Source organism: Corynebacterium sp. LK28, assembly GCF_014335105.1.
Lineage (GTDB): Bacteria > Actinomycetota > Actinomycetes > Mycobacteriales > Mycobacteriaceae > Corynebacterium > Corynebacterium macclintockiae.
The window spans coordinates 1-55,395 of the sequence record NZ_PDGZ01000011.1 but is presented as its reverse complement, the minus strand read 5'-3'; the positions used below and the strand labels follow the sequence as shown (position 1 = coordinate 55,395).

Below are 55,395 nucleotides of genomic sequence, written 5' to 3'. Positions count from 1 at the left end.
GTGGCGCGGTTGATGCCGTCGATCAGCGAGTGGCGGGTGCCGTAGCGGTTATCGAACTTGGACTTCGTCACCGCATCGTTGACGTTCATCGCCGGGAACGGCAGCACACCCTGTTCCGCGAAGTGGTACAGGCGGTGCACGCCCGTCGTCGTTTCTTCGGTTACGCCCTTGATGTTTTCTGACGCCCGGCTCCAGAAGCTACCGTCCTCCGCCAAAGTCGTACGCAGCATCTCTAGGAAGGCCTTGTATTCGTCTGCATCCTGCGGCTCGGCATCCGGAACGAGGCCGGCGTTTTCGAATTCCATGCCCTTAATGACGGCCATGGTGGCATCGCCACCGTCGTCGAGGATCATGTTCGCCTCAACGCCCTCACCCCAGGTGAAGATCTGCTTCAGGCACCACCAGTACTCGTCCAGGGTCTCCCCTTTCCACGCGAACACCGGCACGCCGGCGGGCTGCTCCGGGGTACCGTCGCCGACCACGATGGCCGCCGCGGCCTCGTCCTGAGTGGAGAAGATGTTGCAGGAAGCCCAGCGCACTTCCGCGCCCAGGGCCACCAGGGTCTCGATCAGAACGGCCGTCTGCACGGTCATGTGAATGGAACCAGCGATGCGGGCGCCCTTCAGTGGCTGATCCTCGGCGTACTCGCGGCGCAGCTGCATCAGCCCCGGCATCTCGTATTCCGCCAAGCGGATCTGGTGGCGGCCGGCCTCTGCCAGAGAGAGATCCTTGACTTTAAACTCCATGGGTGGGGTGACTCCTCACATGATTAGCAAACGCTGTATTTAACAAACCAAACACAGTGTATTAGACGTGTTGGACAAGCAGTCCCGGACTCTAACTTAAGGCCTCAACAAAGGTTTCCAGGTCTTCTGCCTCTACTGCTTCCGTGGCGCTCAGCCGCTCATACTCGCCATCCAAGAGCTGCAAGGAAACCTCCTGCAGGTTGGTTGGGCACTGGCCGATGTGGGCGCGGATGAAGGGGTGATCGTCGGCCACGTTCGCCACACTAAACGGCGCGCCCGACCAGATGGCCGCCACGGTTGCGGCGCAGAGGCCGACGGAGTGATCCACGGATCCGGGCTGGCCGTCACGTAGCGCCAGATTCACTGCGTCCACCAGCGCTTGGGCAACCTCGTTGCCCTCAAGCTCTGCCACTTCGTCAAGGAAGTCCACGTTGTCTTCCTGCGTGAAGATTAATTCGTCCCAGTTGCTCATCCTGCCGACCTTTCTGTCACTTAATTACCGACTGTAGCGCGTTTGCGCGCGTGGCAGCCATGGTCAAATGGCACGATCCCTGCTAGGCTCTTCCCTATCCTTAACCAAATTGTGACCTTTTCTTGTTCGCGAGTGTAGGTTTCCGGGGAACATTGTTTCCCTCGCCCGCATTGCACAGCAGGAGTCGACAACACCGACAGAGTAAAGGAGGTGAGCCGAGTGGCCACAGAAGAAAGCACCACCGTAATCTACGAGTCCCCCGAGGAGCACCCGCGGTTTCCTCGCGTCATTAGCGGCATCGCCGTGGTCGGCTTGGCTCTTGCTGGCGTGATTGGCGTGTGGACCTGGCAGGCAGGCTCCGATGCCACCGCACCCAAGCCACAGTCCGCCGAGGAGTCCACGATCGCCATCAGCACGGGAGCGGCGTCCCAAGAACACGATGTGGTTCCCGACAATCCCTCCTCGGCAGAGCCCACGGCTCAGCCCAAGGCTCCGGCCTATTCCACGTCCCACCAGGCAAGCCCCGGCAGTGGACACTACACCAACGTAGCTCCGCTGGGACAGGATCCCTACCTTCCGCCGAACGCGTGGAACGGTCGCCAGACCTCCAACCCACAGCCGTCAGAGACGATCATTGCGGAAGGGCTGAATTCGCAGAACACTCCCCAGACCTCTGCACAGCCCCAATCCCAGGCCCAGCCGCAGCCCCAGGCACAGCCTCAGCCCCACACCAAGCCTGGCCAGGATTCGAATCAGGGAATCCCACACATTCCGCCGATTCCGCCAATCCCGGAGTTCCCCCGCCCGTCAGAGCCGGCCGGGTCTGACGATCAGGATCACTCCACCCCCACCGAGAAACCCACCCCGGGCAAGACGGATGCAGAGGTGGCGCCGAGCGAACCTAGCGATCCAGACGAACCGCAACCGAAGACGGGCAAGCCCACCGACACCACAAAGGGACCGGCGACGGACGCTACGCCCCCGGCCGAGCGATAAAGGCCTTTCCGCGCACGGTAGCCTCTTCGCCCGCGGGCACCCAGGCTGCCGATCCGCTTTCTACCTGCAGCTCGCCGCATTCTGCTGTGTCCCCCACTGCAAGGACGATCGCCGGCCCCGTGACTTGCCCTGTGCCATCGATCCGGCACAGGCTGAACTCCTCTGCTGGGGTGTGGTACACCCCAGCATTATCGGCACGCAATCGGGGATCCGCCAGTTCCTCCCAACGCACCACGCTCAGCAGCTCCGCCACGTCGATGTGCTTCGGGGTCAGCCCACAGCGCAGCACGTTATCGGAGTTCGCCATGATCTCCACGCCGGTGCCACGCACGTAGGCGTGCAGCTGCCCAGCGTCCAGGTAGAGGGCCTCCCCCTCCTGCAGCACCACGCGGTTGAGCAGCAGGCCAAAGAGCACGCCGACGTCTGCCGGATACTGCTCCTCCAGGCGCACAACAAGGTCCGCCACGTCGCCCATCCAGCCCTGATCCTGGCCCGCAACATCCCGGCAGCGCCGCGTGAGGGCGTCAATAATCCGGGGAAGGTCCTGCGCGGGCAGGTGCAGGGTGCGCTCGACGGCCTCGCGCAGATCGCCATCGACCACGGCGGCGCGCAGGAAGTCCAGTTCGGGTACAGCCAGCCACTCCAGCAGCTCTGCGGTGCGCGCCAGGGGTCGGAAGCCGGCCATCGCCTCAAACTCGCCCAGAGCTACCAGTAGTTCGGGCTTGTGGTTGTCGTCCTTGTAGTTGCGTTCGAAAGCGTCGAGGGCGATTCCCGCGGCCTCGTCAGCAGCGAATCCGGCTTCGGCCTGCGCCTTCGTGGGGTGCACCTGGATGCTCAGGGCGCGCTCGGCGGCCAACAGCTTCAGCAGGAACGGCAGGCGCGTGCGCCCCTGCCCCAGCTGCCCTTCCGGGTCGGCCTCGATGAGGTCCAGCAGCACTCCCGGCGCTCCCGGGTGCGCGCCGAACCACAGTTCAGCCTCGGGCTTTTCGGTTGGCGCCGGGCGCCCTTGGATCTGCGCCAGGGCCTCGTGCGAACCCCATGCGTAATTCTGTACTACACCCTCGATGAGCTGCATTTAACTCCCTTAAGCGCGGATAATTGCCAGTGCTTCGTCGACGATGGCCTGTACGCCCTCGTCGTCGCGCGCTTCGACGTTGAGGCGAAGAAGGGGCTCTGTATTGGACGCCCTCACGTTCAACCACGAGCCATCCTGCAGCTCGATGGTCACGCCGTCGAGCCGGTCGACGGATACCGTGCGATCGGCGAAGGCCTCCACCACGGCTTCGGTGCGGCCCGCCTGGTCGGCAACCTCGGAGTTGATCTCCCCGGAGGCACGGTAAGTCTCGTAGGCGCGCTTCAGCTCCGACAGGGGCTTATCCTGTCCGCCTAGGGTAGCTAGGACGTGCAGGGCGGCCAGCATGCCCGAGTCGGCGTTGAAGAAGTCGCTGAAGTAGTAGTGGGCGGAGTGCTCGCCGCCGAATACTGCGGATTCCTGCGCCATCTGGGCCTTGATAAAGGAGTGGCCCACGCGGGTGCGCACCGGCTTGCCGCCCTTGTCCTCCACCAGCTCGCGCACGGACTTGGAGGTGATCAGGTTGTGGATGATCGTCGCCCCCGGCTGTTCGTCCAGGTAGCGCTCGGCGATCATAGCGCAGATGGTGGAAGGGGAAACGGCCTCGCCCAACTCGTCGACGATGAAGCAGCGGTCCGCGTCGCCGTCGAAGGCGATGCCCAGATCCGCGCCCTGGTCCACGGTAAACTTCTGCAGGTCGACCAGGTTCTTGGGATCCAGCGGGTTTGCCTCGTGGTTGGGGAAGGTGCCGTCGAGCTCGAAGTAGAGGTCGAAGATCTCCAGCGCGTCCTGCTTCAGCACGGCCGGGACGGTCAGGCCGCCCATGCCGTTGCCTGCGTCCACCGCAACCTTGAGAGGGCGGATGTTCAGCGGCACGAGGTTGTTGAGGTAGTCGGCGTAGCCTTCCAGCACATCTTCAGTGGTGTTGGTGCCGGGCGCGCCATCGTAGGCTGGCACGCCTTCCACCAGTTCGGAGGAAATGCGGTCCAGGCCAGAATCCTGCCCCACGGGGCGGGCGCCGGCGCGGCAGAGCTTGATGCCGTTGTACTTCGCTGGGTTGTGGGAGGCGGTGAACATCGCACCCGGGCACTGCTTCACGCCGCTGGCGTAGTAGAGCTCGTCGGTGCTGGTGAGCCCCAGGGTGATGGTGTTCAGTCCCTGCGCGTTCACGCCCTCGGCGAAAGCTGCGGCCAGGCTCGGGGAGCTGTCGCGCATGTCGTGGCCGATCACAATCGTGTCGGCCCCTTCTTCGCGCATGAGGCGGGCGAAGGATGCCGCCACGTCACGCACGAAGTCTTCGTTGAGGAATCCGGCGCCCTCGCCGACAACTCCGCGTACGTCGTAGGCCTTAATGGCCGCTGCTACATCTTGGGGAGAGTGGGTAGCCATGGGGGTTTCCTTTCGCTAATGCTGGTTACGTACCGCGCGCAGGTGCCGGCGCGGGGTGGATCGGGGCAGGTTCTTCATCGACGGGTGGTGCGGGGTGGCCTCCGGGATTTCGGAGCGCCGGTAAAGCCGGGGGGCTGGCTGCGGTGCTTCCTCGACATCGTGTTCTGCGGCCTGCTGCACCGCTTCCGCCAGGGCCATAAGGTCTTCTTCGTCAGCCTCCTCTGCCGGGGCGTCGACGAATTCGAGCCGCCAGCCCTGGGGGACGGTGGTGCGGCGGGCGTGGTTTTCGCACAGATCCCACCGGTGCGGATTTCCGCTAACGCTCAGCGGCCCCACGATGGCTAGCTGCTCTGCATAGTTGAACTCCAACGTCGCGACGGCGGGTTTGCCGCAGCCGGGGCGAGAGCATTGTCGGATGAAAGTCACGCGCATTAGTGTAGCCCTTTTCCGTCCGCTTTCGAGCGTGCCCTCGTGGCATGTCGCTGTACCGCGGTTAAGATGTGGGGCTATGAGGCAAGAGGCGCGCATGAGGCAGGATCCCCGCGGTCGAGGCATCCGCGGCATCTTGTTGCCGGAGGTGCCGCGCAATAAGTCGCGTTCGCAGCGCTTCGACGATGCGGTTATCGATGCCTTCGAGCCAATCCTGGAGCGTTTTGACGCCGAACTGTCCAGCCTCGACATTGCTGTCGACGTTGTCCCGCGCATGCGGCTGAGTGCTGGCTACCGGCAGTGGCCGGAGGATGTTGTCGCCGATGGCCAGGTTCCCCTGGGTCGGCTAGTCGTGGCGGGCGTGGACAGCAAGGGGGCGCCGACGCGCCCCCGCATCATCATCTTCCGCCGCCCCGTAGAATCCCGTGCAACGTCCGCGCAGGATCTTCGAGAACTACTACGGATGATCATTGTGCGCTTGGTGGCCTGCTACCTGAATGTGTCCCCCGACCAGATCGACCCCCGCTTAAGCTAATTAGCCGATACGCTTCTTCAGTCGGCGACGCTCGCGCTCCGAGAGTCCACCCCAGATACCGAAGCGCTCGTCGTGTTCGAGGGCGTATTCCAGGCACTCGTCACGCACGCCACATGCCTGGCAGATTCGCTTCGCTTCGCGCGTAGAGCCGCCCTTCTCCGGGAAGAAGGCCTCCGGATCCGTCTGTGCACACAGGGCCTGTTCCTGCCAGTCCTGTTCCACAGCATCGAAGAGTAGATCGAAGTCCTGCGTTAGATCGAAGAGGTTCTTCTGGCGAGCTTCGTTATCCACGTTCGCCTCCTGCTCAACCGCCGAGGAACCGTCAGCAAAGTGGCCACGAAGGGCTGTGTCTACTGACTTGTCCACGGGGATCTCCTCATCTGATTGGCGCCATTGAAAGGCTTCGTTTTTGTCGGTCTACTGAAGATTACACACTGGTAATTACACCACGTCAACCTTTGACGAAATCCCGGGAGCCCCACTAGTCACAGCAGTCACATACGCCCCATACGCCCCGCAATCCTGAGCGAATGGTACGCCGCACAACCACAATGTATGCGTGCGGCCAAAATTAAAACCACAACATATGGGCGTACTCCTGAACCTTTAGTTCAGGACACACTAGATGTAGTGAAATTTCTTTAAATTTTTTCGCCGGGCGCGAAACCGGCCTTAAATATCAGAGGAGAAGCGCACTCCACCGTCCGGCAGGTTCACTCCCGGCCACACGCGCAGCCCGTCGCGCAGCTCGCAGCGCGCGCCGATGACGGCGCCTTCACCGATGACACAGTCCACCAGGTGCGCCCGCGCGCCAATTCGCACGCCCGCGGCAATAACACAGCGCTCAACGGTTGCGCCGGCTTCGATCTGCACTCCGTCGAAGATCACAGACTCCTCGACGCGTGCACCGCCGCCGACCTCCACGCCGCGGCCGATCACGGTGCCGCCCAGCAGCAGCGCTCCCCCGGCGATGGCGCTGGACTCATCAACCAGGCTCTCTCCGTTGCGTCCAGCCAACAGTGGCGAGGGAGCAATACCACGCACCAGGTCCGAGGATCCGCGGACGAAGTCGGCCGGGGTGCCCATGTCGCGCCAGTAGGCCTGATCCACGTGACCGAATACGCGGGCGCCGGCTTCCAGCAATCCCGGGAAAATCTCGCGCTCCACACTGACCGGGCGGCCGGCTGGGATCTTCTCGATCACGGATCGGTTGAACACGTAGCTGCCCGCATTGATCTGGTCCGTTGGCGGATCTTCCGTCTTCTCCAGGAAGGCGCTCACGCGACCGTCGGCATCGGTCGGCACGCAGCCGAAGGCGCGGGGGTCGGAGACGCGCAGCAGGTGAAGGGTGACGTCCGCCTCTTGCTCGACGTGCGTATTCAGCACGGCCTGCAGGTCCGTTCCACCCAGGACGTCGCCGTTGAATACCATCGCACGGTCGTAGCGCAGGTGGTCCAGGACGTTGCGGATGCCACCGCCGGTGCCCAGTGGCTCATCTTCCACGACGTATTCAATTTCCAGCCCCAGGTGGCTGCCGTCGCCGAAGTGCTCCTCAAAAACTTCCGCCTTGAACGAGGTCCCCAGCACAACGTGCGTCATGCCGGCCTCCTTGATGCGAGCCAGCAGGTGCTCCAGGAAGGGCGCGCCCGCCACCGGCAGCATTGGCTTCGGGATGGAGTTGGTCAGGGGGCGCAATCGAGTGCCCTTGCCACCGACCAGGATCACTGCGTCGGTCGTGGCTGCGAGATCTACCACTTCTTTAGCCTTTCTATACCCTTGCTATCGCTGTTAATTCTCACAGATTAGCTACTGTTAACGGCCCGCTGTAGAACCCACGCCGTGGGCCGCGGCAATTGCGATCTTCTCGCGCACCTTCAGCCCCGCCTTGAGCACCAGCCGCACCGGCAGGTAACGCAGCCCGGGCAGCCGATCAGCTTGGAAGCGGTACGCACTGTCGTGATGGGCCTTCAGCACCACGTCGGGGTGCTTCCCGGCCACGTGACCTTTGGCGTGGCGAATCTCGGCGCTGGGCACGAAGACGTTCAGCCAGCCCGCGCGCCCCAGCCGGTCGCCCAGATCCACGTCCTCCATGTACATGAAGTAGCGCTCGTCGAAGCCACCCAGCGCCTCGAACGCATCCCAACGCAGCAGCAGGCAGGATCCGCTCAGCCACCCCGCGGGCCGTTCGCTGTCCATGTCAGCATCGTCCAGGTAGCGCTTGGTCCAGGGGTTCGTCGGCCAGATCTTGCCGAAAAGCGCATGCCCGATGCCGGACCCCAGCTGCGGCACCGCGCGTGCCGACGGGTAGGCGGTGCCGTCTGCCTCTACGATGCGGGGGCCCAGCGCTGCTGCTCGAGGATGACGCCGCGCCGCCTCCATAAGCTCGTCGATCGCACCGTCGCTGAACACCACGTCCGGGTTGGAAATCACCAGGTAGTCCCGGTTGATTTCTCCAGCCTCGCGGGCCGCACGCAGGTGGCGGGCGCCGAGGTTCATGCCGGCTCCGTAGCCGATGTTGCCCCCGCTGTAGAGCAACTCCGCCTTTCCTGCATCGGCGGCGGCTTCGGGCGCGCCGTCGGTGGAGCCGTTATCAACCATGACGACCCGGGCGTTTGCCGGCACCGAGTCCAGGAACTTGGCCAGGTACTCCCCCGGTGAATAGGTCACGGTGATAATCGCGATGGGTGCCTCTGTCATGGCCGTTGAGGTTACCTCAGGGCGGCTCGCAAACTATCTCGCCACGCGGGCAGGCCACTCGCTGGAATCTGCAGGGTGCTGTTGCGGGGCCTGTGCGCGGGGGTGGGATATTCGCTGCTCGGCACAGCCTTCACTCGCCGGGGGTCGTGGCCGATTGTGGCGAAGATCTCGCGGGCGAATCCGCACCAGGTGGTCACTGGACCGGAGCCTGTCACGTGGCTGATCGCTGCGGTGCGCTTCCCGTCGACCATGGCGGCGAGCTCCGCCGCCAGCACGGAGGCGTGGGTGGGCCTGCCGTATTGGTCGTCCACCACCGTGGGGTTCACTCCCGACCGGGCCAGGCGCACCATGGTGGTGGCGAAGTTCCGGCTCTCTGCGTCGTACACCCACCCCGTGCGCACCACGCGCCCGCCGAAGTTCAGAACCTGCCGCTCCCCTTCCAGCTTGCTGCGCCCGTATGCGTTCACGGGTGCGGGCTGGCCGTCGACTGGGTTTTCCCAGCCCACGGGCAGAGTTCCCGGGAACACATAGTCGGTGGAGACGTGTAGCATCGGCACTCCGTGCGCCCACGCCCAGGAGGCCATGCGCCCAGGGGCTACCGCATTCACTTGGTGCACAGCACTCGCGTTCTCAGGCTTTTCGGCATCGTCGACCGCTGTGAATGCGGCGAGGTTGACGATGGCTTCGACGGGAGACGGTGGCGTCAATAAGAAAGAATCCACAGAACCTGCCACCGCCAGATCCGCCTGCGCTCGCCCTACCGGCACAAAGTCCGGGCGAAGGCGCAACAGTGCGCGGCCGACTTGGCCGGAGGCGCCGAAAACCAAAACACTCATGAATCCAGTACTACACCAGCCGCATTTTTGCCGCTAAAGTGATAACAATGACTGAGCATGAAAGAGGCCGCCACTCGCGGCGCATCCAGGCAGCCCCGGGCGGCCGGGAAGCCAAGCAGATCGGTTCCCGACTGTCGCGCGGAGTAGTCGCCGCAGTCTCGGCACTATCGCTGGTCGTGATGGGGATCGGCTACATGGCCGTCGGCAACCTCAACGATGGTCTTGCTCAGGCCGATAACCTGAACCTCGGCAACCAGCCCGATGGGGCGACCGACATTCTGCTGGTGGGCGTGGATTCGCGCACGGACGCGAAGGGCAATCCGCTGTCGCAGCAGGAGATCGACATGCTCCGCGCTGGCGAGGAAGAGGCCACCAACACGGACACGATGATCCTGATCCGCATCCCGAATGATGGATCCTCCGCCACCGCAGTATCTCTGCCCCGCGATACCTACGTGCGCACCCGCGACTACGGAAACATGAAGCTCAACGGCGTGTACGGAACGGCGAAGTTCGAGAAGTCGCAGGAACTGTCCAAGAACGGCGAGACCAACAAATCCGAGGTCGACAAGAAGTCCACCGAGGCCGGGCGACAGGCGCTAATTAGTTCTGTGGCTGACCTCACCGGCATCAACGTGGACCACTACGCCGAGGTCGGCCTGCTGGGCTTTGTGCTGCTGACCGACGCGGTCGGCGGCGTGGACGTGTGCCTGAAAAACAAGGTGGACGAGCCCCTGTCCGGCGCGAAGTTCAAGGCCGGGCGCCAGACCCTCACCGGCCAGGATGCGCTGAGCTTTGTCCGCCAGCGCCACGAACTGCCCCGCGGTGACTTGGATCGCATCACCCGCCAGCAGGCGTACATGGCCAGCCTGGCCAACCACGTCCTGTCCTCGAAGACGCTGACGGATCCCGGCAGCATGTCCAAGCTCAACAACGCGGTGCAGCGCTCCGTGGTGCTGGATAGCGGCTGGGATGTCATGGGCCTGGCTACACAGATGCAGAACATGGCCGGCGGCGACGTGAGCTTCCAGACCATCCCCGTCACCAGCATCGACGGCACCGGCGACTACGGAGAGTCCGTCGTCACGGTCGATACCGACCAGGTCCACAAGTTCTTCAAGGAACTGCTGGGCGACAAGCCGGGCGAGGAGGAAACCACCTCCGACAAGCCGGCGGACATTACCGACTACAAGGCCGGGGACTACAAGGTCAACGTATTCAACGCTTCCGAGCAGGCCGGCCTGGCGGCGCGTGTGTCGGAGCTGGCAAAGCAGTACGGCTACAAGTCCGGCAAGGTGGGTAACCACCCGGAGACCGGTGTGTCGGAGTCCCAGGTCAACGCGAAGAACGCTGACGATCCGGCCGCCCGGGCGCTGGCCAAGCAGCTGGGCGGGCTGCCTGTCGTCCAGGATTCCTCCCTGGACGAACACGAGCTGTCGGTCACCCTGTCCGGCACCTACGCCGGCCCGGGCATCCTGGAGCAGTCCGCCCCGCTGACCAAGCCGGATGATCCGAATGTCGGCACGCTGACCGAGGGCATGAAGGACCTCGACGGCGATGGCATTCCGGACGAGACCACGAGCGCGGGCACCACTGGCAACTCCACTTCCACCGCCGCCAAGCCCTCCACCGTTGGCACGCCGGGTACCGGCCAGGGCACCGACCGTAAGGATCCGATCGACGCCGGTGGCGACGGTCCGATGTGTGTGAACTAATGGATATTATTGCCCCGCTCGTCGCCCAGGATCCGGCCAGCCCGCGCCTGACCACCTACACTCCGGCGGGCCGCATGGAGCTGTCCGCCCAGACCCTGCACAACTGGCAGTCGAAGGCCGCCCACCTGCTGGATTCGCTCGCCCCGACCTCCGTCGGGATCGCCTGCGCCCCGGGTTGGCAGCCGCTCATGATTGTTCTGGGTTGCTGGCGGACTGGTGTTTCTATTGTGGACGCCGACTCCTGCGACGTGCTTTTTACCGACGACTTAACACTGGCGGAGGCCCACTCGGGTGAGGTCTACATACTTTCCGACGACCCGTTTGGCCGCGGCGTGGAGGAATCCGGCGGCGAGCTGCCTTTCGGCGTGAACGACTTCTCCCCCGAGCTGCGCGTGCAGCCGGATGCCTATCCCGGCCCGGCGGCCGCCCCCGCCCCAGAAGGTCCGCGGGTGTTGGTTCCCGCGTGGACCGATACCCAGTCGATGCTGGATACACTAAAGCCGCTGCGCGACGGCGGGTCGGTGGTGATGGCCACCGAGCCCACTGCCGAGATCGCAGCGGCGGAGAACGCGACTATTTAACGTCCTTGCGCTGGTGGACAAAGAAGGCCCAGACCACTAGCACCAGAGTCCAAGCGCAGACAATTGCAACGCTGACCGGGGTGTCGTGCCCGCCAACGGAGACGTTGCCGCCCAGGATCATCCAAATGTTGTTGAACGGCAGGTAGGGCGCAATGTATTCGGCAATCCATTGGCTGAGCTGTTGAGAGATCAGCTCCACCGCGGTCGCCCACACCAGCGGCAGCGCCACGGCGCCGGCCGGGGAGGGAATCAACACGCCGATCGCCGAGGCCATCAGGCTGACCAGCCCGGCAAATAGGATCGTATAGCCCAGCAGCGGCAGCTGGTCTGTGTTTAGCTCCTGCGGCAAGGTCGCCACCATCGCCAGCGATACTCCCACCGCAACAGCCATGGTCACCATCGCCAGGGCTGCGTTGACAAACATCTGCGCGAACAGCTGCTGCCAGCGGGCGGGGATCACCAAGAAGGACTGCGCATGCAGGTTGTGCCCGCGCGTACCGCTGACTCGCACGGCCGATAGCGACAGGATCAGCAAGTAAGCCGGCATAAGCCCCACGCCCAGCTCTGTCAGGCCGATCTCGGGCTCGTTCGCTCCGTATTCGGACCTGTAGTAGCTCAGAGTCAACGCATTTGCCCCGATGTAGAACAGCAGGACGAACCCCAGCATGATCCAGGTGCCCCACATGACGCGCGAGCGTGTCCATTCGCTGCGAATGATTCCTAGCATTACTGGCCCCTCCTGTCCTTAGTTCGGTACTCCACTGCCTGGCCGGTCGCGTCCAGGAACTTCTGCTCCAAGCCTGCGCGCTGCGGTGCCATCTCCAGAACCACCGCGCCGGTGTCGCGCGCCAGTTCGCCGAGGCGCCTGTCCAGGTCGGGGGCTTCGGAGGCGAACTCCAGGGAGCCGTCGGCTTGCCGTGTGAGGTTTACGCCATCCAGGCGCGAGGTGGCGTCCACAAAAGAATCGGGATCGGCCACGCGCATCCGGATGGTGGGCTGGGCGCCCGTGCGCAGGAACTCATCCATGGTGTACTCGCCGATGAGGGAGCCCTTGCCAATGACGACAAGGCGGTCGGCGGTGAGTTCCATCTCGTGCAGCAGGTGGGAGCTGACCAGCACGGCGCGCCCCTCGGCGGCGCTGCGGCGGATCAGTCCACGCATCCAGTGCACACCTTCGGGGTCGAGGCCATTGACGGGCTCATCGAGGATGAGGTGCTGCGGGTCGCCCAGCAGAGCCACGGCCAGACCCAGGCGCTGCTTCATGCCGAGGGAGAACTTCTTGATCTTGCGCTTTTGCACCTCGGCCAGGCCCACCAGCTCCAGGCACTCGTCGGCGCGGGACTGCGAGATCCCGGCCGCCTGGGCGATGGAGCGGATGTGCGCCCGGGCGGAGTGGCCGGGCATGTACCAGGTCGGTTCCAGTAGCGCGCCGGCGATGTGAGGACGCTGCGCGCGGTAGGAACTCAAAGGCTTGCCATTAAAGGTGACTTCGCCTTTACCTATCGTGTCGAGCCCCAGGATGCAGCGCATCGTGGAGGACTTACCGGAACCATTCGGCCCCAGAAAGCCAGTGACCTGGCCATCTGGAACCGAAAAAGTCAGCCCATGGAGAACCTCCGTGGACCCATACTTTTTCGTTAATTCTTTGACTGCGATCATGTCGTCAGGCTATCAAAAACTACTTCACGTCTCGGGCCTTGTTGCTGTACAGCCCCAGCGCCAGCATGACGACCATCCAGACGATCAGCACCACGAATCCCGAGGTCGGGGTGGCCATTCCGTCGTGGTTCGTGGAGTCTACCCAGGAGATCATGTCCTGCACGCGGTTGCCCGGGGACAGGTGATACAGCGTCTTCAGGAAGGAGATCTGCCGCCCTCCGGCGGCAAGCAAGCCCTCGACGACCAGCATCCAGACCAGCGGCAGAGAAATCGCGCCCACGCGGTTGCGCAGCAGCGCTGCGATTCCCACAGCCACCACGGCCAGAGCCGGGACAGCCACGGCGTAGCCCCAGAGGACTAGCGGCTTCTCGCCGGTGAAGTTACCCGCCGGGAAGATAGTCACTACCAGCCAGCTCAGTGCGGCGCCGGCCAAGAAATTCAGCTCCGCGAACACGGCCGCCACCAGTGCGCGAGCCAGCAGCCACGAGCTCCTGCTCTTCTGTGTGAGGAAGGAGTGGGCCGTCATATGGTTGTTAATGTCGCCGCCCGCGGTGGACGCACCGAAAACGATGGCGATCATCAGGAAGATCATCCCGCCGGTGAGCAGGTCGGGCCAGTCCGTATCGATCTGCGAGGAATCGCTGAAAAGCATGTACAGCGTAACCGGCCCATACAGCGAGCCCGTGAACAGGATGACGTAGATCCACGTGCTGCGGAGGGTGAGCAGCTTCGTAACTTCGGAGGAAATTGCCTTGAGCATTGTTTGTCCTTTTCTGTTTGAGGGCCTAGTTGGTGCGGTATTCCTGCTGTCCCGCCGTGGCGGCGAGGAAGCGCTGTTCCAGGTTGTCTGCGGTGGTCGCGAGCTTGGTCACCGCGAACTTTTCCTCTAGCGCCGTGGCCGCGATCGCTGCGCGCACCTCGTGCTCTGGCATGCTATCGACGCCCACACGCAGCGTCCGCTCCCTATCCAGATCGACCTGGAAACCGCGGCTGCGGAGGCTATCTGCCAGCAAGACCGCTTCCTTGCATTCGACCTCTACGTGCGCGCCGCCGGCGAGGAACTCGTCCAGAGTCTGTTCGCCGATGAGCTTGCCCTGTCCGATCAGCACTAGGCGATCGGCAGTTTGCTGCATCTCGCTGAGCAGGTGAGAGCTGACCAGCAGGGCACGCCCGTCGTCGGCGAGCTGGCGGATGATGCGACGCATCCAGGACACACCCTCGGGGTCGAGGCCGTTGACTGGCTCGTCGAGAATCAGGTGCTGCGGGTTACCAAGGAGGGCTGCGGCCAGGCCGAGGCGCTGCTTCATACCCAGCGAGTAGCCACTAACCTTCTTCTTGCCCGCGCTGGTCAGGCCGACCATGTCGAGGCATTCGTCGACGCGCTTGTCGGAGATGCCCGCACCCTTCGCAATGACGCGCAGGTGGTTGCGCCCGCTGCGGGCAGGGGTGAACCAGCCTGCATCCAGAACCGCTCCGGCGATGCTGGGCTTGTTATCCAGGCCTGCGAACTCTCCGGCGTATCCCTTGCCGCTGAAGGTCACCTTGCCGGCGCTCGGCTTGTCGAGGCCAAGCATGCAGCGCATGGTGGTGGACTTGCCCGCGCCGTTGGGTCCGAGGAAGCCTGTCACCTGCCCGTCCGGGACGGTGAATGAAAGGTCGTTGACTACTGTTTTCTTGCCGTACCTCTTGGTGAGGTTTTCCACGATGATCATGGTTCCCATGCTGCCGCCCGGGGTGGTGTTCCCACATCGGACGAGGGGTTGATCTTGCGTGTCCTACCTCAGTATGACGGCCCGCCACCCCTTTCCTCTATCGCCTGGTGATATTCGGCCAGTGCCTTGGTTTTGCGGACGTTGCGCTGGGCGAAGGTCTCGCGCCCCAGCGGCCCCTCGGCCTCTGTGATCACGCTGTGCCCGTCACCGTGGGAGGTCCACGCCTCGTGCCCGTCGGGATACAGGGCGACGTCCCAGCTTCCCGCGGTCTTGAGGTTGTGATGCTTCGAGCAAAGCAAGTGTAAGTTTGCCGTGGACGTCGGCCCGCTGCCGTAGCGCCGCACGTGGTCGTATTGGCACTTATAGGCGGGAACCTCGCAGCCCGGGAAGCGACAGTGCAGGTCACGCCCCGCGACGGCGGCCTTGATGCTCTCCGTCGGCGCGTAGCCCTCACATTCCGCGTAGCCCGGCGCGGACAGGTGCGTCACCCGCTGCAGCCAGGCCTTGGAGGCGGAGCGGTTCAGCCAGTGGTCCTCCCCTAGCACCGCGCCGTCATTCGCCGGATCGTGGTACAGGTTCAAAGTCACGGAGACCTCGGCCTTACCGGTGATCAGCCGCACCATAGCCTCGGGCTGCGAGCAGTCGTATTTCTTGGCGGTGGCGCGCACGATCTTGTCGATCTCGATGCCCTCCATCCGCGGAACGCGCAGCGTGAACGTGGTGTACTCCGGGTCGCGGCAATCCACTCCCAAACACGGTTCGGCCGGCGTGGCCTCATCCTTAGGTACGACGTCGCGGTCGACATCCTGCAAAATCTTCGCGATGCGATTGTGGATCGTCCTCGGGGACATCACGTGCTGGTTGGGACGTGAGGGCGTCAATTCGCAAAGAACCTTTTCTTCAACAACCGAGCGATCGTCCGGCGCCACCGCAAAAAGATCCTGCGCCACCCGCAATACATGGCGGTCGGTGAAGCAGCCTTCTTCGAAGTAATCGACAAGGCGCGGATAGTCGCGCAGTACGAAGGCGGCCTCGGCCCAGGCCTCCGCAACTCCGACCGAAACGCCTAGGCGCACGGCGAGGCGGGTGCAGAAATCGGGCACCAGATCGTCCCCGTCCGGCACGCATGCCATGATCAGGCGGAACCGTTGTTGGTTAAGGTTTCGCGCCGCAATGGTCAGCGGATCCTGCGAGGTAGCTATTCGAAATGTTGGTGGTGAGGTGGGATCTTTCGTGTGCATGGAACTCCCCTGGTGGTGCGGCGAGGTTACCCCCGCCAAACTTCCTAAACACAGAATAGAACACACGCACAACCCAAGTCAATAGCCAGCCAAAACTTTTTCTTTTTTAATGACGCCACCAGCCTGAACAACGAGAATACCCCTAAAGCTTAAGTGGAAGTTTTAGAAAGTTTGTTCTAGCAGATCGTCAGCGTGAACGAGGTGATGCTTAAACGCAAACAGCACCGCGTGTACACGATCACGGGACTGAGTTTTCGTGAGCACGCGGCCGACGTGAGTCTTGACGGTGGGCAGCGAAATGTAGAGCTTGTCGGCGATCTCCTGGTTGCTTAACCCCAGCGCGATGAGCTGCAGAATCTCAAGCTCGCGCGGGGTCAGAGGGTCGGGAAGGTCGAGCTCGACGGGCTCGTGGCGCTGCGGAGCCTGCGCCATGCGAATGTTGCGCAGCAGACGCGCGGTGGCCTTCGGGCTGATGACGGCAGCGGAGTCGCCGACAGTGCGGACGGCGGAGATAAGGTCCTCGGGGTCGGTGTCCTTAAGCAGGAAACCGCTGGCCCCGGCCTCCACGGCGCCGAGGACGTAGTTGTCGTTATCAAAGGTGGTCAGCACGATCACGCGGGCGCCGGTGGTGCCGGCAACCACCCGGCGGGTCGCCTCGATGCCGTCCAAGCGGGGCATCTGCACATCCATGAGGATGATGTCGACGGGCTGCGACTCGGCCAGCTCGCAGGCCTCCTGCCCGTCGGCAGCCTGCCACTGGACAGCGATGTCGTCCTGCGAATCCAATACCAAGCCAAACCCGGCGCGCACCAGCTGCTGATCGTCGGCCAAACCTACGCGTATCACTTAATCCTCCTTCGCATAAGGCACCGTAGCAGTAACGTTCCACCCTCCGGGGTAAACCGCCGAGGCTCCCCACTTGGCCGTGCCGCCGTGAATGGCCACACGCTGGCGAATGCCGGTCAGGCCGCGCCCGGAGCCCTCGATCTGCTCGTCGCCAGGCGCGTTATCCACGCTAATGAACACCCGGGCAGGCTCCCACTCCAACCGCACCTGGGCGGGCACAGCGCCGGCGTGTTTCAGTACGTTCGTCAGGGATTCCTGCACGATGCGATACACACTGAGGTCGCGGACCTCGTCCAGCTGGCGCGGCTCGCCAATAACCTTGAGCTGCACCTGCACCCCACTGCGCTTTGCATCCTCCACCAGGTCGGGAACGCCGGCCACCCCAGGGGTGACGCTGGTGGATCGCGGCGAGGGGGCGTCCTCATGAAGAACAGAGAGCAGCTCCCGCATCTGGGTCAAAGCCGAACGACCGCGCGCGGCGATCGTGTCGAGGGCTTCGATGGCCTTGTCGGGATCCTTGCGACCCGCGTAACGACCACCGTCCGCCTGCGCGATGACGACAGTGAGGGAATGCGCGACGATGTCGTGAAGTTCGCGGGCGATACGGTTGCGCTCGCTGACGGTGGCGAGTTCGGCGCGGGCGGCCAACGCCTCAACGGCCTGGTCACGACGCAGCGAATAGCGGCCCGTCAGCCACATCAGGGCGACGGTCAAGACGGTGAGCAGGACAATTAGCCCCCAGAATAGCCAGAACTCGGCGGTCCGAAAGTCTACGCCGACCCCAGTGGTGCCCGCGTTGTAGCAAGTCGCCCACACCATCGCGAAGAAAGAGCCGAGCAGCAGCAAAGTCAGCCACAGTTTGCGGCGCAGCGTCAGCTTCGCGGAGATGAAGTAAGCCTCGTAGGCCACGACCAGGTAGCCGAGAGGCCAGACCAGCATCGCAGACGCAGCGAAAAAAAACATGCCGAGCGCCACGACTGCCACGCCCGGCTCGGGCCGAAACCTCTGCAGAAGCAGGCCGATGAAGCTGGTGATCAGCCCAACGACTGCAAGCACGACCTGCCAGGTGGAGCTAACGATCCCGCTGCCGAATGTCGCGCCGACACCGAGGAAGAAGTATAGGAAGCCCGCAATGGCTACGAACACCCACCAGGACGCATCGCGCCACCACACCGGGCGAGGAACTGCTTCATAAGACATGTATGAAGAGTCTAGTTACAGGCGCACCCTATCGCCGTAAACGAGCAGGCCATTAACGAAACAACTTCTGCTCGGCAACAAATGGCGTTCGAACGCTATCTGATCAACCAGAGGACATCGCCAGACCTAGCCCGAGACATGGCAGATTGGCTGGAGATCATGTTAGGCTTCTAAAACTGATGAAGAAGCAAATCGGCGAACTTGGCTCACTCATTGCATTAACCCTCACCCTTGTGGCCATATGTCTCCCGATAGTATTGACTGTCATTGCGACGCAATGGATCATCCCAAACGCGCACTGGCGATTCAGCGTCGGCGGCGTTTGGGCTGTGCCACTGTGGAGCTTAACCGTCCTCATCCTGTCGCCGATATTGGACATCTCAGTTGCGATTGTTGCTAGAGCTTTCATTATGCTCGGAATCTGCCCGTCAGAGTACTGGGTGTCCACAATTGGTGGCACCTTTCTCTTGGCTGCTGTTTTTTACATTATCCTTACGCCTTTCTATGCCTGCCTAATTGCCGCCCTTGTTTGCGCAATCCTAAATGAGATTCTTGAGCCATTAATCCCCCCAAGGAATACTTCTACCGAGTAGGATAAGAATCTTATCGATCGAGGATCTTGATTTCTTTGCTACCTGGTTTAAAACCAGCCATCCAGACAATACGATTCACACCTGCTGGGGATGAGTCAGTCTCTTGGGGTACACAAATTGCGAGATGAGGTAAATTATGGCCTATTTAATCATCGACCCATCCGGCAACCCATTAAGTCGCCCGAATGATGGAGATGTTGTATCCAATCCAGACACAGGGCAGGTCCTTACCGTCAGCTTCCTGAGGATAACCACGCCCGACGGGGACTATGAAGTTGATTTTCTTCCCGGAATTGTCGACCTCTACCAAGGAAGCAAGGATAGATCATCCTATTCCACAAATATTCAAGAGATAAGCGTCGAGAAAGGAACTCGACTTTACAAAATTGGCAGTATTGACCATGTAGATGATGTAACCCTGACGCATCTAGGGGATAAATACCGAGTTCAGGCCGCGAAACTAGACGACACGAAACCAGATAGTTTAATCCTCTGCGAAGATGGTTTTATAAGAACTTTGCAAGATAGTTTTTCTGCTACCGACAGGCCTCAAGGAGTTTTTCCCGTTCTCCACAAAGTAGATGAGTAGGCAGCCCCGACGACCCCTACCCAGTTAGACCGCTTCACCCCATCAACTTCTGCTGCAGGGCACGATCCTTCTCCAGCACCGCGTCGCGCATATTCTCCTGGTATTCGACCATCTTGTCCATCAGAGCCTCGTCAGCCACCGCGAGGGTGCGCACAGCCAGCAGTCCGGCGTTCTTCGCGCCGTCAATGGAGACGGTGGCAGTCGGCACGCCGCCCGGCATCTGCACGATGGAGAGCAGGGAATCCAGCCCATCCAGGTTGCCAAGTGCGCGCGGGATGCCAATCACCGGCAACGGAGTAGCCGCGGCGACCATGCCGGGCAGGTGGGCGGCACCACCGGCGCAGGCGATGATCACCTTCACGCCGCGGGAGTGGGCGGTGCGGGCGTAGTCGAGCATCCGCTCCGGGGTGCGGTGCGCGGAGACCACGCCGACCTCGAAGGGGATGCCGAACTCGGCCAGCACCTCGGCGGCCGGTTCGACGGTGGGCCAGTCGGAGTCGGAGCCCATCACCAGGCCGACCAGCGGGGTGCGTGCGTTCTCAGTCATCGGTTAGTCCTCCCATTCGGCGGTTTCCAGGAACTTCGCGGCCAGCCGCGCCTGCTCGCGCGTGCGCGCCGGATCCTCCCCCAGCATATTGACGTGGCCGATCTTGCGGCGCGGGCGCCAATCCTTGCCGTACATGTGAATCTTCGCGTTCGGGAAGCGACGCCACACCGCATCCATGCGCTCGTGCATCGGCATCGCCGGATCCTCGTCCGCTCCCAGCACGTTTGCCATCACCACCACCGGCGCGGTCGGCTCCGTGGAGCCCAGCGGGCGATCCAGTACGGCGCGGACGTGCTGCTCGAATTGGCTGGTGACGCAGCCGTCCTGCGTCCAGTGGCCGGTGTTGTGCGGGCGCATCGCCAGCTCGTTGACGATGATCTCCGGCTGGCCGTTGTCGTCGGTGGTCTCGAACAGTTCCACGGCCAGCACGCCCGTCACGCCCAGCTCGGTGACGATGTCACGGGACAACTGCTCGGCGGCGGCCAGGATCTCCGGCGTGGAGTTCGGGGCGGGTGCCACGGCCTCCACGCAGATGCCATCTTCCTGCAGAGACTCGACCGCAGGCCACGCCTGCACCTCGCCGGACGGAGTGCGGGCGACCATGGCGGACAGCTCGCGCACCAGCGCGACCTTCTTCTCCGCCATCAGGGGGATCTCCTTGTCCAGCAGCTTCTCCACCAGCTCGCGGGCCTCGTCCACCGTGTCGGGGAACCACACGCCCTTGCCGTCGTAGCCACCTCGGCGGGCCTTCAGGCAGACCTGGCCGCCCACGGCCTCGAAAAACCCGGCGATGTCATCGGCTGACTCGATAGCAGCGAAGGGCGGCACCGGGGCGCCCAGCTCGCGCAGCTTCTTGCGCATCACCAGCTTGTCCTGAGCGTTGATCAGCGCCGCGGGCTGCGGCTGGACGTTCACGCCCTCGGCGATGAGGGCATCCAGGAAGCGGTTCGGAACGTGCTCGTGGTCGAAGGTCACCGCGTCGGAATCCTGGGCAACCTCGCGGACGTGCTCCTCCAGTGCGTAATCCCCCAGCACCACATCGGCGGTGACCTGTGCGGCCGAGGAATCCGGCGCCCCGGCCAGCACGCGGCAGCTCAATCCCAACTCGATCGCCGCCTGCTGAGTCATACGCGCCAACTGACCATCGCCGATGATCGTCACCAGCGGCGCTCCCGGCGCGTGTGCGGCAGGGCGCGCTAAAGACCAGTCGGCTGTGTTATTCCCATTGCTCTCACTCACAGCTCCCAACTATAGTTCCCCGGCCCGACACTCTTAATCTGGCTCTTCAACAGCCTCTCAAACTTGCGGGTATAGGGAACCGAATGCAGCACCAAAGGCACGCGCGCCCCGGCCACGTACACCGCCACGTCGCCCCGGTGGGCCCTGCAATCCACCACGTTGGCCAGTGGGATCTGGCCAATGCGACTGCGCAGGTGGCCGGTCGCGGTGATCAGGCGCCTGTCGGTCAGCAGCATGCGGGAGCGCGCGCGGAAAACCAGGTGGCGCACGCAGCGCCTCCAGCACACCAACAGCCACGCAACCAGCAGGCCCCGCCGAAGCCACATGCAGGCTTCCACCGTAGGGGCGTCCAGAAATTGGGTGGCCATGTACTGATCCAGCGCGCCGATGCCCATCCAGAACAGGCCCGTCCACAACAGCAGGCGCAGGACGGGGAAGAACATGGAGCGGCGCGCGGGGCTGAGCTCGGCGAGGATCTGCTCGTCCGGGTCGAAGGTTATTTTGCTCATGCGTAGCGCCCTCCGTAGTCGCCGGTGCCGTCGGCGCGCAGGTGCACGATCTCGCCCGCGCGGATCAGGCGCGTGCCCTCCGCGGTGCGGACCAGCAACTCGCCGTCGTCGTCGATGTCGGTCGCCGTGCCCTCCACGATCTCGTCGCCGGGCAGGAAAGCACGCACGGCCGTGCCGATGGTCGCGGAAGCCTGGCGGTATCGCGGCAGCACGGTCTGGGCTGCCCCTCCTAGTCGACGCCACCGCTCCAGATTCGCCGCCAGCTCCGCGAACACGGCCACCGCGACGTCCTCGCGCGTCGGGCAGGGCATCCCCAGTCGGGCGCATTCGAGGTCGATGGAGCTAGCGTGGGCGACGGGCAGCTCGTCGGTCTGCAGGTCGTGGTTGATGCCGAAGCCCAGGATGATCGCCGGGTGCGGGTCCAGATGCACGGCCTCCACCAGGATGCCCACCAGCTTGCGGCCATCCAGCACGCAGTCGTTGGGCCACTTCAGCTGGATGGGAATGTCGGCGCTGGCGCGGATGCCCTCCACGATCGACAGGCCGGTCAACAGTGGGAGCAGGCTAATACGGTCGACCGGCACGTCCGGCAGGCGCACCAGCACCGAGCAGATCAGCTGGCTGCGGGCCGGGGCTTCGAAGGAACGCCCCTTGCGGCCGCGCCCGGCGGTCTGCTCCTCGGCCATGAGTAAGGACATGTCAGGCAGGTCCTCGCCGCAGCGCACGCGGTCGGCCAAGTCGGTGCTGGTGGAGCCGGTGGTCTCTAGCACCTCGACGTGGCGGTAGCCCAGCGGGGCCAGGCGCTCGGCCAGGCGACGGGGGTCCAGGGGCGCACGCATGGCTGTACCGTCCTTTCTCTTCACATGCCTTCCCTCAGACACTCTAGCCCCACCAATCACGGCGCTGGAGTTTTTACGCCGTATTATGGCCACCATGAGCTCTACCACCGACACATCGACCACCGCCGGGAAGATCGCCGACCTCCGCGATCGCCTGGCGGAGACCCACAAGCCGCAGGGAGACGAGATTCCGCGCGCCCGTCGCCGCGTGGACGCACTGCTGGATGCCGGTAGTTTCGTGGAGACCGACGCGCTGGCCCGCCACCGCGCCACCGCCTTCAAGGCCGACAAGTTCCGCCCCGTCACCGATGGCATCGTCGCCGGTTATGGCACCATCGACGGTCGCCCGGTGTGCGTGTTCTCCCAGGACGCGACCCTCTTCGACGGCCAGATCGGCGAAACCGCGGGCGAGAAGATCCTGAAGGTCATGGAGCTGGCCGTAAAGTCCGGCACCCCGCTAATCGGCATCTACGAGGGCACGGGCGCCCGCCCGAAGGAGGGCATCGCCGCCCTCGAGTACTTCTCCCGCATCCACAACCTGCAGGCGAAGCTCTCCGGCGTGGTTCCGCAGATCGCGCTGGTCGCCGGCCCCACCAGTGGCGCGCTGGTGCACTCGGTGGTCCTTTCCGATGTCGTCGTTGCGGTCAAGGGCGCCGGGGGCTTTGTAGGTGACGCCGCAGACGGCACCGCCCACCTTGTCGCCGAGGATGACGCCTCCGCGCTGGGACTCGTCGCGGACCTCCTGGGCTACCTGCCCAGCAACAACCGGGCGCTCCCGCTGCCTGGCGAGGATGGTTCGGCAGAGCCAGGCGAACTGGACGGCCTGATCCCCGACTCGGACGCGCAGACCTACGACATGCACGAGGTCTTGGCTCGCGTCGTAGACTCCGATACCGTGCTGGAACTGCAGAAACTCCACGCACCGAACCTGATTACGGCGCTGGCGCGGGTGGGCGGCCGAAGTGTGGGCGTCATTGCGAACCAGCCCGAACAGCAGGCAGGGGCGATCGACGTGGCGGCGGCCGAGAAGGCAGCACGCTTCATCCGCTTCTGCGACGCGTTCAACGTGCCGCTGGTGACCTTCGTGGACTCGGCGGGCTACGCGCCGGACGCACTGTTCCGCCGCACCGCGAAGCTGATCGGCGTGACGGCCGAGGCCTCCGTGGGCAAGATCGCGGTGATTACGCGCAAGGCATTCGGGGACGCGTACCTCTCGCTGGGCGCTAAGCGCCTGGGCACCGACCTGGTGTACGCATGGCCGACCGCGCAGATCGCGCAGGACGATAGCTACCAGGCGGAACCCTACTCCGCCGCGGAGCGGGGCCTGGTCGACGCGGTGATTCCGCCCTCCGAGACCCGCACCCGCATCATCGACGGCCTGCGACTGGTGGAGCGCAAGGCCGAGGATAGCTACCCGCGCAAGCACGACAACCTGCCGTTCTAGGAGGAAGCGCGTGACGGAATTTCAGGTGATCAAGGGCAACCCGGACGAGGTAGAGACCCGGGCGCTGCAACTCATCGTTGACGACCTGGCCGCGGAGGCCGAGGCACTGCGCAACGCGAAGCCCGATACGCGCGGGCACTACGGGCGCGGGGTGCTACACGGCAACCCGGGCGCGTTCCGCAATCCGCGGATGCCGCGGGGCTAGGGCATGCAGCTCACGCTGGCTAGCACCTCGCCCGCGCGCGAGAAGGTATTGAACGTCGCCGGAGTGTACCCGCGCAAGGTCTCCCCCGGTGTGGACGAAGAAGCCGCCGTGGCGGGACTCGTGAACCCTACCCCGGCGGACTATGTGCAGCACCTGGCCACCGCAAAGGCGCGGGCGGTCGAAGGAGAGCTGGTGCTGGGCGGCGACAGCATGCTGCTCATCGACGGCGAGCTGCAAGGCAAGCCGCACACGCGCGAAGAGACGGTACGACGGTGGCGCCAGCAGCGCGGGAAACGCGCGGAGCTGATCACCGGACATGCTCTTATCGACGCCGCCTCGGGTCAGATCTACGAGGAGGTTGTCGCCACACAGATCCAGTTCGCCGACGTGTCCGACCGCTCGATCGAGGCGTACGCGGCCACCGGCGAGCCGCTGGAATGCGCCGGAGCCTTCACCCTGGAGGCGCTCGGCGGGTGGTTCATCGAAAGCATCGACGGGCACCCGTCGGCCGTGATCGGGTTATCGCTGCCCGCCCTACGGCGGGGGCTGGCGCACTTCGGATACGACTTTTCCGACCTCTGGGGCTAGCCAGCCTTGACCGAACGCTGCTCCGGGCCGACGTAGCTGGATAGCGGGCGGATCAGGGCGTTGTCGGCGTTCTGCTCCACAATGTGAGCGGTCCAGCCGACGACGCGGGCCATGACAAAGATCGGGGTGAAGAACGGGATGTCGATACCCAGCATGTAGTAGGTCGGACCCGCCGGGAAGTCCAGGTTCGGCTGGATGCCGGTGCGCTGGTCCATGGCCTTCTGCATGTTGTCGTACATCTCCACCCAGCGCTGGCCGTCGTGATTGGCGGCGGTGCGGCGCATGGCGGCCTCCATGGTGGGCACGCGGGAGTCACCCTTCTTGTACACGCGGTGGCCGAAGCCCATGATCTTGTTCTTCGCGTCGCACTGATCCAGAACCCACTGCTCGGCGGCAGCCGGATCCTCGACAGCCAGGAAGTTGTGCATCACGGCCTCGTTCGCGCCGCCGTGCAGTGGCCCCTTGAGGGCGCCGATGGCGCCGGTGACGGCAGAGTAGACGTCGCTCATGGTGGAGCTGATCACGCGGCCGGTGAAGGTGGAGGCGTTGAAGCCATGCTCCGCGTACAGGGTGAGGGACTGGTCGAAGGCCTCCACGTCGTCACGGTTGTTGGCGGGGCTGTCCTCGCCGTCGCCGAAGCACATGTACAGGAAGTTCTCCGCGATATCCCGGTCGCGGGACGGTGCGATGTACCCCAGGTTCTTACGTCGGCGCAGGTCATAGGCGATGATCGTCGGCAGCTTGGCCAGCAGGGTCAACCCGGTGCGGCGCACCGCATCGGGGCTCCGGTCGTGCGAGTTCAGGTCCTCCGTGCCGAACACGCTGACCGCCGTGCGTAGCACGTCCATGGGGTGGGCGGTCTTCGGCAGAGAGTTGATGAGATCCAGCATGCTGCGGTCGATGGGGCGCAGGGCACGCTCGCGCTGCCGGAACTGCTCGAGCTCCCGGAAGTCCGGTAGTTCGCCGTTCCACAGCAGGTAGGCGACGTCCTCGAAGGTGCAGTGTTCTGCCAGCTCCTCGACGGGGTAACCCCGGTAGGTCAGGGAGTTGGTCTCGGGGTTCACCTTGGAGACGGCCGAGGTATCCACCACCACGCCGTTGAGCCCCTTGTTGATGTTCTTGTCAGTGCCGGTGGCGTTGGAGGTCTTGCTGGACTGGGCGCGCGGGGTGGTGAAGTCGGTTCGTCCGCGGTCGAAGGGAGCGTTGGAAACCTTGATTGGATCGGTCATGGTGAGTGATCCTTTCTTAGAAAATACCGCCGGGGATCTGTGGTGCGCGGGCCAGCACATCGTCGCTGACCACGAGGTTCAGCTGGCCGAGCTCGCCGGGGGCCAGGTCCGCGGTGGCCTCGGCCACAGCAAGGAAGCGATCCTGCTCGGCCTCGTCCACCACGCCCTCGGCCAGGGTGCGGAACTTGTTGATGTAGTCGGCGCGGCCGAACGGGCGGGCGCCCAGCGGGTGGGCGTCGGCCACGGCCAGCTCATCGACGATCTCGGTGCCGTCGCGCAGGGTGACCACCGCTTTGCAGCCGAAGGCCTTCTCGGCCGGGTCGGTGGAGTGGTAGCGACGGGTCCACTCCGGATCCTCGACGGTGGAGATCTTGTGCCACAGCTCCACGGTCTCCGGGCGCTGAGCGCGCTCGGGGGCGTAGGAGCGCTCGTGGTGCCACTCGCCGTCCTCCAGAGCGACGGCGAAGATGTACATCACGGAGTGGTCCAACGTTTCGCGCGAAGCCTTCGGGTCGAACTTCTGCGGATCGTTGGAGCCCGTGCCGATCACGTAGTGGGTGTGGTGGCTGGTGTGCAGCACGATGCTCTCCACCTGGCTGAGATCCCCGATCTTGTCCCGCATACGACGAGCCAGGTCGATCGGCGCCTGGGACTGGTACTCCGCGGAGTGCTCCTTGGTGTAGGTATCCAGGATCGCCCGCTTCGGCTCCCCCGCCTCCGGCAGCGGCACCACGTAGTGGGCATCCGGGCCGTCCAGCAGCCAGGCGATCACGCCGTCCTCGCCCTCCCAGATCGGAGCCGGGGCGCCCTCGCCGCGCATGGCTCGGTCCACGGCTTCCACCGCCATCTTTCCGGCGAAGGCGGGAGCGTGGGCCTTCCAGGAGCTGATGAGCCCCTTGCGGGACTGGCGCGTCGCCGTAGTGGTGTGCAGTGCCTGACCGACTGCCTGGTAGATCACCTGCGGGTCCAGGCGCAGCAGGGTGCCAATGCCCGCGGCCGCGGAAGGCCCCAAGTGCGCCACGTGGTCGATCTTGTGCTTGTGCAGGGAAATGCCCTTGACCAGGTCCACCTGGATCTCGTAGCCGGTGGCGATGCCGCGGATCAGATCGCGCCCGCCCAGCCCGCGCGCCTGCGCTACGGCCAGGATCGGGGGAATGTTGTCACCTGGGTGGGAGTACTCGGCTGCCAGGAACGTATCGTGAAAATCCAGCTCGCGCACCGCTACCCCGTTGGCCCAGGCGGCCCATTCGGGGGAGACGGTGGCGTCCGTACCAAAAACAGCGCTGGGCCCAGAGTGGCACAGCGCTTGGGTGCGCGCCGATGTGACGGGGCGGCGCACGAGGGAGGCGGCAGCGACGGCCGCGTTATCGATGATGCGGTTGACCACCATGTCCGCGGTGTCTTGCGGCACCTCGACCGGGTCGGCGGCGACCTGCGCGACCTTCCATGCGAGGTGCTTTTCCTGCGGAAAGTCGTCGGCCGAGGGGTGGACGCGAACGTCGTGGTTAATCATCGCGGGGGTTAGATCCTTTCGGAGATTGAGGACGTGATGCGCCTCACTCTAACGCCCCGCGACGGGTTATGTAGTTAAACAAACATTTTTTGACGCCGAAAACGTCAGTGTTGCGCTGACGCGCTTAGGCGTGCTTTGCCTCTACGCGCTTAATGGCCTCTTCGGCCACCAGCTGCTGGATACCCATGTCCAGCTCGGAGGTGAAGCCCACGCAGGAGCAGTTGATCTCGCCCAGGACGTAGGTGTCCTCGCCGGTCTCGTCGTCATCGGCCAGCATGAAGTCGGCGGTCCAGATCAGCGGGATGTTGTCGCCACCCAGCTTCTCGGCAATAACCGGGCGAGCCTCGGCGAACATGTCGACCAGGTCCTGCCACTCCTCCGGCTTCTGGTAGGTGTACTTTGCGCCAGAGAACAGGGTTGCGGAGAACGCGTCGCCACCCTCGGCCGGCTTCTTGTGAACCACGAACACCGGGTGGGGGCCGACCAGCAGGATGCGGATCTCGCCTTCGACGATGCGCGGCATGAAGCGCATGTCCACCAGCATGCCGTTGTCGCCCACGATGTATTGGTCGCAGAAGTCCATGAACTCGCCCAGCTCGCGAACCTCGGTGTGGTTGTCGACGGCCTCGGTGCACTTCAGCTTCGTATCCAGGGGCAGAGCCGTACCCGGCTCGACGGTTTCGGCCAGCTGCTTGTCTTCCAGCTGCACGCGCCAGATGCCCGAGCCGGTGGAGCCGCGGTTCTGCTTCAACACACGCTCACCATAGGACAGGGAGGTCGGGAAGGTCTTGTGGAAGGAATCGACGTCGTAGTAGGCAGCGGTATCGTCCGGCACCAGATCGGTGTCGTTCAGCTTCACCAGCGCATCCTTCGCACCGTAGGCCATCATCTCGGCCGGGGTGGACATACCAACCAGGCCGGCTTCCTCCGTCAGCTTGGTCAGCATGTCGAAGTAGCCCTTTTCGCCACCGGGAATGTGGCCTGGGTTGACGCGGGAAATGTAAGCGTCGTACTTAGCGGCAACGTCTTCGTAGATTTCGTTGCTCTTCTCCGGGTCGAAGTAGACAACCTCGGCACCCCAGCCCTTCTCGCGGATAGCCTCGACGATCGGCATCGTGTCGCGGCGGTGGCCGTCCTCACCCTTGTCGTTTCCGCCCTGAACCTCAAAGACAACAATGTTCTTGTGCACGGTTTCCCCTAGCTCTGGAAGTAAAAATACAGTGCGTGTGGCCTTGTCTGACCAACACCTTCAATTCTACGACCACTCGGCCCGCACGGCAGTGGAAGAAAGGCGCCTCATAAGGCGCTAGACTTTCAAACGATCGAAAGGCAGGTATTTATGGGAATCGAATTCGACCCCAGCCCTCAGCTCCAGCAGTACGCGCACCCAAACAAGCTGGTCACGAACGCTTGGCTCGGCGCCAAGCTAGGAACCCCCGGACTGAAGGTCGTCGAGGTGGACGCGGATTCGCTGCTCTACGATATTGGTCACATTCCTACCGCCGTGCGGGTCAAGTGGTACGAAAACCTCTCGGACCCTGTGTGGCGCGACCTTATTGGCTCCAAGGAGTTCGAGGAACTCATGGATCGCCTGGGCATCACGCGGGAGGACACGGTGGTGTTTTACGGCGACCACGCCAACCTGTGGGCCGTTTACGCACTATGGGTCTTCGAGCTTTTCGGCCACCCGGACGTGCGCATCTTGGATGGCGGACGCGATGCCTGGATGCAGGAGGAACGCGAAATCTCCTATGCCGTCGATGACATCCCGCAGCAGCCCGGCTACTCCGTGGCCTCCCGCCGTAACGATCACACCCACCGCATCTTCGTCGATGAGCTGCGCACGAAGTTCGAAGGCTGCCAGATCATCGACCTGCGCGATGCCGAAGAGTACACCGGCGAAGTAACCCTGCCCGGCTACCCGATCCGCCGCAATGGCCACGTCCCGGGGGCCGTTAACCACCGCGCCGATTCGTCACTGCTGGCTAACTCCCGCTTCTGCTCCGCGGAGGCAATCGAGGCCAACCACAGTGGCCTGGGGCTGGATCCCACCCGCCCCACCGTTGTCTACTGCAACAACGGAGCCCGCGCAGCCCTGGAGTGGTTCGTTCTGCGTTTCCTGCTGGGATGGGAGGACGTGCGCGTCTACGATGGCTCGTGGATCGAATGGGGAAACATGATGCGCGTGCCCATCGAGCGCGGTTAAGTGGGCAGTGTAGCCTCATTAACTAACCCCTAACTATTGACCCGAAAGGATTGCCCGTGACTTCCAGCACCGCTGCCCCCTTGACGAAGGTACTGATCGCCAATCGTGGCGAGATTGCAGTACGCGTCATCCGGGCTGCGCGCGACGAGGGCATCGCTACCGTTGCCGTTTATGCAGATCCGGACGCGGAGGCGCCTTTTGTACGCATGGCCGACGAGGCACTGGCTCTGAACGGCCAGACCTCGGCGGAAACCTACCTGGACATCGACAAGATCCTCGCCGCCGCGAAGAAGTCCGGCGCCGACGCAGTCCACCCGGGCTACGGCTTCCTATCCGAAAACGCCGATTTCGCCCAGGCAGTCATCGATGCGGGTCTGAACTGGATTGGCCCGCCCCCGGAGGCCATCCGCAAGCTCGGAGACAAGGTCACGGCGCGCAATATTGCTCTTATTGTTGACGCCCCTATGACTCCGGGAACTAAGGAACCCGTCGCGGATGCCGCAGAGGTCACCGCCTTCGCGGAGCGCCACGGACTTCCGATCGCCATCAAGGCCGCATTCGGCGGCGGTGGACGTGGCATGAAGGTCGCCTACACGATGGACGAAATCCCCGACCTCTTCGAGTCTGCAACTCGTGAAGCCATCACCGCTTTCGGCCGCGGCGAGTGCTTCGTGGAGCGTTACCTGGATCGCGCCCGCCACGTCGAGGCGCAGGTGGTGGCCGATAAGCACGGCAACGTCGTGGTCGCCTCCACCCGCGATTGCTCCGCCCAGCGGCGCTTCCAGAAACTGATCGAGGAAGCCCCAGCGCCGTTCCTCAGCGACGAGCAGAACGAGCGCATCTACTCGTCCGCAAAGGCCATCTGCCGCGAGGCCGGCTACTACGGTGCGGGCACGGTGGAGTACCTGGTGGGGTCCGACGGGCTGATCAGCTTCCTGGAGGTCAACACCCGACTGCAGGTGGAGCACCCTGTGACCGAGCAGGTCACCGGCTGGGACCTGGTGCGCGAGCAGTTCCGCATCGCCCGCGGTGAGGAGCTGTCGCGCACGGAGGATCCGGAGATCCACGGCCACTCGATCGAATACCGCATCAACGGCGAGGATCCGACCAATAACTTCATGCCCGCACCGGGGCGCATCCAGACCTACCGGGAGCCCACCGGCCCCGGCGTACGCATGGATTCCGGCATTGAAACCGGCGCGGTCGTCGGCGGGCAGTTCGACTCTATGCTGGCCAAGCTCATCGTCACCGGCGCAGATCGCACCGAGGCGATCCAGCGCTCGCGACGGGCCCTGGAGGAGTACCTCGTTGAAGGCATCCCGACCGTGATCCCCTTCCACCTGGCTGCGCTGAACGACCCCGCCTTCGTCGCCGAAGACGGCGATTACCGCGTGTACACGCGCTGGATCGAAGAGGAATGGGACAACCAGCTGCCCGCCTACGAGGAGCCTCTCACGGCACCCGCCGAAGGGGCGCTCCCGAAGGAGAAGCTGGTCGTCGAGGTCGACGGCCGACGCGTAGAGGTCATGGTGCCGGGGGAAATCTTGGCCGGTCGGGGCTCGGTTAGCCGCGCCAAGAAGCGCCGCGCCAACGCCGCGGACATCGCAATCACCGGCGACACGGTGGCCTCCCCAATGCAGGGCACTGTCATCAAGGTAGAAGTCTCCGAAGGCGACCAGGTGGCAGAGGGCGATGTCTTGCTGGTGCTCGAAGCCATGAAGATGGAGAACGCCGTCAAGGCGCACAAGGCCGGTGTGGTTGAGTCGCTGAGCGTCGGAAACGGCGATGGCGTCACAAAGAATCAAGCACTAATGGAGCTGAAGGACGACAGCTCTACTGATAATGTCGCAGAATAAATAATCGAAAAAAGAAGGTAGCCACTATGACGCACCGCAATGTCGACAACGCCCCCGAGCAGAAGAAAACCTCGAAGAGCATGCTCTTCCTGGGGCTCGGTCTGCTGATCGTCGCGCTGATCACCGCCATCGTCTCCCTGGTGGGGGTCAAAGACTTCGGAAAGGGCTACGACGTTAAGGCAGGCAAAGAGTACTTCCTGCTGACCGACGAAGATGCGCTGAACGCCCGACAGTGCAGCCTGGTCGACGAGAGCGGCAAGGAAATGACCGACCGCATCGAGACTGCGGAGCTGAAGTTCAATGCGGATGATCTGGAGATCTCCGATGTATCGCTGCCGCTGACCAAGAACAAGGGCGTGTACACCTCCATCAAGTTCACCGAGGACGTCTCGAAGGTCAAGTACACCTGCGACGCGGGCACCATCTACATCTCCAAGTACTCCTCCGGCACCCTGCAGGCGCTGCGCTGGGTAACCATGCTGTGTGGCGCCGCTGGCGTGGCCATCCTGATTCTGGCGGCGTTTGCGAGCCAGCGTAAGAAGACTCCGGCTGAGGCCGCGGAGAAAACCGATGCAGACCTGGACGAAGACGCCGACCTGGACGAAGCCGCCGAGTACACCGAGAACACAGAAGACTAAGTGGTAGAGAACCTCACGAATCAGCTCACCGGAACCTTGGCAAAGTGGAAAAGCTCCAAACGGGGCTATGTGCTGGCGCTCGACCAGGGGACTACCTCTACCCGCTGCATCATCTTCGATGCCCATGGAAAGATCGCGAGTTCCAGCCATATGGAGCATCGGCAGATCTTCCCACGGCCAGGCTGGGTAGAACACGACCCGGAAGAGATCCGGCGCAACATGCGGCGTGTCATGGCGGACGCCGCAGCATCCAGCGACATACCGGTGGAAGAAATCGCCGCGGTGGGCATCACCAATCAGCGCGAAACCACCGTCGTGTGGGATCGCACCACCGGCAAGCCCATCTACAACGCAATCGTCTGGCAGGACACGCGCACCGACGAAATTGTGAATGCCCTCAGCGAAGAGCAAAAGGCCATGATCTCCGAGCGCACCGGGCTCAACGCCTCCACCTACTTCGCCGGGCCGAAGATCCGGTGGATCCTGGATAACGTCGACGGCGCCCGCGAAAAGGCCGAACGCGGGGAGCTGGCCTTCGGCACCATTGACTCATGGCTCGTCTGGGAACTCACCCGCCGCTCCCACAAGAAGTCCAAAGCTGGGCGTGCCGGTCATGCCCGGCACGTCACCGACGTGACCAACGCCTCCCGCACGATGCTGATGGATCTGCGGACACAGACGTGGGATCCGGAACTGTGCGAGATGTTGGGCATTCCCCAGTCCATGCTGCCGGAGATCGTGAGTTCCTCCGAGGTGATCGGCAAGGTACGCCGCAGCGGGCCAGTTCAGGGCGTGCCGATCGCCGGCATCCTCGGCGACCAGCAGGCCGCCGCCTTCGGCCAAGTGTGCTTTAGCCAGGGCGAGGCCAAAAACACCTACGGCACCGGCAACTTCCTGCTGCTCAACACCGGCACCGAACCGCAGTGGTCCGAGCACGGATTGATCACCACCGTCGCCTACCGGCTGGGCAACCAGCCGGCGGTGTACGCCTTGGAGGGTTCCATCGCCGTGACCGGCTCGCTGGTGCAGTGGCTGCGGGATAACCTGGGCTTCTTCGACACTGCCGATGACATCGAACCGCTGGCACGCAGCGTGGAGGATAACGGCGGCTGCTACATCGTGCCCGCCTTCAGCGGCCTGCTTGCCCCGCACTGGCGCCCCGATGCCCGCGGCGTCATTGCCGGCCTGACGCGCTACGTGACCAAGGCGCACATCGCCCGCGCCGCCCTGGAGGCCACCGCCTTCCAGACCCGCGAGGTAGTCGAGGCCATGAACGCGGATTCCAAGGTGGATCTGAAGAACCTGCGGGTCGACGGCGGCATGGTCGTGAACTCGCTATTGATGCAGTTCCAGGCCGACCAGCTGGAAGTACCCGTGACCGTTCCGGAGGTATCGGAGACCACCGCCCTCGGCGCGGCCTACGCCGCCGGCCTGGCGGTAGGCTTCTACCAAGACCTCGAAGAGCTTAAGTCGTTGTGGCAGGAGGAAAAGACCTACTTCCCCGCAGGCGACCCGCAGGAGCGCGAAGTTGCGTACGCGAAATGGAAGCGCGCAGTAGAGCGCACTTTCGACTGGTTCGACGGCTAGCCCGCTAGTGATACGGTTAGGAGTATGAACGAACCGTCTCGTAGGCACATCCGCATCTCCGACGTCGACCGCAGTAACGCGATCAGCACCCTCGGAGAGCACTTTGCCGACGGTCGCCTCACCATGACGGAGTACGAGGAGCGCGTGCAGCAAGCCACCGCCGCAGTATCCGAAGGCGAACTGGAGCAGATCTTTTCCGACCTTCCCAAGCTGGAGGCCTCCCGAGAGCTGGTTCCCTACTACTCTGCCCGCGAAATCGACCGCCTGTACCGTAGCGGCCGCAATGTCCGCCTCGGCCTGCTGCTCAGCACCGTGATCGGCAGCAGCGCGCCCAGCAGGCCCAGTGGAAGTTCGAACGCAGGCAGCGCACCCACCAGCTAACCAGCAGCGCGATGAAGTTCGCGCAGAAGCGCCTTAACGGAACTGGTCAATAACCCCGGCGAACAGCCGGATGCCGATGCCCAGGGCACGCTCGTCGAAGATGATGTCCGGCTGGTGCAGGTCAGGCCGCTCCCCCTTGCCATTCCACGCGCCCAGTCGCGCCATGGAGCCCGGAACGTGCTCCAGGTACCAGCTGAAGTCCTCGCCACCAGTGGACTGCGGGGCCTCCTTGAGGGCGTTCGGGTCCACGTCGTTGACGGCCTGCGCCAGCGCGGCGGTGGACACGTCGTCGTTCATCACCGGCGGCACGCCCTTGGTGTAGCGCATCTCGAGCTGCGCCCCGGTAGGTGCCACCAGGTGCTCTAGCAGTTCACGCAACGTTTCTTCACCACGACGCCACACTCCAACCTCGGCCGTGCGGAACGTACCCAGCAGGCGTACTTCCTGGGGCATTGCGTTGAATGTCGAGCCACCGTTGATCGCACCGAAGGTCAACACGGTGCCGGTGCGCGGGTCGACGGTGCGCGACAGCAATCCGGGCAGCTGCGAGGCAATCAGCCCCGCGGTGTACACCAGATCCGCCGCCAGGTGCGGCCGGGAGGTGTGCCCACCGTGGCCGCGCAGGATGATCTCCACCACGTCGCTGGCAGAGGTGATAGCACCAGTGCGCACGCCAATCTCACCTGCGCGCAGCTTCGGCTCGCAGTGGAGGGCGAAGATCCGGGACACGCCGTTCAGCGCGCCTGCCTCGATCACGTCCACCGCGCCACCGTCCATGACTTCCTCCGCGGGCTGGAAGATGAAGCGCACCTGAATCCCTAGGGCATCCTCGCCGTGGGCGTCAACAAACTCAGCAAGGGCGACGGCCAACCCCAACACGACCGTGGTGTGGATGTCGTGACCGCAGGCGTGCATGACCCCGGGGTTCTCGGAGGCGAAGTCCAGCCCCGTGACCTCCTGCAGCGGCAGCGCGTCGATATCCCCGCGGAAGGCGATGCGCGGAGCACCGACCGGACCGATGTCCGCGATGAGCCCCGTGGAAGGCAAGGCAACGGGCTGCAACCCGGCGCGCTCTAGTTCCTGGGCGAGGAAGCGCGTGGTCTCCGTTTCCATGTGGGAAAGCTCGGGGTTGCGGTGCAGGTGACGGCGCCAGTCCACAACTCTCTGGACATTGTCCCGCGTCCAGTTCTGCACGAACTTGGCAACAGAGTGTGCGCTGTGTTCTAGTGTGCCGTCTTGCACTTGCCTACTCACGTCCCTCTTCCTTCGACTGACTTATTCAGTCTAGCGCCTGCGGTACTCTTGATTGGCATGACTGCATACCAAGACCCTTATCAACTGGCTGCGGACGCTGCGGAGGCATTGAAGGAGCGTACGGGACTGGACTCCTACGACTGCGCGGTGGTGCTCGGTTCCGGTTGGCGCCCCGCAGCCGACGTGCTGTGCGAAGGCGCGGAGGACCTACAGGAATTCCCGATGGCGGAGCTGCCGGGCTTCCTGGCCCCCACCGCGGAAGGTCACGGCGGGACGGTGCGCAGCGGAAAGATCGGCGGCCGCAACGTGCTGGTGCTGTTGGGACGCACCCACGCCTACGAGGGGCACGAGTTGTGGCGCACCGCCCACGCAGTACGCACCGCCGCTGCGGCGGGCGTGAAGACGGTAGTTCTGACCAACGCCGCCGGCGGCCTGACCGAGGGCATGCGCGTGGGAGAGCCGGTGCTGATCGCCGACCATATTAACTTCACCGCGAAGACTCCCCTGACAGGAGCGAACTTCGTCAACCTGGTGGATGCCTACAGTCCCGAGCTCCGCGCGAAGGTGCAGCAGCTGCGCCCCGGCATGCGCGAAGCCGTGTACGCGATGATGCCCGGCCCACAGTACGAAACCCCTGCAGAGATCCACATGCTGCGCACCCTGGGCGCCGGGCTGGTTGGCATGTCCACGGTGTACGAGACCATCGCCGCACGAGAGGCCGGAGTAGAGGTGCTGGGAATCTCGCTGGTCACGAACCTGGCCGCCGGCATGACCGGGGAAGCGCTGAACCACGAGGAGGTTCTGCAAGCAGGTAAGGATGCCGCCAGCGACATGGGCAAGCTGCTGGGCGAGCTGGTGAACAGCCTATGAGCGAACTGAAGTTCGGCACCGCCGGGCTGCGCGCAAAGGTCGGCCCCGGCGACAACGAGATGAACGTGGCCACCGCCACCCGCGCCACCGCCGGTGTGGCCGCGTGGCTCAAGGAGCGGAAGCGCCCCTTGCGCGCCGACGGGGTCTTTCGTGCAGCCGTTGGTTATGACGCCCGCTACGGCTCCCACGCCCTGGCGCGTGCCACCGCGGAAACCTTCGCCGGCGCGGGCTTCGAGGTCACCCTCATCGCGGAGCCAGCCCCCACCCCAGTACTGGCGTGGCTGGTGCGCTCCCGGAGGATGGATGTGGGCGTGCAGATCACGGCTTCGCACAACCCGGCACAGGACAATGGCTACAAGCTGTACCTGGACGGCGGCTCGCAGCTGGTCTCCCCCGCCGACCGCCAAATCGAAGAGCACATTGCTGCCCAGCCCACCGACGCGGCCGCGATCCCCCGTTCCGAGGCGAAATCCGTGGACCTGTCAGCCGTCTCCGGCTATGTCTCCGATCTCAGCAAGCTGGTGGCGACCGGTCGCCAGGACGAGCTGGCGCCACGCCGCAAGCTGAAGATCCTGTACACGCCTCTGCACGGTGTGGGCGGCAACGCTATGGAGTGGGCGCTGCGGGAGAACGGCTTCGGCAACGTCCACACAGTCGCCTCGCAGCGCTGGCCGGATCCCAACTTCCCGACCGTGGAGTTCCCCAACCCGGAGGAGCCCGGCGCGACCGACGCGCTGTTGGAAGAAGCACGCGCCATCGACGCGGATCTGCTGATTGCCCTGGATCCGGACGCCGACCGCTGCATGCTGGGATTGAAACGCGCCGATGGTGACTACCGCATGCTGCGCGGGGACGAGGCCGGCCCCTTGCTGGCGCGCCGGGTGTTGGCGGGCGTAGGGGCGTCCACAAGGAACAAACCGGTAGTGGCAACGACGGTGGTGAGTTCGCAACTGCTCGGGCGCATGGCGCGCGCCGAGGGATGGGACTACGTGGAGACGCTGACGGGCTTTAAGAACCTTGCGCGGGCGGCTCATGGTCGGCCCGGCGAACTGGCCTTTGCCTACGAGGAAGCGATCGGCACGGCACCGGCGCCGCACATCGTGGCGGACAAGGACGGCATTGCAACGGCGCTGATCGCGGCGGCCTGGGCGGCCGAGGCGGACCTGGGCGCAGAGCTGGACGACATCGAAGCAACCTATGGAGTGTTCAGAACTGCGCAGGTCAGCGCGCGATTCGACAGTGCGGAGCAAGCAGGCGAGCTGATTGCGCGCTGGGCGAAGAACCCACCGGCGGAGCTGGCGGGCGTGGCTGTACAGGCCGGACCGATTGAGGATTCCGCCGGCAATCGCACCGACGGCGTGCGGCTGGTCGGACACTCGGCGGACTTGGCAGTGCGCGTGGTCGCCAGGGCCTCGGGCACGGAGCCGAAGGCGAAGTTCTACCTGGAGGTCAGCGCGGAGCCGGGGGCCGACGCGCAGGCCGTGGAGGCGCTGTTGGAGCGCCTACAGGTCGATGTTTCGGGGGCCGTATAGGCGGTCGCCGGCATCGCCCAGGCCCGGGACGATATAGGCGGCCTCGTTCAGGTCGGGGTCGATCGTTGCGGTAACGAGCTTGCGCACACCGACCTTGGCCGTGAGCAGAGCATCCACGCCCGGCTGAGCAGAGACCATGCACACGCAGGTGATGTCGTTGGCGCCGCGACCCTCCAGCAGGCGGATGGCGTGCAGCAGCGAGCCGCCGGTGGCCAGCATCGGGTCTACTAGGAACACCGGCTGGTCGCGCAGATCCTGGGGCAGAGCCTCCAAGTAGGGCACGGGCTCGTGCGTGGTTTCGTCGCGAGCCATGCCGATGAACCCGACCTGCGCGTCGGGGATCATGGACAGCGCCGGGTCGATCATGCCTAGGCCTGCGCGGATGACGGGCACGATGATCGGGGGCTTTTCCAGTCGCGCGCCCGTGGCTGTAGCGACGGGGGTTTCTACCTCGAAGTTCTCGACCATCAGATCAGCCGAGGCTTCGTAGATCAGCATGGCGCCAAGGTCAGACAGTGCGGCGCGGAACTGTGCGTTATTGGTTTTCTTGTCGCGCATGATGCTGAGGCGAGAGGCGACGAGCGGATGATTGACCACCTGAATTTCCATGGTTCCCCACATTAGTTGATCCCCGATTGAACCTTTTGATGCGCTACTGAGTCTAACTGTTCTGAGCGATTATTTGGGGAGGGTTTCTATGCCTCAGGGGGACGAGGGTATGGGCGATACGTTGCGGGCCGATCCAGAGCTGGTGGGGTTGTTGAAGGGGCGCACCGAAGCCGTGGGTACGTCGCTGCAGGGCCGCACTACGGCGCTGCACGGCACCCTGGGGGCGGTAGCGCCTCCTGCATTGGGAGATTTTCTGCGCGCGCTGACTGCGGCGCGGGACGCCCACGAGGGGTTGCTGCGGGATGCGGATAGCTATTTTAATGACGCCACATTCGCGCTGGCCAGCATAGATCGCGTACTCGACGGGCATGAAAGTACTTTTTCCAAAGCCTTCGGCGGGCTGATGGAGGTCTGAGATGTTGGATATTGCGGGGCTGGTCGCGCCCCTCGTTGCGGCGATTCCCTCCCCTTTTAGTCCGGGTGCAAGTGCCAGTGCGGCCGGGGTCAGTGGGCTGGAGGGGCTGGGGAACCTCGCGGCCGCTGCCCTGCAGGGACGCGGTGGCGGGAACGTGCACCATTCCCTGGATTCGGTGGCCAAGGCGGTTTCGACTGCGCTGGGAGCAGGTGGGGCATTAGACAAGTTGGCGGGCCAGGCTGCACAGGCCGTCGGGCGGGCTATCAAGGATCTGGGCGGGATTCTGAACGACTGTGTGCGGGAGGTTGGCCAGGCGGTCGCGGGCAGCGGTGCGGCGGGACCAATCGGGTGGGTCAACGCCCTGGGAGCTGCGTTTCCCGTGGTGCTGCGGCACATAGGGCGGGCCGAGGATCGCATGCATACCTTGGAAGACGAACTGCGAGGGCTTACGACAGACGTGAACAAGGTGAAGCGGGAGCAGATTCCAGAGCGTCTGCCTGTGCGGAACCCGGATACGGTTCCGGAGATGACCCCTGCAGCGCACGAGGCCAAAGCCCCGGCTTCTGCCCCCACCTCCCAGGCCTCCGCTGCGGTAGCGGCGGCGAAAACTGCGCTCGGCACGCCGTACCAATGGGGCGGAACAGTGCCGGGCAAAGGGCTGGACTGCAGCGGGCTGGTGCAGTGGGCCTATCAGCAGGCAGGGGTGGATCTACCCCGCACCTCCAACGAGCAAGCGGTAGGACCACAGATCGCACGTTCGGCGGTGCAGGCGGGCGACCTGGCTGTATGGGATGGACACGTAGCAATGGTGGTGGATTCCCAGCACATGATCGAGGCTGGAGATCCGGTGCAAATCAGCCCAATCCGGCAGGAAAACAGTGGAATGGCTTTCAGGGGCTTTTACCGACCGACGGCTGCCTGAGACTAACTAGTACTGACTGAGACCGACTAAAACATAAGGAGCAAAGAACATGTCACTGATCAACGGACCTTCCCATGGCAGTGGATTAGCGCGCATCGTCAGCACTCCCCCGCCCCGCGAATATCTGGCGGCGCAGTTTCTAGGAGAAATGCCGAAAACGGTGCCGGCTGTGTTGACGAACGAGCTACGCACCAGACGACCTGAACAGTCGTCGGACTAACCTAGTAGAATGCCTAGCCATGGCAGCAGATAATGGCATGAGGACATATGGAAACGGCATCGTCGCCGTAGAGGTAGAGACCGTCAGTGGCACCTGGTACACCCTGTGGGCTCCGAACTGGCTGGTTAAGGGGGAACGCTGGCAGGGCTTCCTGGGCGACGACGATGACATTTTCGTCTTTGAGTCCCCAGCCAAATTGCTGGCCTTCCTAGAGGACGGCGGCCGCAATGAGCTGGCCGAGCACCCGAAGTGGTCGCAGTTCAAGGCTGACCTGCCGACGAACGTCGTCCCTTCCCGCGCCGGCAAGATCAACCTGATCGAGGTTCCCCGCAAGTTGGCTCAGCGCCCCGGCTATGAATCGACGACGGCTGTCGCCCGTGGCTTCGATCTTCTGCGCTCCATGGGCAACGTGTTGGGGCTAAAGAGCGTTAACAACTGGTTCCACTCGTATTCCATTCTGGATAACGTCCGCCGTGGACCGGACCACTACCAGTCCCAGAATGGCCTGGAGGAGTGGTCGGGCGTCGGTCGCACCGTGCTGGATCGTTGGAAGGGCATGCTCGACGACGTCGAAGAGCACCTGAGCGAGCCCGAGGTCGATGAGGACAAGGTAGAAAAGGCACAGGAGAAGATCGACGAGGCAAAGGAAGCCCGCGACAAGCGCCAGAAGGAAAAGGAAGCCGAGGCGGCAGCAGCGGCGGAGTCCAAGGACGGCGAGGACGTCGATCCCTACGACAAGACGATCTGGGCGGAAGCCGGCATCGACCCGATCCGCGTTAGCCTGAACGGCCAGTACGTTTACACCCTGCGCTGCTACGTCGGCGACAAGCCGCGCTTCCTGGGGCGCCACGGGGAGATCAATACCTTCCCGAACTCTCGGGCTCTGGTGCGGTGGCTTATTGACGCCCACGATCACGACCTCGAAGAGCTGGATACTTGGGGCGACCTTGTCAGTGCCGCGAACGCTGGCGAGCTGGAGGTCACGGTGCACGACTCGAACCAGTACTCCTTCGCCGGTCTGCGCGACGATATCGCGGAATCCATCGACGCGGTGGATACCGACCAGCTGGGCCAGGCCTACGAGCTGCTGGCGGATGCCGCAGACTGGGCCGGAGACGACGGCGTAAACAAGATTCTGCTGAGCTATCCGAAACTGCAGAACTACCTGGCCTACATGCTGGGATCCCCGTCGGACGCGCAGCCGTCTGCACCTTTCGACGAAGAAGCCAAGGGCTGGAAAGCCCTGGAGGACGGCCTGATTAAGCGCTTCACGCGCTTCTAGGTCAAAAGAACAAAAGAGCTCGACCAGCTTCGGCTGGCGAGCTCTTTTGATGCGAGAAGTTAATTACTGGCCTGGCTGACCGTACTGGTTGGACTGGCCCGGCTGGCCGAACTGGTTGGGCTGGCCTGGCTGGCCGAACTGACCTGGCTGACCAAACTGGTTGGGCTGGCCCGGCTGGCCCGGCTGACCGAACTGACCAGGCTGGCCAAACTGACCTGGCTGACCGAACTGGTTGGGCTGAGCGGAACCATTCATCTGGTTACCGAATCTCACAATCACCAGCACGCCTGCGGCGATAATGGCCAGAGCAAGAAGGATCGTCAGGAATACCCAAAACTGCGGTCCACCGTCCACATTCAAATCCATTTGTGCCGACGACCCCAGATTCCCATACAGCGCCTTCTGCTTCTCCAGCGCATCCTTGGCTTCCTTCAGTTCGCCATTGAAGTCAACGAGGTTCCACACTGCCCAAATGAGGTGTAGGGCGCCTGCGCCAATGCCCAGGAATGCAGCAACTCGGGGCTGAACCTTTAGCCACAGCATTACTGCCGCGGCGATCAACAGTCCTACGACGAGGATAGTGAAAAACAAGCCCAACCCGGACTTACCAACCTCTGATTCCAGCTTGCCGGGATCTCCAGCAGTCCCCTGGATGACATCGGCAGAGACACGACCCCAACCATTCAGGCCGACCTTCCCCTTGTTCTCGTTGTAGGTAATCTCCATCGCAACCCAGCTGAAGGAGCTGAAGAGCACCACCAGGAGCGCGGCTACACCGGCGACAATCGCGCTGATCTGATTCCACTGCAGAGATTGCCCCTTTGGCCCCTGCGATCCCGGCTGCGCGAACTGGTTCGGCTGGCCGAACTGGCCCTGTGGCTGCTGCTGCGGATAAGAGTTCTGGTTACCCGGATTAGGACCAGGGTTCGGCCCTGGCTGTCCATAAGGGTTGGGGTTATTCATATGCGCACTCCCTACTATTGGCTGCGAAAAATTCTGCGTTTACGAACCGCCTCATTATGACATTTAGCTACCAACCCGGCTACCTAAAGCAAAAAGAAACCTCGGGCTGAGAGGCCTAGGAGTTGCCCACAAAGTATGCATCGAACCTAACATCGCTGGCCAGTTTGCCGTCTTCGAAAACCTTCAGGCTCTTTTGGTTGATCTCGATTCGCGTTCCCCCGCCGACAGGTACGCGATAGCTCCCCCGGGCCGGATCGGCAAAGGACATATCCACGTCCTTCTCCATTTCATGCCCGCCCACATCGCCGCGGTAATAATAATCCCCGGAACGTCCTACCTGGCAGACCACCACATAATCGCCGTCCCCGTAAGCTGCGTAGAGCCACTCGTCATCTGCGTTGCAATACGCGGGGCTCCCCTCCCAGCCGTGGCTGCTGAGTTTGTAGCCCGCGCCTGCGCTAGAGCCTCCGGGGGCATCGGGGTTCGGCGTCTTCGGCGCCGCAGTGGATTCTTCGCTGCTGTGCGATCCCGAGGGCGCAGAAGACTCGGTGGATTCTGTGGCCTCATCTGAGGACTCATTTGTTCCAGCAGGCTCTGTAGACTTCGCGGCCACGGTGCTTGAACTCTGCGTGGAATCCCCAGGGGCGGCGCTTTCACCGCCATCATCTTTGTTGTTCCCCAAGATGGCAAAAGCCGCCAAGCTAACGCCAACCAGAAACGCCATCACTGCAATCGCCACGATGGAATAGACCCACGGCGATGTCTCCTTCGCTTGCTGCGATTCTGTCGCCGACGGGTAATAGTTGTTCCAACTGTTCCAGTTCTCGTTGCTCATCTAAAATTCTGGCCTATTTCGACATTACGTCCAGGCCCAGGAATGCTGGACCATCGTTATCTACGCCGAAGGTTAACACTCCCCTTTGCTTACCGCCGTCTTCCACCGATACGAAGTAGAAGCTTAACCCAGGTCACGCAGCTCGTGGTTGAGGGAATCCAATTCGCCCCCGCCGGCCATCTCCAGCGTCAGCTGTTCCAGCGTGACCTCGGAGTAATCCGCGTCCAGGGACCTCTCCCCCATATTCAGCAGCACGAAGTGGCTACCCACCAGATACGCATGGTGAGGGTTGTGGGTAATCAGCACCACGCCTACCCCGCGCTCGGCGGCAGCCTTAACGAAGCGCAGCACCATACCCGATTGTTTGACGCCCAGCGCTGCGGTGGGTTCGTCCAGAATGATCACTCGCGCACCGAAGTACACAGCGCGAGCAATGGCCACGACCTGCCGCTGGCCACCGGAAAGGTTGGCGATGGGCACCTCGACATCGTCCAGGTGCACACCCATCTTCTCCAGCTCTTCGGCGGCAATCCGGCGCATCTCGTCAGCACGCAACATGCCGAAGCGTCCGGTGAGCTCCTGGCCGAGGAAGAAGTTCCGCCACACGGACATCTGACCGACCACGGCCAGGTCCTGATACACGGTGGCAATGCCCTTGTCTAGAGCATCCTTCGGCCCATTGAAATGGACCTCTTCGCCGTCGACCAGCACCTCGCCACTGGTGTGCTTGTGCCGCCCGGCGAGGATCTTGATGAGCGTGGACTTGCCCGCGCCGTTATCGCCCAGGATGCAGGTCACTTTACCCGGGTAGATATCCAGGTCAATGTCCTTCAGCACGTGGACGTCGCCATAGTCCTTGGCCACATTGCGGAGGCTGATGATCGGGGTGGCGTCAATAGAAGAAGACATTTAGCTACGACCCCCAGACGTGAACTTCGAAACAGAGTTGTTGGTGAGCACCGCAAACAGCAGCATCGCGCCGAGGAAGAACTTGAACCAATCCGGGTTCCACCCCGCGTAGACAATGCCCTGGTTCGTCATGCCGAAGATCAGCGCACCAATGGCAGTGCCGATGGCAGTGCCGCGCCCGCCCGTCAGCGCGCAGCCGCCGATGACTGCGGCGATGATGTAGAGGAACTCGTTGCCGACACCCTGCCCGGCCTGGATCGAATCGAAAGCGAAGAGGTTGTGCATGCCCACGAACCAGGCGGCGAAGCCGACGAACATGAACAGGATCACCTTCACACGACGAACGGGAACGCCGGTGGCGCGGGCGGCCTCGGCATCACCGCCGACGGCGAAGATCCAGTTGCCGAAGCGCGTCTTAAACAGCAACACGCTGGCCAGGGCCACGAAGAGCAGCCACCAGAAAACAATCGTCTTGACCTGCACCCCGAAGATATCCACCGAGGAGGCAAAGACCGCCTTGGCGGATTCGAAGCCTTCCATGTCGGCGATCGAAGGGGTCGCGACCTGCCCGGTGACCAACTTGGTCACTGCCAGGTTGACGCCCTGCAGCATCAGAAACGCGGCGAGAGTAATAAGGAACGACGGAATGCCGGTGCGCATCACCATGATTCCGTTGAAAGCGCCGATGGCCAGGGCGATCAGGAGGGAAAGGAACACGCCCACCCAGGAGTTCAGCCAGAAGTTGTAGTTCAACATCGTGGCGGCCAGGGCGGCGGTGGTGACAGCCACGCCGGAGGACAGGTCGAACTCGTCGCCGATCATCAGCAGCCCCACGGCCAGGGCGATGATGCCCATCGTGGAGCTGGCGTACAGCACCGTGGAGAACGCGTCGAAGGAGCGGAACGACGGGGCGACGATCATGAACAGCGCGAAGATCAGCACCGCGCCGAGGACGGAGGTGAACTCGGGGCGCTTGAGCACGTTCATCGCCTTCATCGCAGCCCTGCCTTTGCCGCCTCCGCGATCGTGTCCACGTTGGATTTATCCACGAACGACGGGCCGGTCAGCACCGGCTGGCCGCCACCGACGGTGGAGCCATTGCGCTTGGCCAGCCAGAGAGCATCGATGGCCATGTAGCCCTGCAGGTAGGGCTGCTGGTCAACGGCCCACTCGATGGTGCCCTTCTTGATCGCGGCGACAAGCTCCGCGTTGGTGTCGAAGGTGGAGATCTTTGCGTCGGAGCCGGACTGTTCCTTTGCCTGCACCGCGGTCAGTGCAACGGGAGCGACCAGGCCCATGACCCAGTCGATGTCCTTCTGCTGCGCCAGCTTCGCCTGCACGGTGGACTGCACGCTGGTGAGGTCCATGCCGTTGACATAGAGGTTCTCCACAGAGCCGCCGCCCAGCCCCTTCTTGATACCTGCGCAGCGGGCTTCCTGGCTGGGGTTTCCCTGCTCGTGGATGACGCACAGCACCTTCTTGGCGCCGTCCTTCGCCAGGCGCTGGCCGGCGCGCTCACCGGCGACGGACTCGTCCTGGCCGAAGAATGCGCTGAGGTCGTACTTCTTGTAGTGGTCCATTCCCGAGTTCAGGCCGACCACGGGGATGCCCTCCTTGACCGCGCGCTTGGCGACCGGCCCCAGAGCCTCGGCGGTGGGCATGGTCAGAGCCAGACCGTCGACGTGGGAGTCGATGGCGTTTTGCACCAGGTTCGCCTGGTCGGGAGCCTGTGGGGAAGAGCTATAGCGCAGCTCCAGGTTGTTCTTTTTGGCGGCATCCTCCGCGCCCGCGCGGACGAGATCCCAGAAGGTATCGCCGGGGGCACCGTGGCTGACCATAGCCACCGTGTACCGTGGGGTATCCACTCCCCCGCCGCCGTCGCCGGAAGCGCCACCGCGCGGGCGACCGCCGGTCTCCGAGCATGCGGTGAGGGCTGCGCCCGTGCAGATCACAACCAGCAGGGCCACCATTCGGCGGAGGCCGCGGGGGTTGCGCAGAATGCTTTCAGAATTCGCCATGCAGAGCATTTTGCCAGTTCACAGGGGCAGAACCCAACCGCTAGAGGGCGAACTTAAAGCATTCAGATGGGTCTAGCTGGAGGTTTGCTCGCCGTCCTCGCTTGCACCCGTGCCTTCGTCGGCATCGTCATCATCCAGGCTCAGGCCTAGCTCCTCCAGCTCCGCCTTCAGGTTCTCCATCGACAGCTCAATATCCTGCTGCCCCGCGTCGGCGCCCGCAGCACTTAGCTGACCGTGGCCGTGCAGACGCTGCATGCCGTTGGAGAACTCGGCACCTTCGGCATCCACTGCCTCGCCCATCGCCTCGTCGGGCAGGCTGTTGCCGATCTCGGCATAGGCCGGATACAACACGTTGCGCTCCAGATCCTCTCGCAAGGACTCATCGCAGAAGGCCACCTGCAGAGCGTTGTTCGTGAGCTCCAGCAACTGCCACAGCTCCAGGTCGCAGTGTTCGGCCAGCAGCTCGAACTCGCGGGACATGGTGGTGCCAGAAACCAGCCGGTTGTCCGTGTTCACCGTGCAGAAGAAGCCCATCTCGTACAGCAGACCGAAGGGGTGCTCGGCCACGTCATCGCAGATACCCGTCTGTGTGTTGGAGGTCGGGCAGATCTCCAGGGCGATGCGCTGGTCGCGCATGAAGCGGGCCACCTGTCCCAACTCGATACCGCTCATGGTGGCATTAAAGTCCTCGTAGACGCGCACGCCGTGACCGATACGCCGGGCACCCTGCGCTAGGGCGTCACGAAGAGAGTCCACACCCGCGGCCTCACCCGCATGAATGGTGAAAGGAACAAGATTACGGCGCAGCAGGTCAAAGGCGGCAGCGTGCTTCGACGGCGGGAAGCCGTCCTCCGCGCCGGCGATGTCGAAGCCGACGACGTAGCCCTCGCCCGGGGTGTGTTCACCGTAGTTATCGACGGTCAGCTGCGCGATCTCCTCGGAACGATCCGCGTGGCGCATAGCGCAGAGGATGAGGCGAACGTGAATGCGACCGCCCTGCTCGGCGACCAGACGCTCGCCTTCCTTCACACCCTGCACAGTAGCCTCGACGATCTGCTGCAGGGACAGGCCATCCGCCTGGTGCTGCTCGGGGGCGTAGCGCAACTCGGCGTAGCACACATTGTCCGCGGCCAGATCCTCGACAGCCTCGCGGGTGATTCGCACCAGCCCTTCGACAGTCTGCATGACGGCGGTGGTGTGGTCGAAGGTCGTCAGGTAGGTCGGCAGGTCGCCCGAGTTCGCTGCCTCGTAGAACCACTTTTCCAGCTCTACCGGGTCGGTGGTAGGCAGCTCGTAGCCGATCTTCTCGGCCAGCTCGACCAGCGTTGCGGGGCGCACGCCGCCGTCGAGGTGATCGTGGAGTTCTACCTTGGGCAGGGACGCGATGATGTCAGAGTCAATCATGGTTAACGATCCTAGCTGCCCGCGCGTCCGGCGCTAGCGGAGCCGGGGGGCAACTAGCGGCGGAAAATCTTGGAGGCCAACCCGCCGACGACTACGCCGGCGGCAGCTCCTACGCCCAGCAGGCCAGCGCGGCTGGCGTCCGTACTTCCGCTACGTACCTCCTGGCGCACGCGAATAACCGCGGCCGGGGGTGCATCGGGGCGCAGGTTAGCCAGGGATTCCGGCGTAGTAGCGGCCCATGCGGAGCAGTACAACAGGATGCGCCAAATGAAGTACATCAGCACCATCACACCGATGACCGGACCGAAGGCGGCACCGGCCGGGTTGGAAAGTGCCTTAGAGAAGAACATGGTTGCGAACTGCTTGAACACCTCGAACAGAACCGCGCCAATGATGGCCGCCTTCACTGCGGAACCGCGTGGCACCTTGGTGCGCGGCAAGTAAAGAATCATCCAGAAGAACACGCAGAAGTTAGCGATCAAGGCCACCAGCAGCGCCACCGCGAAGGTGATGTAGCGGATACCCGGGACGTCCGACAGCCCAACCATGTCCAGCAGCTGGGTGGTCAGCCCGGAGTTACCAACGGTGGTGATGGCGAAGGCGCCGATCAGGGAAACCAGCAGTCCCAGCAGGCCGATCAGGTCCTTGACCTTGCCAGAGACGAAACCATCGGCCTTGCCGGAGACCTTCCACATCTCGGATACGCCCAGGCGCAGGTGGGCGATCCATCCCAGCCCCGTCCACAGCGCCAGCAGCAGACCGATGGAGAACACGGACTTACGCTGCTCAATGGACTGCTCGATGATGGTCTGCAGAACCTCGCCCATGTTGCCGTCGCCCATGGTGGCGACCTTGTCCATGACCTCGTTCAGCAGCTTTTCGTTGCCGGCCAGAATCATGGCCATGACGGCCAGCACCAGCATCATCAGCGGGAAGATGGTCATCACAGAGAAGTAGGTGATGCCCGCGGCATACTGGTTGCCGCCCTGTTCGGTGTACCGATCCTGCATCCGCAGCACGTGGTCTAGCCACGGCCACTTCTCGCGGTACTTATCCAGCGGACCTGGATCGTCTTTGCGGGATCGCTCCACGCCGTAGTTATCCAGGTTTTTCTTATCAGGATCGGTGGTCGCCAAGGGGACGGCCCTTCCTTCCGGTCGTCTCGTCTCGAAGATTCTCACATTAGTAAAGCACGGCGGGCGCGGGCGCGCTTTACTGTTGCCTTACTGTTCTGCCAAGAAGCCCACGCGCTCGTAGACCTGCTCGATGGTCTTCGACGCGATCTCGCGGGCTCGCTCTGCACCACTAGCGAGGATGCGGTGCAGCTCCGCGGGGTCCGCCATGTATTCGTCGTAGCGCTGGCGCAGCGGGGAGCAGAATGCCTCCAGCACCTCGGCGGTGTCCTTCTTCAGGTCACCATATCCAGAGCCGGCCTTCTGGTACCCCTCCACCAGCTCGTCGATACTCTTGTCCCCCAGGGCGGACTGGATGACCAGCAGGTTCGATACGCCCGGCTTGTTTTCCTTGTCGTAGCGGATCTCACCGTCGTTGTCGGTCACGGCAGAGCGGATGCGCTTGGCGGAGACCTTCGGGTCGTCCAACAGGTTAATCAGACCCTTGGGATTGTCCGTGGACTTCGACATCTTGGCAGTGGGGTTCTGCAGGTCGTAGATCTTCGCCGCGCCTTCGGGGATGAAGCCCTCGGGCACCACGAAGGTTTTCTTGTAGCGGGAGTTAAAACGCTCCGCGAGGTTGCGCGTGAGCTCCAGGTGCTGCCGTTGGTCCTCGCCCACCGGAACCAGGTGCGGGCGGTACAGCAGGATGTCCGCAGCCATCAGCATCGGGTAGGCATACAGGCCGGAGGTCGTATTGTCGCCGCCCTGCTTTGCCGACTTGTCCTTGAACTGCGTCATGCGGCGTGCTTCACCGTCGCCGGTGATGCACATCAGAACCCATGCCAGCTGCGTGTGCTCCGGCACGTGGGATTGGACGTAAAGGGTGGAGCGCTCCGGGTCGATGCCCAACGCCAGCAGCTGTGCCACGCCCGCAAGGGTGCGCTTGCGCAGGTCCTTCGGGTTGTAGCCGGGCACGGTGATGGCGTGTTGGTCGGGGATGAAATAAAAAGTCTCGTAGTCTTCCTGCAGCTCAATGAACTGCTTGACGGCACCCAGGTAGTTGCCCAGGTGGTAGGAATCGCTGGTCGGCTGCAGGCCGGAGACGACGCGCTGTTTCTTCGCAGGTTGGTTCATAGTAGGTAACCTTACTCGTCACGGTTGTCGGGTTCTGTGGGCGGGTTTAGTGACGCCCCATCGTCCTCGTACTCAAACTCCCCCCGATCGACCAGTTCAAACCGGTTTTCGTTTCGCCGCTTCTTCTGCCCCTTTTTGTCCTTCGGGGCACGTGGAGCCCCCAGGCTGCGCCGGCGCATCTCTCGGCGACGCACACCGGCCTTGTTGAGTGCCCACATGGTCAGCCGCCCGGCGGGATCGCGCACATATTCGCGCTCTTGGTATTCGAAAACGGGCAGGGAAATGCGGTAGAAAATCGACAATAGTCGCAGGCCGAAGGCAAAGACCAGGCAGATGATAATGACGAACTGGCTGCCAATCGTCTCGTCCAGATTGAAGTGGAGCATGCTCATGTACATCACGGCCACGAGGATGGCGATAGAGGCATAGAGCTCCTCGTTAAACACCAGCGGCACTCGGTCGCAGAGGATGTCGCGCAGCACGCCGCCGAAAACTCCCGTCACCACGGAGGACACCACAACGATCAGAGGGCTATGCCCCATCTCCAACGCCACCTGTGCGCCGAGCAGGGCGAAGGTGGATAGACCCACTGCATCCAGCACCAGGAAGATGGTGCGGAAGTAGTCCATCAGGAAGCTCGCCAGCACCGTTACCAACGCGGCGATGAGCACGATCGCCAGGAAGATTGGCTCGTCCACCCAGCGCAATGGGTAGTGGCCGAACAGCATGTCACGCACCGTACCGCCACCGAAGGCGGTCACGGCGGCGATGAGCATGACGCCGAACATGTCCATCCGCTGCCGTCCCGCAGCCAACGCCGCCGTCATCGACTCGGCGGTAAGCCCCAGGACGTAGAGGACGGTTAGCATGCGTACTCCACCAGCACTGGCGAGTGATCCGACCAGCGCTGGTCATAGGCCGCGGCCTTGTCGACCCACACCTTGTTCGCGCGCAGCGCCCGGTCGAGCATCCCCTTTGTTGCCACCTGCAGGTCGATACGCCAGCCTGCGTCGGTGTCAAAGGCCTGACCGCGGTAGGTCCACCAGGAATACGGCCCGGCCTGGTCGGGCAGTACGCGGCGCATCACGTCGAAGTAGTGCGGCTCCGCGGCGGCGCCGGTGGCCAGGCGGGCCTGTGCGGCTGCGCCCGGCGCGTATTCCACTGCGCCGAAGAAATCGCCAGCCACCCCAGCCGGGTTGCCATTGCGTCCGGCATCCTGATCGTCGGAAACCTGGGTCGCCTCATCCGGGAAGGTTCCCAGCAGCGAGTCCATAAAGGCCCGCTCGTCCGGCAGGAAGCCGGACTTCTTGCGGTTGGTTTTCCAATTCTTCAGGTCCTCGCGGCGGTGGCAGATGTTCCAGTCTCCGCCGATAACTAACTCAGGCAGTTCAGACTGTTCGGCCTGTGCAGCGCGCGCTTGCAGGTACTCGCCGAAGGAATCCAGGAAGCGGTACTTCTCGTCCTGCTTTTCAGCCCCCGCCGCACCGCTGGGCAGATACAGCGAGGCCACGCGCACCGGCTGATCCCCGGCATCCACCGTGGCCTCAATGTAGCGGCCGGAGTCCGCGAACTCTTCTGCGCCAGCGCTTCCATCGAAGCCGATCTGCACGTCCCGCAGGGGCAAACGCGACAGGATGGCCACGCCCGCCCGCCCCTTGGCGGCGGCCGGCGCCTGCGCCAGGTGCCACTCCCCCAGCACGGGCTCCAGGGCAGCGCGGGTTTGCTTTTCGTCGGCGCGCACTTCCTGCATCAACACCACGTCCGCAGGGGTGGCCTCCAGCCAGGGCAGGATCCCCCGATTACCCTCGTGCCGTACCTTCGCCGCGGCACGAATACCGTTGACGTTCACCGTCGCAATGGTCAAAGACTTCATGCGCACTACCCTACTAAGCCCGATTTACCTTCGAGTGTCCGACTTCACGCGCGGGCGGCCGCAAGCTGACGGCGTCGTAAATAATAGGCAGGAACCCACAGCAACGCGCCGCACGCAGCCATCGCCGCACCGGCGAGCGCAGGGGTGGAATAACCGTAACCAGCAGCAATAACCGCGCCGCCGACCGCCGCACCCGCCGCATTGGCCATATTCAGCGCAGAGTGGTTCAGAGCCGCGGCGAGGGTCTGCGCATCGCCGGCAACGTCCATCAGGCGGGTCTGCAGGTTCGGCACCAGGGTGGAACCCAGCAGGCCGATCACACCGAAGTTAATGATGCCCGCCACGGCGTTGTGGGACAGGAAGTAGAAGGAAGAAAGCACCACGACCAGCGAAAGTAGGGTGCCCAGGATCGCATACTCCAGGTTGCGGTCGGCCAGCACTCCGCCGATATAGGTGCCGATGACCATGCCCACGCCGTAGACCATCAGCGGAATCCAGATGAGGTCGCCGTTGAAGCCCGCATTCTCCGTCAAAGTCCAAGAGATATAGGTATAGACCGCAAACATGCCGCCGAAGCCAACGGTGCCCACGGCGAGGGTCATCAGCACCTGCGAGTTCACCAGTGCGCCGAGCTCCGTGATCGGCTTCGTGCGCGGCATCAACGTCATGTGCGGCACCGTGAACCACAGAGCAACGAAGGTGACCATACCGATGACCGCGACCATCGCGAAGGCCGCATTCCACCCAAACGTAGAGCCCAACCACTGAGCCACCGGCACGCCAATGACCGTGGCGATGGACAACCCCATGCCCGTCAACGCCACTGCCTTACCGCGCTTGCCGTTAGGCGCCATCGAGGCGGCAATCAGCGCCGTGACAGAGAAGTACGCGCCGTGTGGGAAGCCCGCGATGAAGCGGGACAGCATCAGCAACCAGTAGGAATGCGCGAACACGCTCAGGCCGTTGCCGATGATGAACGCAGCGGTGAGCAACAGCGCCAAGCGCCGGCGCGGAATGGAACCAGTCAGCGTAGTGATCAACGGGGCGCCGACAACCACTCCCAGTGCGTAGGCGGAGATCACGTGGCCTGCCTGGTCTTCGGAGATCGCAAAATCCTCCGCGATGAGGTTCAGCAGCCCCATCGCCACGAACTCCGTGGTGCCAATGCCGAAACCGCCCAGGGCCATAGCGACCATGGCGATGTAGCGGTGGCGGGTGGAGATTTCTGTCTGGCGCGGGACGGGGCGCCGGGTTGGAAGCTTGGTCAGTCGGGTCTGACTCACGGGCATCGCTCGCTTTCGGGGGTTGATTGGGCGGGGGACGATTGGTCGGGGGTTGATTGGGCGGGCTGACGGGCGGCTGGAAGCGCGACGGATAGGTCGCGAAAGTGCGGCGGGTAGGCGTCAAAAAAATTTTTTAGCTTTAAACACAAACCGGCCGCACGGTGGCCAATAACCCCGTAACATTCACGGGTTCGCTATTTGCCGTATTCTTGGATCGTAAACCACTAAAAGATCAACTGACTAACTAGAGGCTGGGAGACGAACGCCACATGGCAAAGATCATCTACACCCGCACCGACGAAGCCCCACTCTTGGCGACTTATTCTTTGAAGCCAATCGTGGAGGCTTTTGCTTCTACCTCTGGAGTGGAGGTGGAGACCCGCGATATCTCGCTGGCCGCCCGCATCCTGGCCGCGTTTTCCGACGTGCTGCCGGCGGAGCAGAAGGTGGACGATGCCCTGGCAGAGCTCGGCGAATTGGCCGAAACCCCAGATGCGAACATCATCAAGCTGCCGAACATTTCGGCATCCATCCCGCAACTGAAGGCCGCCATCGCGGAACTGCAGAAGGCGGGCTACGACCTGCCGGATTACCCCGCGGAGCCGCAGACCGACGAGGAGCGCGATGCGCAGGCCCGCTACGACTCTGTGAAGGGTTCGGCCGTTAACCCAGTTCTGCGCCAGGGCAACTCTGACCGTCGCGCGCCGAAGGCTGTGAAAAGCTTCGCACGCAAGCACCCGCACAGCATGGGCAAGTGGTCGCCAGAGTCCAAGACGAATGTCGCCACGATGGAGGCAGACGACTTCCGTCACAACGAGAAGTCCGTCATCATCGACGGTGACGACACGCTGCGCATCCAACTGGTCAAGCCGAACGGTGAGACGCAGGTGTTGAAGGAATCCTTGCCGGTTCTGGACAAGGAGATTATTGACGCCACCGTGATGCGTGCCGACGCCCTCAGCACCTTCTTCCGGGCTCAGGTGGCGCGCGCGAAGGCGGAGGACGTGCTGTTCTCCGTGCACCTGAAGGCCACGATGATGAAGGTCTCCGACCCGATCATGTTCGGCCACGCAGTGCGCGCCTACTTTGCCGATGTGTTTGAGCAGTACGACGACAAGCTGCTGCCCGCTGGCCTGAACGGCGAGAACGGTCTGGGCGCGATCCTGGATGTGCTGGACGCTGGCGAGGTCGAAGGTGCCGCAGAGATCCGCGAGGCCTTCGATAAGGCCCTGGCGGACGGCCCGGACCTGGCGATGGTGAACTCCGACAAGGGCATCACCAACCTGCACGTGCCTTCCGACGTGATCGTGGACGCTTCCATGCCGGCGATGATCCGCACCTCCGGCCAGATGTGGAACAAGAACGACGAAACGCAGGATACGCTGGCTGTTCTGCCGGATTCCTCCTACGCGGGCATCTACCAGGTAGTTATCGATGACTGCCGCAAGAACGGTGCTTTCGACCCGACCACGATGGGCACTGTCCCGAACGTTGGCCTGATGGCTCAGAAGGCCGAGGAGTACGGTTCGCACGACAAGACCTTCCGCATTGAGGCCGAGGGTCGTGTGCAGGTGCTGAATGGCGCCGGTGATGTGCTGATGGAGCACGAGGTTGCCGAGGGCGACATCTGGCGCGCATGCCAGACCAAGGACATTCCGCTGCAGGACTGGGTGAAGCTGGCCGTGACCCGCGCCCGCGCCACCGGTGCGCCGGCTGTGTTCTGGCTGGATCCGAAGCGCGGCCACGACGTGAACGTGCAGAAGCAGGTGGAGACCTACCTGAAGGATCACGACACTGAGGGTCTGGATATCCGCATTCTGCCGCCGGAGGAGGCCATGCAGCTCTCCCTCGACCGCATCCGCGCTGGTGAGGATACTATTTCCGTCACCGGTAACGTGCTGCGCGATTACCTGACGGACCTGTTCCCGATCATGGAGCTGGGCACCTCCGCGAAGATGCTGTCCGTCGTGCCGCTGATCGCCGGCGGTGGCCTGTTTGAGACGGGTGCCGGCGGTTCCGCTCCGAAGCACGTGGCTCAGCTGCTAGAGGAAAACCACCTGCGTTGGGATTCCCTGGGTGAGTTCCTGGCGCTGGCGGAGTCTCTGCGCAAGCTGCAGGAGACTGACAACAACCCGCGCACTCCGATCCTGGGCGATGCTCTGGATGCTGCGACCGAGGCCGTGCTGAACGAGTCCAAGTCCCCGTCCCGCAAGGTCGGCGAGATCGACAACCGCGGTTCGCACTTCTACCTGGCGAAGTTCTGGGCTCGCGAGCTGGCTGACCAGACGCGCGATGCCGAGCTGGCGGAGGTCTTTAAGCCTGTTGCTGACGCCCTCGAGGCCAACGAGGAGAAGATTTCCCAGGAGCTGCTGGATGTTCAGGGGCACGAGGTGGATCTGGGCGGCTACTACTGGCCAGATGACGAGAAGACGTTCGCAGTGATGCGTCCGTCCGCGACCTTCAACGAGATCATCGACAGCCTGAACACCAACAAGTAGCGGCTGGTCTGGCTGGGCCCCTGCCCCGCAATAACCCCGGCGCTGGCATTGTACTGCTGGCGCTGGGGTTTTCTTGTGCCTACGTCCGCCCTCACTAGCCCCCACATCCTCCCCACCGGCCCCACGCCCGCCTCGCTAGCACCACATCCTCCCCACTAGTCCCACGCCCG

Annotated in this window: 57 protein-coding genes (1 of these 57 only partly in view); 21 read left to right on the top strand and 36 right to left on the bottom strand. The window is 63.4% G+C overall.

Translation table 11 applies throughout. The features are described 5' to 3' along the window. Positions 1 to 746: the 5' portion of an adenosylhomocysteinase gene (gene ahcY / locus CRD15_RS05980; protein WP_035006897.1), read on the bottom strand. Its footprint begins 694 nt before the window's first position; 746 of the gene's 1,440 nt are visible here — the first part of the coding sequence; the start codon lies at positions 744 to 746; its stop codon lies off the left edge, out of view. A 91-nt stretch (positions 747 to 837) separates the two neighbouring features. Then, a complete protein-coding gene (locus CRD15_RS05975; RefSeq protein ID WP_034971258.1) occupies positions 838 to 1,218 on the bottom strand; it encodes a DUF4259 domain-containing protein in 381 nt (126 codons plus the stop codon). Between the two features lie 219 nt (positions 1,219 to 1,437). Between CRD15_RS05975 and CRD15_RS10120 the strand changes: the two genes are divergently transcribed. Further along, positions 1,438 to 2,214, top strand: coding sequence for a hypothetical protein (locus tag CRD15_RS10120; protein WP_230580178.1), 777 nt, complete (start codon positions 1,438 to 1,440; stop codon positions 2,212 to 2,214). Here CRD15_RS10120 and manA read toward each other — a convergent pair. From manA to CRD15_RS05955, 3 genes are read right to left on the bottom strand one after another with little or no spacing between them, the layout of a single operon-like run. Further along, a complete protein-coding gene (gene manA / locus CRD15_RS05965; protein ID WP_035006899.1) occupies positions 2,192 to 3,289 on the bottom strand; it encodes a mannose-6-phosphate isomerase, class I in 1,098 nt (365 codons plus the stop codon). The genes CRD15_RS10120 and manA overlap by 23 nt on opposite strands. Before the next feature lie 9 nt (positions 3,290 to 3,298). Next, a complete protein-coding gene (locus CRD15_RS05960; protein ID WP_187402148.1) occupies positions 3,299 to 4,675 on the bottom strand; it encodes a phosphomannomutase/phosphoglucomutase in 1,377 nt (458 codons plus the stop codon). A 15-nt stretch (positions 4,676 to 4,690) separates the two neighbouring features. Next, positions 4,691 to 5,107, bottom strand: a complete 417-nt coding sequence (locus CRD15_RS05955) for a DUF3499 domain-containing protein (RefSeq protein ID WP_035006903.1) — start codon at positions 5,105 to 5,107, stop codon at positions 4,691 to 4,693. Positions 5,108 to 5,183: 76 nt separating this feature from the next. On the opposite strand from CRD15_RS05955, the gene CRD15_RS05950 reads away from it, so the two are divergent. Continuing rightward, a complete protein-coding gene (locus CRD15_RS05950) occupies positions 5,184 to 5,639 on the top strand; it encodes a metallopeptidase family protein (protein WP_034979559.1) in 456 nt (151 codons plus the stop codon). Here CRD15_RS05950 and CRD15_RS05945 read toward each other — a convergent pair whose 3' ends face one another. From CRD15_RS05945 to CRD15_RS05930, 4 genes are all read right to left on the bottom strand, one after another. Continuing rightward, positions 5,640 to 6,005 carry a WhiB family transcriptional regulator gene (locus CRD15_RS05945; protein ID WP_034971252.1) on the bottom strand — a complete coding sequence of 122 codons (366 nt, stop codon included), beginning with the start codon at positions 6,003 to 6,005 and terminating at the stop codon, positions 5,640 to 5,642. It lies immediately after the preceding gene. 306 nt (positions 6,006 to 6,311) lie between these two features. Then, the gene (locus CRD15_RS05940; RefSeq protein ID WP_034977737.1) at positions 6,312 to 7,394 is read right to left on the bottom strand and encodes a sugar phosphate nucleotidyltransferase; all 1,083 of its coding nucleotides are present in this window, start codon (positions 7,392 to 7,394) and stop codon (positions 6,312 to 6,314) included. Positions 7,395 to 7,451: 57 nt separating this feature from the next. Further along, positions 7,452 to 8,336 (bottom strand): glycosyltransferase family 2 protein, encoded by an 885-nt coding sequence (locus CRD15_RS05935; protein WP_187402147.1) that lies wholly within the window; start codon positions 8,334 to 8,336, stop codon positions 7,452 to 7,454. Positions 8,337 to 8,347: 11 nt separating this feature from the next. Continuing rightward, a complete protein-coding gene (locus CRD15_RS05930) occupies positions 8,348 to 9,172 on the bottom strand; it encodes a sugar nucleotide-binding protein (protein ID WP_187402146.1) in 825 nt (274 codons plus the stop codon). Positions 9,173 to 9,219: 47 nt separating this feature from the next. On the opposite strand from CRD15_RS05930, the gene CRD15_RS05925 reads away from it, so the two are divergent. Both CRD15_RS05925 and CRD15_RS05920 read left to right on the top strand, forming a co-directional pair. Beyond that, the gene (locus tag CRD15_RS05925; RefSeq protein ID WP_187402145.1) at positions 9,220 to 10,887 is read left to right on the top strand and encodes an LCP family protein; all 1,668 of its coding nucleotides are present in this window, start codon (positions 9,220 to 9,222) and stop codon (positions 10,885 to 10,887) included. Then, complete coding sequence (locus CRD15_RS05920; RefSeq protein WP_034991980.1) at positions 10,887 to 11,468, top strand: TIGR03089 family protein; 582 nt, start codon at positions 10,887 to 10,889, stop codon at positions 11,466 to 11,468. The genes CRD15_RS05925 and CRD15_RS05920 overlap by 1 nt, the downstream gene beginning before the upstream one ends. On the opposite strand, the gene CRD15_RS05915 is transcribed toward CRD15_RS05920, so the two are convergent. From CRD15_RS05915 to CRD15_RS05885, 7 genes are all read right to left on the bottom strand, one after another. Next, positions 11,461 to 12,195: an ABC transporter permease gene (locus tag CRD15_RS05915; protein ID WP_187402144.1), complete on the bottom strand. Its 735-nt coding sequence runs from the start codon at positions 12,193 to 12,195 to the stop codon at positions 11,461 to 11,463. The two genes, CRD15_RS05920 and CRD15_RS05915, sit on opposite strands and share 8 nt — an antisense overlap. Continuing rightward, positions 12,195 to 13,127 carry an ATP-binding cassette domain-containing protein gene (locus CRD15_RS05910; protein WP_034971244.1) on the bottom strand — a complete coding sequence of 311 codons (933 nt, stop codon included), beginning with the start codon at positions 13,125 to 13,127 and terminating at the stop codon, positions 12,195 to 12,197. Before CRD15_RS05910 ends, CRD15_RS05915 begins: the two co-directional genes overlap by 1 nt. A 19-nt stretch (positions 13,128 to 13,146) precedes the next feature. Further along, the gene (locus tag CRD15_RS05905) at positions 13,147 to 13,887 is read right to left on the bottom strand and encodes an ABC transporter permease (RefSeq protein WP_187402143.1); all 741 of its coding nucleotides are present in this window, start codon (positions 13,885 to 13,887) and stop codon (positions 13,147 to 13,149) included. A 25-nt stretch (positions 13,888 to 13,912) separates the two neighbouring features. Further along, entirely contained in the window at positions 13,913 to 14,848 is a 936-nt protein-coding gene (locus CRD15_RS05900) for an ABC transporter ATP-binding protein (protein ID WP_043012488.1), read from the bottom strand. A gap of 59 nt (positions 14,849 to 14,907) precedes the next feature. Then, positions 14,908 to 16,080 (bottom strand): HNH endonuclease signature motif containing protein, encoded by a 1,173-nt coding sequence (locus CRD15_RS05895; RefSeq protein ID WP_255463764.1) that lies wholly within the window; start codon positions 16,078 to 16,080, stop codon positions 14,908 to 14,910. A gap of 162 nt (positions 16,081 to 16,242) precedes the next feature. Beyond that, on the bottom strand, positions 16,243 to 16,926 hold the full coding sequence (locus CRD15_RS05890; protein WP_187402142.1) for a response regulator transcription factor: 684 nt from the start codon (positions 16,924 to 16,926) through the stop codon (positions 16,243 to 16,245). Next, a complete protein-coding gene (locus CRD15_RS05885) occupies positions 16,927 to 18,126 on the bottom strand; it encodes a sensor histidine kinase (protein WP_187402141.1) in 1,200 nt (399 codons plus the stop codon). Between the two features lie 179 nt (positions 18,127 to 18,305). On the opposite strand from CRD15_RS05885, the gene CRD15_RS05880 reads away from it, so the two are divergent. Together CRD15_RS05880 and CRD15_RS05875 are read left to right on the top strand one after the other, a co-directional pair. After that, positions 18,306 to 18,719, top strand: a complete 414-nt coding sequence (locus tag CRD15_RS05880) for a hypothetical protein (RefSeq protein ID WP_034979580.1) — start codon at positions 18,306 to 18,308, stop codon at positions 18,717 to 18,719. Positions 18,720 to 18,855: 136 nt separating this feature from the next. After that, the gene (locus CRD15_RS05875) at positions 18,856 to 19,308 is read left to right on the top strand and encodes a hypothetical protein (RefSeq protein WP_187402140.1); all 453 of its coding nucleotides are present in this window, start codon (positions 18,856 to 18,858) and stop codon (positions 19,306 to 19,308) included. Between the two features lie 34 nt (positions 19,309 to 19,342). On the opposite strand, the gene purE is transcribed toward CRD15_RS05875, so the two are convergent. From purE to CRD15_RS05855, 4 genes are read right to left on the bottom strand one after another with little or no spacing between them, the layout of a single operon-like run. Then, positions 19,343 to 19,855, bottom strand: a complete 513-nt coding sequence (gene purE / locus CRD15_RS05870; RefSeq protein ID WP_034971235.1) for a 5-(carboxyamino)imidazole ribonucleotide mutase — start codon at positions 19,853 to 19,855, stop codon at positions 19,343 to 19,345. 3 nt (positions 19,856 to 19,858) lie between these two features. Continuing rightward, the gene (locus tag CRD15_RS05865; protein ID WP_034992007.1) at positions 19,859 to 21,094 is read right to left on the bottom strand and encodes a 5-(carboxyamino)imidazole ribonucleotide synthase; all 1,236 of its coding nucleotides are present in this window, start codon (positions 21,092 to 21,094) and stop codon (positions 19,859 to 19,861) included. Beyond that, the gene (locus tag CRD15_RS05860; RefSeq protein ID WP_034971233.1) at positions 21,091 to 21,603 is read right to left on the bottom strand and encodes a hypothetical protein; all 513 of its coding nucleotides are present in this window, start codon (positions 21,601 to 21,603) and stop codon (positions 21,091 to 21,093) included. Before CRD15_RS05860 ends, CRD15_RS05865 begins: the two co-directional genes overlap by 4 nt. Continuing rightward, positions 21,600 to 22,442 (bottom strand): biotin--[acetyl-CoA-carboxylase] ligase, encoded by an 843-nt coding sequence (locus CRD15_RS05855; protein ID WP_070552092.1) that lies wholly within the window; start codon positions 22,440 to 22,442, stop codon positions 21,600 to 21,602. Before CRD15_RS05855 ends, CRD15_RS05860 begins: the two co-directional genes overlap by 4 nt. 85 nt (positions 22,443 to 22,527) lie before the next feature. Here CRD15_RS05855 and CRD15_RS05850 point away from each other — a divergent pair, with 85 nt between their 5' ends. From CRD15_RS05850 to CRD15_RS05840, 3 genes are read left to right on the top strand one after another with little or no spacing between them, the layout of a single operon-like run. Next, the gene (locus CRD15_RS05850) at positions 22,528 to 23,886 is read left to right on the top strand and encodes an acyl-CoA carboxylase subunit beta (protein ID WP_187402139.1); all 1,359 of its coding nucleotides are present in this window, start codon (positions 22,528 to 22,530) and stop codon (positions 23,884 to 23,886) included. Positions 23,887 to 23,896: 10 nt separating this feature from the next. Continuing rightward, a complete protein-coding gene (locus CRD15_RS05845; RefSeq protein ID WP_034971230.1) occupies positions 23,897 to 24,091 on the top strand; it encodes an acyl-CoA carboxylase subunit epsilon in 195 nt (64 codons plus the stop codon). A gap of 3 nt (positions 24,092 to 24,094) precedes the next feature. Then, positions 24,095 to 24,679, top strand: a complete 585-nt coding sequence (locus CRD15_RS05840; RefSeq protein WP_187402138.1) for a nucleoside triphosphate pyrophosphatase — start codon at positions 24,095 to 24,097, stop codon at positions 24,677 to 24,679. Here CRD15_RS05840 and CRD15_RS05835 read toward each other — a convergent pair. The 3 genes from CRD15_RS05835 to CRD15_RS05825 form a co-directional block, all read right to left on the bottom strand. Further along, complete coding sequence (locus CRD15_RS05835) at positions 24,676 to 25,908, bottom strand: bifunctional 2-methylcitrate synthase/citrate synthase (protein WP_187402137.1); 1,233 nt, start codon at positions 25,906 to 25,908, stop codon at positions 24,676 to 24,678. The genes CRD15_RS05840 and CRD15_RS05835 overlap by 4 nt on opposite strands. 16 nt (positions 25,909 to 25,924) lie before the next feature. Further along, entirely contained in the window at positions 25,925 to 27,421 is a 1,497-nt protein-coding gene (gene prpD / locus CRD15_RS05830) for a 2-methylcitrate dehydratase PrpD (RefSeq protein ID WP_187402136.1), read from the bottom strand. Positions 27,422 to 27,545: 124 nt separating this feature from the next. Further along, on the bottom strand, positions 27,546 to 28,610 hold the full coding sequence (locus CRD15_RS05825; RefSeq protein WP_187402135.1) for a Cj0069 family protein: 1,065 nt from the start codon (positions 28,608 to 28,610) through the stop codon (positions 27,546 to 27,548). A 150-nt stretch (positions 28,611 to 28,760) separates the two neighbouring features. Between CRD15_RS05825 and CRD15_RS05820 the strand changes: the two genes are divergently transcribed. Genes CRD15_RS05820 through CRD15_RS05800 form a run of 5 tightly spaced genes read left to right on the top strand, consistent with a single transcriptional unit; the run spans position 28,761 to position 34,089 of the window. After that, on the top strand, positions 28,761 to 29,627 hold the full coding sequence (locus CRD15_RS05820) for a sulfurtransferase (protein ID WP_034972373.1): 867 nt from the start codon (positions 28,761 to 28,763) through the stop codon (positions 29,625 to 29,627). A gap of 56 nt (positions 29,628 to 29,683) precedes the next feature. Then, positions 29,684 to 31,483, top strand: a complete 1,800-nt coding sequence (locus CRD15_RS05815) for an acetyl/propionyl/methylcrotonyl-CoA carboxylase subunit alpha (RefSeq protein ID WP_187402134.1) — start codon at positions 29,684 to 29,686, stop codon at positions 31,481 to 31,483. Between the two features lie 26 nt (positions 31,484 to 31,509). After that, positions 31,510 to 32,121, top strand: coding sequence for a hypothetical protein (locus CRD15_RS05810; RefSeq protein WP_187402133.1), 612 nt, complete (start codon positions 31,510 to 31,512; stop codon positions 32,119 to 32,121). Beyond that, positions 32,122 to 33,708: a glycerol kinase GlpK gene (gene glpK, locus CRD15_RS05805; protein ID WP_043012500.1), complete on the top strand. Its 1,587-nt coding sequence runs from the start codon at positions 32,122 to 32,124 to the stop codon at positions 33,706 to 33,708. 24 nt (positions 33,709 to 33,732) lie between these two features. After that, positions 33,733 to 34,089: a DUF1707 domain-containing protein gene (locus CRD15_RS05800; protein ID WP_051893631.1), complete on the top strand. Its 357-nt coding sequence runs from the start codon at positions 33,733 to 33,735 to the stop codon at positions 34,087 to 34,089. 33 nt (positions 34,090 to 34,122) lie between these two features. On the opposite strand, the gene CRD15_RS05795 is transcribed toward CRD15_RS05800, so the two are convergent. Then, positions 34,123 to 35,343, bottom strand: coding sequence for an amidohydrolase (locus tag CRD15_RS05795; RefSeq protein WP_187402132.1), 1,221 nt, complete (start codon positions 35,341 to 35,343; stop codon positions 34,123 to 34,125). A 57-nt stretch (positions 35,344 to 35,400) separates the two neighbouring features. Here CRD15_RS05795 and CRD15_RS05790 point away from each other — a divergent pair, with 57 nt between their 5' ends. Next, positions 35,401 to 36,213 (top strand): purine-nucleoside phosphorylase, encoded by an 813-nt coding sequence (locus tag CRD15_RS05790; protein WP_034971213.1) that lies wholly within the window; start codon positions 35,401 to 35,403, stop codon positions 36,211 to 36,213. Continuing rightward, positions 36,210 to 37,745 (top strand): phospho-sugar mutase, encoded by a 1,536-nt coding sequence (locus CRD15_RS05785; protein ID WP_034971211.1) that lies wholly within the window; start codon positions 36,210 to 36,212, stop codon positions 37,743 to 37,745. Before CRD15_RS05790 ends, CRD15_RS05785 begins: the two co-directional genes overlap by 4 nt. Here CRD15_RS05785 and upp read toward each other — a convergent pair. Then, positions 37,716 to 38,354, bottom strand: a complete 639-nt coding sequence (gene upp, locus CRD15_RS05780) for a uracil phosphoribosyltransferase (protein WP_034992068.1) — start codon at positions 38,352 to 38,354, stop codon at positions 37,716 to 37,718. The genes CRD15_RS05785 and upp overlap by 30 nt on opposite strands. A gap of 88 nt (positions 38,355 to 38,442) precedes the next feature. On the opposite strand from upp, the gene CRD15_RS05775 reads away from it, so the two are divergent. Genes CRD15_RS05775 through CRD15_RS05760 form a run of 4 tightly spaced genes read left to right on the top strand, consistent with a single transcriptional unit; the run spans position 38,443 to position 41,193 of the window. Beyond that, on the top strand, positions 38,443 to 38,769 hold the full coding sequence (locus tag CRD15_RS05775; RefSeq protein ID WP_237743889.1) for a hypothetical protein: 327 nt from the start codon (positions 38,443 to 38,445) through the stop codon (positions 38,767 to 38,769). Between the two features lies 1 nt (position 38,770). Continuing rightward, positions 38,771 to 39,691 (top strand): C40 family peptidase, encoded by a 921-nt coding sequence (locus CRD15_RS05770; RefSeq protein WP_034992043.1) that lies wholly within the window; start codon positions 38,771 to 38,773, stop codon positions 39,689 to 39,691. A gap of 49 nt (positions 39,692 to 39,740) precedes the next feature. After that, positions 39,741 to 39,911: a hypothetical protein gene (locus tag CRD15_RS05765; RefSeq protein ID WP_168163094.1), complete on the top strand. Its 171-nt coding sequence runs from the start codon at positions 39,741 to 39,743 to the stop codon at positions 39,909 to 39,911. A gap of 19 nt (positions 39,912 to 39,930) precedes the next feature. After that, positions 39,931 to 41,193 carry a hypothetical protein gene (locus CRD15_RS05760; protein WP_034992046.1) on the top strand — a complete coding sequence of 421 codons (1,263 nt, stop codon included), beginning with the start codon at positions 39,931 to 39,933 and terminating at the stop codon, positions 41,191 to 41,193. Between the two features lie 63 nt (positions 41,194 to 41,256). Here CRD15_RS05760 and CRD15_RS05755 read toward each other — a convergent pair whose 3' ends face one another. The 11 genes from CRD15_RS05755 to CRD15_RS05705 form a co-directional block, all read right to left on the bottom strand. Continuing rightward, positions 41,257 to 42,156 (bottom strand): hypothetical protein, encoded by a 900-nt coding sequence (locus tag CRD15_RS05755; RefSeq protein WP_034992050.1) that lies wholly within the window; start codon positions 42,154 to 42,156, stop codon positions 41,257 to 41,259. Positions 42,157 to 42,271: 115 nt separating this feature from the next. Continuing rightward, positions 42,272 to 42,991 carry a hypothetical protein gene (locus tag CRD15_RS05750; protein ID WP_187402131.1) on the bottom strand — a complete coding sequence of 240 codons (720 nt, stop codon included), beginning with the start codon at positions 42,989 to 42,991 and terminating at the stop codon, positions 42,272 to 42,274. Between the two features lie 123 nt (positions 42,992 to 43,114). Further along, on the bottom strand, positions 43,115 to 43,900 hold the full coding sequence (locus CRD15_RS05745; protein WP_034971202.1) for an ATP-binding cassette domain-containing protein: 786 nt from the start codon (positions 43,898 to 43,900) through the stop codon (positions 43,115 to 43,117). Then, on the bottom strand, positions 43,901 to 44,896 hold the full coding sequence (locus CRD15_RS05740) for an ABC transporter permease (RefSeq protein WP_034971199.1): 996 nt from the start codon (positions 44,894 to 44,896) through the stop codon (positions 43,901 to 43,903). It abuts the gene before it with no gap. Then, complete coding sequence (locus CRD15_RS05735) at positions 44,893 to 45,927, bottom strand: sugar ABC transporter substrate-binding protein (protein WP_034971195.1); 1,035 nt, start codon at positions 45,925 to 45,927, stop codon at positions 44,893 to 44,895. The genes CRD15_RS05740 and CRD15_RS05735 overlap by 4 nt, the downstream gene beginning before the upstream one ends. A gap of 63 nt (positions 45,928 to 45,990) precedes the next feature. Beyond that, positions 45,991 to 47,322, bottom strand: coding sequence for an adenosine deaminase (locus CRD15_RS05730; RefSeq protein WP_187402130.1), 1,332 nt, complete (start codon positions 47,320 to 47,322; stop codon positions 45,991 to 45,993). Positions 47,323 to 47,375: 53 nt separating this feature from the next. Beyond that, complete coding sequence (locus tag CRD15_RS05725; protein ID WP_187402129.1) at positions 47,376 to 48,458, bottom strand: YhjD/YihY/BrkB family envelope integrity protein; 1,083 nt, start codon at positions 48,456 to 48,458, stop codon at positions 47,376 to 47,378. A gap of 87 nt (positions 48,459 to 48,545) precedes the next feature. Beyond that, a complete protein-coding gene (gene trpS, locus CRD15_RS05720) occupies positions 48,546 to 49,571 on the bottom strand; it encodes a tryptophan--tRNA ligase (RefSeq protein WP_034972397.1) in 1,026 nt (341 codons plus the stop codon). Positions 49,572 to 49,582: 11 nt separating this feature from the next. Next, positions 49,583 to 50,440, bottom strand: coding sequence for a trimeric intracellular cation channel family protein (locus CRD15_RS05715; RefSeq protein WP_043012510.1), 858 nt, complete (start codon positions 50,438 to 50,440; stop codon positions 49,583 to 49,585). Next, positions 50,434 to 51,444, bottom strand: a complete 1,011-nt coding sequence (locus tag CRD15_RS05710) for an exodeoxyribonuclease III (RefSeq protein WP_043012511.1) — start codon at positions 51,442 to 51,444, stop codon at positions 50,434 to 50,436. The genes CRD15_RS05715 and CRD15_RS05710 overlap by 7 nt, the downstream gene beginning before the upstream one ends. A 44-nt stretch (positions 51,445 to 51,488) precedes the next feature. Beyond that, positions 51,489 to 52,733 carry an MFS transporter gene (locus tag CRD15_RS05705; protein WP_034972401.1) on the bottom strand — a complete coding sequence of 415 codons (1,245 nt, stop codon included), beginning with the start codon at positions 52,731 to 52,733 and terminating at the stop codon, positions 51,489 to 51,491. A gap of 263 nt (positions 52,734 to 52,996) precedes the next feature. On the opposite strand from CRD15_RS05705, the gene CRD15_RS05700 reads away from it, so the two are divergent. After that, a complete protein-coding gene (locus tag CRD15_RS05700; protein WP_043012513.1) occupies positions 52,997 to 55,225 on the top strand; it encodes an NADP-dependent isocitrate dehydrogenase in 2,229 nt (742 codons plus the stop codon). The last annotated feature ends 170 nt before the right edge of the window (positions 55,226 to 55,395 follow it).

What these genes read in the sequence shown, in the direction of transcription:
- CRD15_RS05975 (WP_034971258.1), bottom strand. Translation starts at nt 1,218, where the DNA reads ATGAGCAACTGGGACGAATTAATCTTCACGCAGGAAGACAACGTGGAC.
- manA (WP_035006899.1), bottom strand. Translation starts at nt 3,289, where the DNA reads ATGCAGCTCATCGAGGGTGTAGTACAGAATTACGCATGGGGTTCGCAC.
- CRD15_RS05960 (WP_187402148.1), bottom strand. Translation starts at nt 4,675, where the DNA reads ATGGCTACCCACTCTCCCCAAGATGTAGCAGCGGCCATTAAGGCCTAC.
- CRD15_RS05955 (WP_035006903.1), bottom strand. Translation starts at nt 5,107, where the DNA reads ATGCGCGTGACTTTCATCCGACAATGCTCTCGCCCCGGCTGCGGCAAA.
- CRD15_RS05950 (WP_034979559.1), top strand. Translation starts at nt 5,184, where the DNA reads ATGAGGCAAGAGGCGCGCATGAGGCAGGATCCCCGCGGTCGAGGCATC.
- CRD15_RS05935 (WP_187402147.1), bottom strand. Translation starts at nt 8,336, where the DNA reads ATGACAGAGGCACCCATCGCGATTATCACCGTGACCTATTCACCGGGG.
- CRD15_RS05930 (WP_187402146.1), bottom strand. Translation starts at nt 9,172, where the DNA reads ATGAGTGTTTTGGTTTTCGGCGCCTCCGGCCAAGTCGGCCGCGCACTG.
- CRD15_RS05925 (WP_187402145.1), top strand. Translation starts at nt 9,220, where the DNA reads ATGACTGAGCATGAAAGAGGCCGCCACTCGCGGCGCATCCAGGCAGCC.
- CRD15_RS05920 (WP_034991980.1), top strand. Translation starts at nt 10,887, where the DNA reads ATGGATATTATTGCCCCGCTCGTCGCCCAGGATCCGGCCAGCCCGCGC.
- CRD15_RS05915 (WP_187402144.1), bottom strand. Translation starts at nt 12,195, where the DNA reads ATGCTAGGAATCATTCGCAGCGAATGGACACGCTCGCGCGTCATGTGG.
- CRD15_RS05910 (WP_034971244.1), bottom strand. Translation starts at nt 13,127, where the DNA reads ATGATCGCAGTCAAAGAATTAACGAAAAAGTATGGGTCCACGGAGGTT.
- CRD15_RS05905 (WP_187402143.1), bottom strand. Translation starts at nt 13,887, where the DNA reads ATGCTCAAGGCAATTTCCTCCGAAGTTACGAAGCTGCTCACCCTCCGC.
- CRD15_RS05900 (WP_043012488.1), bottom strand. Translation starts at nt 14,848, where the DNA reads ATGGGAACCATGATCATCGTGGAAAACCTCACCAAGAGGTACGGCAAG.
- CRD15_RS05895 (WP_255463764.1), bottom strand. Translation starts at nt 16,080, where the DNA reads ATGCACACGAAAGATCCCACCTCACCACCAACATTTCGAATAGCTACC.
- CRD15_RS05885 (WP_187402141.1), bottom strand. Translation starts at nt 18,126, where the DNA reads ATGTCTTATGAAGCAGTTCCTCGCCCGGTGTGGTGGCGCGATGCGTCC.
- CRD15_RS05880 (WP_034979580.1), top strand. Translation starts at nt 18,306, where the DNA reads ATGAAGAAGCAAATCGGCGAACTTGGCTCACTCATTGCATTAACCCTC.
- CRD15_RS05875 (WP_187402140.1), top strand. Translation starts at nt 18,856, where the DNA reads ATGGCCTATTTAATCATCGACCCATCCGGCAACCCATTAAGTCGCCCG.
- purE (WP_034971235.1), bottom strand. Translation starts at nt 19,855, where the DNA reads ATGACTGAGAACGCACGCACCCCGCTGGTCGGCCTGGTGATGGGCTCC.
- CRD15_RS05860 (WP_034971233.1), bottom strand. Translation starts at nt 21,603, where the DNA reads ATGAGCAAAATAACCTTCGACCCGGACGAGCAGATCCTCGCCGAGCTC.
- CRD15_RS05855 (WP_070552092.1), bottom strand. Translation starts at nt 22,442, where the DNA reads ATGCGTGCGCCCCTGGACCCCCGTCGCCTGGCCGAGCGCCTGGCCCCG.
- CRD15_RS05850 (WP_187402139.1), top strand. Translation starts at nt 22,528, where the DNA reads ATGGCCACCATGAGCTCTACCACCGACACATCGACCACCGCCGGGAAG.
- CRD15_RS05840 (WP_187402138.1), top strand. Translation starts at nt 24,095, where the DNA reads ATGCAGCTCACGCTGGCTAGCACCTCGCCCGCGCGCGAGAAGGTATTG.
- CRD15_RS05835 (WP_187402137.1), bottom strand. Translation starts at nt 25,908, where the DNA reads ATGACCGATCCAATCAAGGTTTCCAACGCTCCCTTCGACCGCGGACGA.
- prpD (WP_187402136.1), bottom strand. Translation starts at nt 27,421, where the DNA reads ATGATTAACCACGACGTTCGCGTCCACCCCTCGGCCGACGACTTTCCG.
- CRD15_RS05820 (WP_034972373.1), top strand. Translation starts at nt 28,761, where the DNA reads ATGGGAATCGAATTCGACCCCAGCCCTCAGCTCCAGCAGTACGCGCAC.
- CRD15_RS05810 (WP_187402133.1), top strand. Translation starts at nt 31,510, where the DNA reads ATGACGCACCGCAATGTCGACAACGCCCCCGAGCAGAAGAAAACCTCG.
- CRD15_RS05800 (WP_051893631.1), top strand. Translation starts at nt 33,733, where the DNA reads ATGAACGAACCGTCTCGTAGGCACATCCGCATCTCCGACGTCGACCGC.
- CRD15_RS05790 (WP_034971213.1), top strand. Translation starts at nt 35,401, where the DNA reads ATGACTGCATACCAAGACCCTTATCAACTGGCTGCGGACGCTGCGGAG.
- CRD15_RS05785 (WP_034971211.1), top strand. Translation starts at nt 36,210, where the DNA reads ATGAGCGAACTGAAGTTCGGCACCGCCGGGCTGCGCGCAAAGGTCGGC.
- upp (WP_034992068.1), bottom strand. Translation starts at nt 38,354, where the DNA reads ATGGAAATTCAGGTGGTCAATCATCCGCTCGTCGCCTCTCGCCTCAGC.
- CRD15_RS05775 (WP_237743889.1), top strand. Translation starts at nt 38,443, where the DNA reads ATGCCTCAGGGGGACGAGGGTATGGGCGATACGTTGCGGGCCGATCCA.
- CRD15_RS05770 (WP_034992043.1), top strand. Translation starts at nt 38,771, where the DNA reads ATGTTGGATATTGCGGGGCTGGTCGCGCCCCTCGTTGCGGCGATTCCC.
- CRD15_RS05765 (WP_168163094.1), top strand. Translation starts at nt 39,741, where the DNA reads ATGTCACTGATCAACGGACCTTCCCATGGCAGTGGATTAGCGCGCATC.
- CRD15_RS05760 (WP_034992046.1), top strand. Translation starts at nt 39,931, where the DNA reads ATGGCAGCAGATAATGGCATGAGGACATATGGAAACGGCATCGTCGCC.
- CRD15_RS05755 (WP_034992050.1), bottom strand. Translation starts at nt 42,156, where the DNA reads ATGAATAACCCCAACCCTTATGGACAGCCAGGGCCGAACCCTGGTCCT.
- CRD15_RS05750 (WP_187402131.1), bottom strand. Translation starts at nt 42,991, where the DNA reads ATGAGCAACGAGAACTGGAACAGTTGGAACAACTATTACCCGTCGGCG.
- CRD15_RS05745 (WP_034971202.1), bottom strand. Translation starts at nt 43,900, where the DNA reads ATGTCTTCTTCTATTGACGCCACCCCGATCATCAGCCTCCGCAATGTG.
- CRD15_RS05740 (WP_034971199.1), bottom strand. Translation starts at nt 44,896, where the DNA reads ATGAAGGCGATGAACGTGCTCAAGCGCCCCGAGTTCACCTCCGTCCTC.
- CRD15_RS05735 (WP_034971195.1), bottom strand. Translation starts at nt 45,927, where the DNA reads ATGCTCTGCATGGCGAATTCTGAAAGCATTCTGCGCAACCCCCGCGGC.
- CRD15_RS05730 (WP_187402130.1), bottom strand. Translation starts at nt 47,322, where the DNA reads ATGATTGACTCTGACATCATCGCGTCCCTGCCCAAGGTAGAACTCCAC.
- trpS (WP_034972397.1), bottom strand. Translation starts at nt 49,571, where the DNA reads ATGAACCAACCTGCGAAGAAACAGCGCGTCGTCTCCGGCCTGCAGCCG.
- CRD15_RS05715 (WP_043012510.1), bottom strand. Translation starts at nt 50,440, where the DNA reads ATGCTAACCGTCCTCTACGTCCTGGGGCTTACCGCCGAGTCGATGACG.
- CRD15_RS05710 (WP_043012511.1), bottom strand. Translation starts at nt 51,444, where the DNA reads ATGAAGTCTTTGACCATTGCGACGGTGAACGTCAACGGTATTCGTGCC.
- CRD15_RS05705 (WP_034972401.1), bottom strand. Translation starts at nt 52,733, where the DNA reads ATGCCCGTGAGTCAGACCCGACTGACCAAGCTTCCAACCCGGCGCCCC.
- CRD15_RS05700 (WP_043012513.1), top strand. Translation starts at nt 52,997, where the DNA reads ATGGCAAAGATCATCTACACCCGCACCGACGAAGCCCCACTCTTGGCG.